The 55323-nt window shown below is 63.6% G+C and carries 58 protein-coding genes and 1 pseudogene (1 of these 59 only partly in view); 26 read left to right on the plus strand and 33 right to left on the minus strand.

The features are described 5' to 3' along the window. The first annotated feature begins 218 nt into the window (after window positions 1–218). The 3 genes from NCS28_RS21565 (at window position 219) to NCS28_RS21575 (ending at window position 3842) form a co-directional block, all read left to right on the plus strand. A complete protein-coding gene (locus NCS28_RS21565; protein WP_250515809.1) occupies window positions 219–1514 on the plus strand; it encodes a sugar efflux transporter in 1296 nt (431 codons plus the stop codon). A 59-nt stretch (window positions 1515–1573) separates the two neighbouring features. Continuing rightward, window positions 1574–2500 (plus strand): LysR substrate-binding domain-containing protein, encoded by a 927-nt coding sequence (locus NCS28_RS21570; RefSeq protein WP_250515810.1) that lies wholly within the window; start codon window positions 1574–1576, stop codon window positions 2498–2500. Between the two features lie 85 nt (window positions 2501–2585). Next, the gene (locus tag NCS28_RS21575; RefSeq protein ID WP_250515811.1) at window positions 2586–3842 is read left to right on the plus strand and encodes an MFS transporter; all 1257 of its coding nucleotides are present in this window, start codon (window positions 2586–2588) and stop codon (window positions 3840–3842) included. Window positions 3843–4041: 199 nt separating this feature from the next. On the opposite strand, the pseudogene NCS28_RS21580 reads toward NCS28_RS21575, so the two are convergent. From NCS28_RS21580 to NCS28_RS21600, 5 genes and pseudogenes are all read right to left on the minus strand, one after another. Beyond that, window positions 4042–4275, minus strand: a pseudogene (locus NCS28_RS21580) (LysR family transcriptional regulator); the annotation flags it as partial. Between the two features lie 78 nt (window positions 4276–4353). Then, window positions 4354–4770, minus strand: coding sequence for an organic hydroperoxide resistance protein (locus NCS28_RS21585; protein ID WP_250515812.1), 417 nt, complete (start codon window positions 4768–4770; stop codon window positions 4354–4356). A 36-nt stretch (window positions 4771–4806) separates the two neighbouring features. Further along, window positions 4807–5079, minus strand: a complete 273-nt coding sequence (locus tag NCS28_RS21590; RefSeq protein ID WP_250515813.1) for a hypothetical protein — start codon at window positions 5077–5079, stop codon at window positions 4807–4809. 46 nt (window positions 5080–5125) lie between these two features. Then, window positions 5126–5344: a DUF4148 domain-containing protein gene (locus NCS28_RS21595; RefSeq protein ID WP_250515814.1), complete on the minus strand. Its 219-nt coding sequence runs from the start codon at window positions 5342–5344 to the stop codon at window positions 5126–5128. 203 nt (window positions 5345–5547) lie between these two features. Continuing rightward, window positions 5548–6087: a thioredoxin family protein gene (locus NCS28_RS21600; protein WP_250515815.1), complete on the minus strand. Its 540-nt coding sequence runs from the start codon at window positions 6085–6087 to the stop codon at window positions 5548–5550. A 238-nt stretch (window positions 6088–6325) separates the two neighbouring features. Between NCS28_RS21600 and NCS28_RS21605 the strand changes: the two genes are divergently transcribed. The 4 genes from NCS28_RS21605 (at window position 6326) to NCS28_RS21620 (ending at window position 10819) form a co-directional block, all read left to right on the plus strand. Next, window positions 6326–6469, plus strand: coding sequence for a hypothetical protein (locus NCS28_RS21605; protein ID WP_250515816.1), 144 nt, complete (start codon window positions 6326–6328; stop codon window positions 6467–6469). Beyond that, on the plus strand, window positions 6456–7199 hold the full coding sequence (locus NCS28_RS21610) for a response regulator (protein ID WP_250515817.1): 744 nt from the start codon (window positions 6456–6458) through the stop codon (window positions 7197–7199). The genes NCS28_RS21605 and NCS28_RS21610 overlap by 14 nt, the downstream gene beginning before the upstream one ends. Next, on the plus strand, window positions 7196–8524 hold the full coding sequence (locus NCS28_RS21615; RefSeq protein WP_250515818.1) for a sensor histidine kinase: 1329 nt from the start codon (window positions 7196–7198) through the stop codon (window positions 8522–8524). Before NCS28_RS21610 ends, NCS28_RS21615 begins: the two co-directional genes overlap by 4 nt. 282 nt (window positions 8525–8806) lie before the next feature. Then, window positions 8807–10819, plus strand: coding sequence for a glycoside hydrolase family 28 protein (locus NCS28_RS21620; protein ID WP_250515819.1), 2013 nt, complete (start codon window positions 8807–8809; stop codon window positions 10817–10819). On the opposite strand, the gene NCS28_RS21625 is transcribed toward NCS28_RS21620, so the two are convergent. Further along, the gene (locus NCS28_RS21625; RefSeq protein WP_250515820.1) at window positions 10820–11587 is read right to left on the minus strand and encodes a glycosyltransferase family 2 protein; all 768 of its coding nucleotides are present in this window, start codon (window positions 11585–11587) and stop codon (window positions 10820–10822) included. Window positions 11588–11682: 95 nt separating this feature from the next. Between NCS28_RS21625 and NCS28_RS21630 the strand changes: the two genes are divergently transcribed. From NCS28_RS21630 to NCS28_RS21640, 3 genes are all read left to right on the plus strand, one after another. Beyond that, window positions 11683–11838 carry a hypothetical protein gene (locus tag NCS28_RS21630; RefSeq protein ID WP_250515821.1) on the plus strand — a complete coding sequence of 52 codons (156 nt, stop codon included), beginning with the start codon at window positions 11683–11685 and terminating at the stop codon, window positions 11836–11838. A 276-nt stretch (window positions 11839–12114) separates the two neighbouring features. After that, window positions 12115–12933 (plus strand): hypothetical protein, encoded by an 819-nt coding sequence (locus tag NCS28_RS21635; RefSeq protein WP_250515822.1) that lies wholly within the window; start codon window positions 12115–12117, stop codon window positions 12931–12933. Between the two features lie 13 nt (window positions 12934–12946). Continuing rightward, window positions 12947–13132: a hypothetical protein gene (locus NCS28_RS21640; RefSeq protein ID WP_250515823.1), complete on the plus strand. Its 186-nt coding sequence runs from the start codon at window positions 12947–12949 to the stop codon at window positions 13130–13132. Between the two features lie 55 nt (window positions 13133–13187). Here the strand turns inward: NCS28_RS21640 and NCS28_RS21645 are convergent, their stop codons facing one another. The 9 genes from NCS28_RS21645 to NCS28_RS21685 all read right to left on the minus strand — a co-directional run bounded on the left by NCS28_RS21645 (window position 13188) and on the right by NCS28_RS21685 (window position 25348). After that, window positions 13188–14612: a KPHS_23130 family T6SS system protein gene (locus tag NCS28_RS21645; protein WP_250515824.1), complete on the minus strand. Its 1425-nt coding sequence runs from the start codon at window positions 14610–14612 to the stop codon at window positions 13188–13190. Beyond that, window positions 14609–14866 carry a PAAR domain-containing protein gene (locus tag NCS28_RS21650; protein WP_250515825.1) on the minus strand — a complete coding sequence of 86 codons (258 nt, stop codon included), beginning with the start codon at window positions 14864–14866 and terminating at the stop codon, window positions 14609–14611. The genes NCS28_RS21645 and NCS28_RS21650 overlap by 4 nt, the downstream gene beginning before the upstream one ends. A gap of 67 nt (window positions 14867–14933) precedes the next feature. Continuing rightward, window positions 14934–16337 (minus strand): hypothetical protein, encoded by a 1404-nt coding sequence (locus NCS28_RS21655; protein ID WP_250515826.1) that lies wholly within the window; start codon window positions 16335–16337, stop codon window positions 14934–14936. After that, on the minus strand, window positions 16324–19947 hold the full coding sequence (locus NCS28_RS21660) for a type VI secretion system Vgr family protein (protein WP_250515827.1): 3624 nt from the start codon (window positions 19945–19947) through the stop codon (window positions 16324–16326). Before NCS28_RS21660 ends, NCS28_RS21655 begins: the two co-directional genes overlap by 14 nt. A gap of 1259 nt (window positions 19948–21206) precedes the next feature. After that, window positions 21207–22016: a lysophospholipid acyltransferase family protein gene (locus NCS28_RS21665; protein WP_250515828.1), complete on the minus strand. Its 810-nt coding sequence runs from the start codon at window positions 22014–22016 to the stop codon at window positions 21207–21209. Then, complete coding sequence (locus NCS28_RS21670; RefSeq protein WP_250515874.1) at window positions 22009–22860, minus strand: MipA/OmpV family protein; 852 nt, start codon at window positions 22858–22860, stop codon at window positions 22009–22011. The genes NCS28_RS21665 and NCS28_RS21670 overlap by 8 nt, the downstream gene beginning before the upstream one ends. A 5-nt stretch (window positions 22861–22865) precedes the next feature. Next, window positions 22866–24194: an NAD(P)/FAD-dependent oxidoreductase gene (locus NCS28_RS21675; RefSeq protein WP_250515829.1), complete on the minus strand. Its 1329-nt coding sequence runs from the start codon at window positions 24192–24194 to the stop codon at window positions 22866–22868. Window positions 24195–24216: 22 nt separating this feature from the next. After that, complete coding sequence (fabG, locus tag NCS28_RS21680; protein WP_250515830.1) at window positions 24217–24933, minus strand: 3-oxoacyl-ACP reductase FabG; 717 nt, start codon at window positions 24931–24933, stop codon at window positions 24217–24219. Window positions 24934–25087: 154 nt separating this feature from the next. Beyond that, window positions 25088–25348 carry a phosphopantetheine-binding protein gene (locus NCS28_RS21685; protein ID WP_250515831.1) on the minus strand — a complete coding sequence of 87 codons (261 nt, stop codon included), beginning with the start codon at window positions 25346–25348 and terminating at the stop codon, window positions 25088–25090. 448 nt (window positions 25349–25796) lie between these two features. Here NCS28_RS21685 and NCS28_RS21690 point away from each other — a divergent pair, with 448 nt between their 5' ends. The 10 genes from NCS28_RS21690 to NCS28_RS21735 all read left to right on the plus strand — a co-directional run bounded on the left by NCS28_RS21690 (window position 25797) and on the right by NCS28_RS21735 (window position 36173). Then, entirely contained in the window at window positions 25797–26450 is a 654-nt protein-coding gene (locus tag NCS28_RS21690; protein WP_250515832.1) for a COG4648 family protein, read from the plus strand. A gap of 20 nt (window positions 26451–26470) precedes the next feature. Next, a complete protein-coding gene (locus tag NCS28_RS21695; RefSeq protein ID WP_250515875.1) occupies window positions 26471–28141 on the plus strand; it encodes an ApeI family dehydratase in 1671 nt (556 codons plus the stop codon). Window positions 28142–28209: 68 nt separating this feature from the next. After that, on the plus strand, window positions 28210–29118 hold the full coding sequence (locus NCS28_RS21700; RefSeq protein WP_284505486.1) for a lysophospholipid acyltransferase family protein: 909 nt from the start codon (window positions 28210–28212) through the stop codon (window positions 29116–29118). A 4-nt stretch (window positions 29119–29122) separates the two neighbouring features. Continuing rightward, window positions 29123–29707: a LolA family protein gene (locus tag NCS28_RS21705; protein ID WP_250515834.1), complete on the plus strand. Its 585-nt coding sequence runs from the start codon at window positions 29123–29125 to the stop codon at window positions 29705–29707. Between the two features lie 7 nt (window positions 29708–29714). After that, window positions 29715–32087, plus strand: coding sequence for an MMPL family transporter (locus NCS28_RS21710; protein ID WP_250515835.1), 2373 nt, complete (start codon window positions 29715–29717; stop codon window positions 32085–32087). After that, window positions 32084–32896 carry a polysaccharide deacetylase family protein gene (locus NCS28_RS21715; RefSeq protein WP_250515836.1) on the plus strand — a complete coding sequence of 271 codons (813 nt, stop codon included), beginning with the start codon at window positions 32084–32086 and terminating at the stop codon, window positions 32894–32896. The genes NCS28_RS21710 and NCS28_RS21715 overlap by 4 nt, the downstream gene beginning before the upstream one ends. A 9-nt stretch (window positions 32897–32905) precedes the next feature. Continuing rightward, on the plus strand, window positions 32906–33628 hold the full coding sequence (locus NCS28_RS21720; protein WP_250515837.1) for a class I SAM-dependent methyltransferase: 723 nt from the start codon (window positions 32906–32908) through the stop codon (window positions 33626–33628). Between the two features lie 81 nt (window positions 33629–33709). Further along, window positions 33710–34915 carry a beta-ketoacyl-[acyl-carrier-protein] synthase family protein gene (locus NCS28_RS21725; protein ID WP_250515838.1) on the plus strand — a complete coding sequence of 402 codons (1206 nt, stop codon included), beginning with the start codon at window positions 33710–33712 and terminating at the stop codon, window positions 34913–34915. Then, window positions 34912–35709: a beta-ketoacyl synthase chain length factor gene (locus tag NCS28_RS21730; protein ID WP_250515839.1), complete on the plus strand. Its 798-nt coding sequence runs from the start codon at window positions 34912–34914 to the stop codon at window positions 35707–35709. The genes NCS28_RS21725 and NCS28_RS21730 overlap by 4 nt, the downstream gene beginning before the upstream one ends. Beyond that, on the plus strand, window positions 35706–36173 hold the full coding sequence (locus NCS28_RS21735) for a hotdog family protein (RefSeq protein WP_250515840.1): 468 nt from the start codon (window positions 35706–35708) through the stop codon (window positions 36171–36173). Before NCS28_RS21730 ends, NCS28_RS21735 begins: the two co-directional genes overlap by 4 nt. Here the strand turns inward: NCS28_RS21735 and NCS28_RS21740 are convergent. From NCS28_RS21740 to NCS28_RS21795, 12 genes are all read right to left on the minus strand, one after another. Continuing rightward, on the minus strand, window positions 36146–36913 hold the full coding sequence (locus NCS28_RS21740; protein ID WP_250515841.1) for a class I SAM-dependent methyltransferase: 768 nt from the start codon (window positions 36911–36913) through the stop codon (window positions 36146–36148). The two genes, NCS28_RS21735 and NCS28_RS21740, sit on opposite strands and share 28 nt — an antisense overlap. 87 nt (window positions 36914–37000) lie before the next feature. Then, the gene (locus tag NCS28_RS21745; RefSeq protein WP_250515842.1) at window positions 37001–37663 is read right to left on the minus strand and encodes a hypothetical protein; all 663 of its coding nucleotides are present in this window, start codon (window positions 37661–37663) and stop codon (window positions 37001–37003) included. Window positions 37664–37868: 205 nt separating this feature from the next. Next, the gene (locus tag NCS28_RS21750; protein ID WP_250515843.1) at window positions 37869–38450 is read right to left on the minus strand and encodes a flavin reductase family protein; all 582 of its coding nucleotides are present in this window, start codon (window positions 38448–38450) and stop codon (window positions 37869–37871) included. A 100-nt stretch (window positions 38451–38550) separates the two neighbouring features. Continuing rightward, window positions 38551–39798 carry an enolase C-terminal domain-like protein gene (locus tag NCS28_RS21755; protein WP_250515844.1) on the minus strand — a complete coding sequence of 416 codons (1248 nt, stop codon included), beginning with the start codon at window positions 39796–39798 and terminating at the stop codon, window positions 38551–38553. Between the two features lie 4 nt (window positions 39799–39802). Next, window positions 39803–41122, minus strand: a complete 1320-nt coding sequence (locus tag NCS28_RS21760; protein WP_250515845.1) for an MFS transporter — start codon at window positions 41120–41122, stop codon at window positions 39803–39805. Window positions 41123–41135: 13 nt separating this feature from the next. Then, window positions 41136–41903 (minus strand): SDR family oxidoreductase, encoded by a 768-nt coding sequence (locus NCS28_RS21765; RefSeq protein WP_250515846.1) that lies wholly within the window; start codon window positions 41901–41903, stop codon window positions 41136–41138. A gap of 105 nt (window positions 41904–42008) precedes the next feature. Beyond that, window positions 42009–42728, minus strand: a complete 720-nt coding sequence (locus NCS28_RS21770) for a FadR/GntR family transcriptional regulator (RefSeq protein ID WP_250515847.1) — start codon at window positions 42726–42728, stop codon at window positions 42009–42011. A gap of 109 nt (window positions 42729–42837) precedes the next feature. Beyond that, the gene (locus tag NCS28_RS21775) at window positions 42838–43143 is read right to left on the minus strand and encodes a helix-turn-helix transcriptional regulator (protein ID WP_250515848.1); all 306 of its coding nucleotides are present in this window, start codon (window positions 43141–43143) and stop codon (window positions 42838–42840) included. A 57-nt stretch (window positions 43144–43200) separates the two neighbouring features. Then, on the minus strand, window positions 43201–43605 hold the full coding sequence (locus NCS28_RS21780; protein WP_250515849.1) for an AraC family ligand binding domain-containing protein: 405 nt from the start codon (window positions 43603–43605) through the stop codon (window positions 43201–43203). A gap of 62 nt (window positions 43606–43667) precedes the next feature. Continuing rightward, the gene (locus tag NCS28_RS21785) at window positions 43668–44390 is read right to left on the minus strand and encodes an NAD(P)H-dependent oxidoreductase (protein ID WP_250515850.1); all 723 of its coding nucleotides are present in this window, start codon (window positions 44388–44390) and stop codon (window positions 43668–43670) included. Continuing rightward, window positions 44383–45117 (minus strand): enoyl-CoA hydratase-related protein, encoded by a 735-nt coding sequence (locus NCS28_RS21790; RefSeq protein WP_250515851.1) that lies wholly within the window; start codon window positions 45115–45117, stop codon window positions 44383–44385. Before NCS28_RS21790 ends, NCS28_RS21785 begins: the two co-directional genes overlap by 8 nt. Further along, window positions 45114–45560 carry a DUF2000 domain-containing protein gene (locus NCS28_RS21795; RefSeq protein WP_250515876.1) on the minus strand — a complete coding sequence of 149 codons (447 nt, stop codon included), beginning with the start codon at window positions 45558–45560 and terminating at the stop codon, window positions 45114–45116. Before NCS28_RS21795 ends, NCS28_RS21790 begins: the two co-directional genes overlap by 4 nt. A gap of 169 nt (window positions 45561–45729) precedes the next feature. Between NCS28_RS21795 and NCS28_RS21800 the strand changes: the two genes are divergently transcribed. Further along, entirely contained in the window at window positions 45730–46503 is a 774-nt protein-coding gene (locus NCS28_RS21800) for an OBAP family protein (RefSeq protein WP_250515852.1), read from the plus strand. A gap of 13 nt (window positions 46504–46516) precedes the next feature. On the opposite strand, the gene NCS28_RS21805 is transcribed toward NCS28_RS21800, so the two are convergent. Continuing rightward, window positions 46517–46708, minus strand: coding sequence for a hypothetical protein (locus tag NCS28_RS21805; protein ID WP_250515853.1), 192 nt, complete (start codon window positions 46706–46708; stop codon window positions 46517–46519). A gap of 166 nt (window positions 46709–46874) precedes the next feature. On the opposite strand from NCS28_RS21805, the gene NCS28_RS21810 reads away from it, so the two are divergent. Continuing rightward, window positions 46875–47090 carry a DUF2795 domain-containing protein gene (locus NCS28_RS21810; protein ID WP_250515854.1) on the plus strand — a complete coding sequence of 72 codons (216 nt, stop codon included), beginning with the start codon at window positions 46875–46877 and terminating at the stop codon, window positions 47088–47090. Window positions 47091–47193: 103 nt separating this feature from the next. Here NCS28_RS21810 and NCS28_RS21815 read toward each other — a convergent pair whose 3' ends face one another. Both NCS28_RS21815 and NCS28_RS21820 read right to left on the minus strand, forming a co-directional pair. Beyond that, complete coding sequence (locus NCS28_RS21815; RefSeq protein ID WP_250515855.1) at window positions 47194–47688, minus strand: P-loop NTPase family protein; 495 nt, start codon at window positions 47686–47688, stop codon at window positions 47194–47196. A gap of 247 nt (window positions 47689–47935) precedes the next feature. Then, window positions 47936–48844, minus strand: coding sequence for a LysR substrate-binding domain-containing protein (locus tag NCS28_RS21820; RefSeq protein WP_250515856.1), 909 nt, complete (start codon window positions 48842–48844; stop codon window positions 47936–47938). Between the two features lie 103 nt (window positions 48845–48947). Between NCS28_RS21820 and NCS28_RS21825 the strand changes: the two genes are divergently transcribed. From NCS28_RS21825 to NCS28_RS21840, 4 genes are read left to right on the plus strand one after another with little or no spacing between them, the layout of a single operon-like run. Continuing rightward, complete coding sequence (locus NCS28_RS21825; protein ID WP_250515857.1) at window positions 48948–50093, plus strand: NAD(P)/FAD-dependent oxidoreductase; 1146 nt, start codon at window positions 48948–48950, stop codon at window positions 50091–50093. Beyond that, window positions 50077–50379 (plus strand): (2Fe-2S)-binding protein, encoded by a 303-nt coding sequence (locus NCS28_RS21830; protein WP_250515858.1) that lies wholly within the window; start codon window positions 50077–50079, stop codon window positions 50377–50379. The genes NCS28_RS21825 and NCS28_RS21830 overlap by 17 nt, the downstream gene beginning before the upstream one ends. Then, window positions 50376–51848 carry an NAD(P)/FAD-dependent oxidoreductase gene (locus NCS28_RS21835; protein WP_250515859.1) on the plus strand — a complete coding sequence of 491 codons (1473 nt, stop codon included), beginning with the start codon at window positions 50376–50378 and terminating at the stop codon, window positions 51846–51848. Before NCS28_RS21830 ends, NCS28_RS21835 begins: the two co-directional genes overlap by 4 nt. 45 nt (window positions 51849–51893) lie before the next feature. Next, window positions 51894–52688, plus strand: coding sequence for an ABC transporter substrate-binding protein (locus NCS28_RS21840; protein ID WP_250515860.1), 795 nt, complete (start codon window positions 51894–51896; stop codon window positions 52686–52688). A gap of 73 nt (window positions 52689–52761) precedes the next feature. On the opposite strand, the gene NCS28_RS21845 is transcribed toward NCS28_RS21840, so the two are convergent. The 3 genes in view from NCS28_RS21845 to NCS28_RS21855 are tightly spaced (at most 32 nt apart) and all read right to left on the minus strand, a layout consistent with a single transcriptional unit that may run on beyond the window. Next, the gene (locus NCS28_RS21845) at window positions 52762–53532 is read right to left on the minus strand and encodes an ATP-binding cassette domain-containing protein (RefSeq protein ID WP_250515861.1); all 771 of its coding nucleotides are present in this window, start codon (window positions 53530–53532) and stop codon (window positions 52762–52764) included. Further along, window positions 53529–54551 (minus strand): ABC transporter permease subunit, encoded by a 1023-nt coding sequence (locus NCS28_RS21850; protein ID WP_250515862.1) that lies wholly within the window; start codon window positions 54549–54551, stop codon window positions 53529–53531. Before NCS28_RS21850 ends, NCS28_RS21845 begins: the two co-directional genes overlap by 4 nt. Before the next feature lie 32 nt (window positions 54552–54583). Next, window positions 54584–55323: the 3' portion of an ABC transporter substrate-binding protein gene (locus tag NCS28_RS21855; RefSeq protein WP_250515863.1), read on the minus strand. Its footprint extends 268 nt past the window's final position; the window shows 740 of its 1008 coding nt (coding positions 269–1008); its start codon lies beyond the right edge, outside the window; it ends in the stop codon at window positions 54584–54586.

Genomic DNA, 55323 nt, shown 5'->3' on the forward strand with positions numbered 1-55323 from the left:
TTCGGTGACATGGCGGACTCCCGCTGACGAACAGTCGCCAGCTTGCCACCGGTTAAAAACCCGACATCTGTAAATAGCCAGAACACGACATTAGGATAAAGCCGCAACAATGTAAAAAACCGATAATTAACATTATGTAAATCTCGGTCAACCGATTACCACACACACCATCTGCATCCCAGTGGCAAACTCCCCAAACCCCCAAACCGCCCGTCCCGATGAACACCCGCCTCCTCAGCCTCGCCCGAATCCCGTTCTTCCTCCCGCTCTCCGGCGCGACGCTGATGCTCGGCGTCGCGATGTCCTTCACCGCGCCGTATCTCTCGCTGTTCAGCGTCGAGCAGGCCGACATGAGTCCTCTGCGGCTCGGCGTCTTCATGACGGTCATCGCCGCGAGCGGCGTCGTCGCCAGCGCGTTCGCAGGCAAATGGTCCGACAGGCACGGCCGCCATCGCGAATTGTTGCTGGCGGCGCTCATCGCGTCGTCGCTCGGATTCTTGTTGCTGTGTCTCGTGCGCAATTACGCAGCGCTCGTCGTGATCGGCATCCTGTTTCTCGGCGCGGGCGGCTCGGCCATGTCGCTCGTGTTTTCCTTCGCGCGCGCCGCATTGCCCGTCGATGAGCCCGCCGAGCGCTCTTTCGCACTCGCAACGCTGAGAACCGTCCTCTCGATGGCGTGGGTATTCGGCCCGTCCGTCGGCGCGCTGGTGCTGGCCGCAGCCGGTTTCTACGGCCTGTTTCTGTTCGCGGCGGCGTGTTTCATCGCGTGCGGCGGCATCGTCTGGCGCATGCACGATTCGCCCAAGGGCGATCCGCACAGCGCGCCCGCGCACTATGCGGGCGATCCGTCGTCGCTGCTCGAAGTGACCGCGCCCGACACCGATGAGTTCGTGCCGCCCCACGCCGGCACGCCGCACTCGCGCGCTGAGATTTGGCGCGCCACCATCGCGATGACGCTCGTCGGACTCGCCGCGAGCGCGACCATGATCGTCTTGCCGCTTTACGTCGTGCACGGCATGCATGGCACGCGCATCGACGTGTCCGTCATGCTCGGGCTCGGCGCGTTCCTCGAAATTCCGATGATGCTCGCCCTCGGCGCACGCGGCTCACGACTCGACAAGCAGCGCTGGCTCGCGTCGTCCGCAGCCGTGCACATGATCTATTTCATTGCCGTCGCCGCGTCGCAAAGCGTCCAGTTCCTGATTCCGATGCAGGCCTTCAACGCGTTCGTCGTGTCGGTGATTTCGTGTCTCGGCATGACCTACATGCAGGACCTCATGCCTCGAACGCCGGGCGCGGCGACGGCGCTGTTTTTCAACGCATCGCGCGTCGGGTCGATTCTTTCCGGCGTGTTGTCCGGCGCACTCGTGGCGGCGCTCGGTTATCGCGGCACGTTTCTCGTCTGCGGCTGCATCGCGCTGGGCGCGGCGGTGCTGTTCGCCAATCCGCCGTTCCGGCTCATCGCGCGGCGCTCGCTCGCCTGGTGGAAAGCGCGGCGTCAGCCGGCGCGCTGACATCGCCTGCATCGACGATGGCAATATAGGCGCACACGTCGTCGATCCCACACGCCAACATGCCCCAGCGCCTCCCGCCGCTCAACGCGCTCCGTCTCTTCGAGGCCGCCGCGCGCCATCGCAGTTTCAAGCTCGCCGCCGCCGAACTCAACGTGACGCCGGGCGCGGTGAGCCACGGCATCGGCGCGCTGGAAGACATGCTCGGCGTCGAGCTCTTCGTGCGCGAGCCGCGCGGGCTGTCGCTGAGCGCGGCGGGCGAACACTATCTGCCGTACATCGCGGAAGCGTTCTCGCTCATTGCCGTCGGCACGCAGACGCTGCCCGACAAGCGCAAGCGCCGCGCGATCGCCGTGACCTGCGCGCCGACGCTCGCCGCGCGCTGGCTCGTCCCGCGTCTCGCGGATTTCCGCGCGCGCTGGCCCAACATCGATGTCACTGTCGATACTTCGCGCCGTCAGGCAGGCTTTCCCGTCGATGGCTTCGACTTCGGCCTGCGCCTCTCGCGCGGCCCGGTCGATGGCGCGTCGTGGCAACGTCTGTTCGGCGAGCGGCTCGTGCCCGTGTGCAGTCCGACCTATCACGTAACGCTGACGGGCGACGACGGCATCCCCGATCTCGCGCGCGCCGCGCTCATCCACGTCGATACCGCGAGCCAGGACTGGCAGGCGTGGATGGACGGCGCGGGCATCGACGGCCTCGATCTCCACGGCGGCCTGCGCTTCGATACCGTCCAGCTCGCCTTCGATGCCGCCGCGGCCGGGCTCGGCGTCGTCATCGGCAGGCGTCCGCTCGTCGATCGCGAACTGGCGGCGGGCACGCTCGTCGAGGCGTCCCCGACGAGCGTCGAAACGCAGACTGCGTACTGGCTCTGCGAGTCGCCGCAAGCGAGCGCGCGCGCGGATCTCGTCGCGTTTCGCAACTGGCTGATCGCACAGGCGGCGGAGTTCATCGATAACAACGGCGACGATGCGAACCGTCACGGTTGAACTGCGTTCATCCGTCCACGAAAACTTTTCGTTTGTCAGCACGGACGTTCGCCTGCGACGATGGCCGCAAGGAGGAAAACGCGCCATGTCATCCCTGTCGAGCACTTCCAGCAACACGAACCGCGCAGCGACGTGGGCGATCATCGGCGCTGCCGCGCTGATCCTGAGCGCCGCCATGGGCGTGCGGCAGACGTTCGGGCTTTTCATCGGGCCGTTCTCCTTCGATCGCGGCATGCCCGTCACGCTCATCGCCTTCGCGATCGCGCTGCACAATCTCGTCTGGGGCTTCGCGCAGCCATTCGCCGGCGCCGCGGCCGACCGATATGGCGCAACACCTGTCGTCGCGATGGGCGCGGCCACATTCGCGGCGGGCCTTGCGCTCGCGGCGGGCGCGACGTCCGGCTGGATGCTCGTGTTGGGCCTCGGACTGCTCGTCGGAATCGGCATCAGTTGCACGAGCTTCGGTGTCGTGCTCGCGACGGTCGGACGCGTCGCGTCGCCGCAAACGCGCAGTGTCGCGATGGGCCTCGCGAGCGCGGGCGGCTCGCTCGGGCAAGTGCTGATGGTGCCGTTCGCGCAGCAAGTGCGCGTGCATGCGGGCGTGCCGGCGTCGCTCTATGCCCTCGCCTTCGTGCTGCTGCTCGCCGCGCCCTTGGGCATCGTGCTCGATCGCGCGAGCCGCCGGAGCAAGGCATCGGCATCGGCATCGAACGAAACGCATGCGACGCCGCTGCGCGAAACGCTCGCGTATGCGTTGCGTCATCGCGGCTATCGGCTGCTGACGCTCGGCTTTTTCACGTGCGGTTTTCAGCTCGCGTTCATCGCGACGCATCTGCCGGGCTATCTGATGCTCTGCCATATGCCGGTCGGGCTCGGGGCGACGGCGCTCGCGCTGATCGGCTTCTTCAACATGATCGGCAGTTGGGGATGCGGATGGCTCGGCGGACGCTGGCCGCAGCATCACGTGCTCGCGTGGCTCTATCTGATTCGCGGCGGCACGATCGCCCTCTTCGTTCTGCTGCCGACGACGAGCGTATCCGTCGTCCTCTTCGCCGCCGTCATGGGGCTGACGTGGCTCGGCACGGTGCCGCTCACGAATGGACTCATTGCGAAGGTATTCGGCACGCGGCATCTCGGCACGCTATTCGGAGTCGTGTTTCTCAGCCATCAGCTCGGCTCTTTTCTCGGCGCGTGGCTGGGCGGCTATGTGTTCGATACGACCGGTTCGTACTCGCTGATCTGGGGTGCGACGGCGATCGCGGGTCTCGTTGCGGCGCTGCTGCACTTTCCTATCGATGATCGGCCTGTCGACGAGGCCTCGATCGCGGGTGTGCGGGCTTGATTGAAGCATGTTGGATACTTTTGCTTCTGGCTATTGCGAACGGCCCCGCCTGACGCGGTGAACCCATCAGCGCCGCGTCGATGATCCGCGCGTGCTCCGCGACGGTCATACGATGCACACCGGAGCGCGCCGCGATTGCGACGGCAGTCTCTTTCGTGCGCGTTAGGGCATTCGTTGCGAGCGTCGAGCGCAGAAGCGGCTCCAAGTGCGCTAAAACGCCGTGGCGGCACGCGGCGGCATAACGCTCGCCGGCTTCGGACAGCTTGATCGTGCGCGTCGTGCGGTGGAGCAAGGCCGTGCCGATGTGCGCTTCGAGAAAGGCGATCGCCCGGCTCACGGCGGCGGCCGAGCGGCCGGGCCGCCGCCCCGCGCCCGCCAGACTGCCCTCGTCCAGCGTAGCGATGAAGACTTTCATCGCGCCGATTCGGTCCATGTCGGCTCGGTGCTTCGCTTGATCGATGAAGCGCCAAGGCTACCGGAGCGAATCGTCGATGCACGCCGATGACACGCGTCACACCACCGTGATCGTCACGTCGATGTTGCTCTTCAGTGCCTTCGAGTACGGGCAGGTCTGATGCGCCAGGTTCGCAATTTCCTCGGCGACCGCGCGTTCGATGCCCGGCAGGCTCACGTTCAGGTGCGCACGCAGCAGGTACGCTTCGCCTGCCATGCCGAGGTCCACTTCGGCATCGACGGCGGTGTCGGCGGGCAGACGAGTCTTCAGCTTCGCGGCGGCCTTGCCCATCGCGCCGATGAAACACGCGGACCAGCCCGCGGCGAGCATCTGTTCGGGATTGGTGCCCGCGCCCGTCGATCCGGGCGGCGAGAGTTTTACGTCGAGACGGCCATCGGTGCTCTTCGCATGGCCTTCGCGGCCTCCGACGACGCGAGTTTTGCCGGTGTACAGAACGGTGTCGATCTGGGTCATGATGCGTTTCTCGTATGGGTTCGAAAGTTCAATGAATCAGTGATGCGCGAAGAGCCTGGCGACGTCGTTCGTCGACGTGACGCGCCCGCCCGATTGCGAAACCGTGTCGGTCGTGCCGCCATATGCCTGCATGGGCATCGCGGCGCTTTCGCTGGCGATGGTCTGCGCGCTCACGCCGCGTTGCGAGGCGGGCGCGCCCGCAAGCGGATCGTAGTGCGGCGCGGGACCGTAGCCGCTGCTGGCGAAGGCGGAACCGGCGGCGACGGCGCTGACGGCGATGACTGCGGCGGTGACGAATTGCTTGATCATGATTTGGCCTCTATGAGTAATATCGGTCGATATTTGGTAATAACGATCAGCTACCTTGATACAGGCTGCGCAGCGCGGCGATCTGGCCATCGCGCTGTGCCTGAACGAGTTCGCGCTTCACTTCGGCGCGGGTCTTGCCGGCGTTGTTCTGGCTCGCAGCGGTTTGTTGAGTCTGCACGTGCACTGACGTAGACGGCACGGCGGCATGAGCGACACCCGCGACAGCGCTGGCGACGAGAGCGAAAGCAACGATGGTGGATTTCATGGTGTTTCTCCTTTAGCGGATCGATCGGTCGGTTCAATGAGTTTCGGCACTCGGGCGTCGCGGTGTGCGTGTTGCGTTTCACTCGTGGGCCGTCGTTGTGTGTATTTGAAGCCCGGCAGGTATCTGGCTTGTGTCCGGATGCGGGCCTTGTGCAATGTTTTGTATCGGGTGCGTTCCAGATACATTGCGATACGAAACCTCGGTTAGCGCTCGGCCAGCAGTTTCTGGATCGTCGCTTCGGTCTGTGCGTAATCGCCCTCACCGAAGTGCGTGTAGGCCACTTGCCCGTGTTTGTCGATCAGATAGAACGCTGGCCAGTACTGGTTGCCATACGCGGCCCAGGTCGCGTAGCGGTTGTCCTGCGCGACGGGATAGGTGATGCCGAAGCGCTCGATCGCGCGCTTCACGTTGTTCGTGTCCTGCTCGAACGGAAATTCGGGCGTATGCACGCCGATAACGACGAGCCCTTTATCCGCATACTTCCGATGCCACGACTTCACGGACGGCAGCGTATTGACGCAGTTGCCGCACGCGAAGGTCCAGAAATCGACGAGTACGACCTTGCCGCGCAACTGCGCGAGCGTGAGCGGTTCGCTGTTGAGCCATGTGTCGATGCCGGCGATTTCCGGCGCGGCGTTCGAACGGATGTTGGCGCTTGCGGGCGTTGCGGCGTGTACGGGCGCGATCGCCGCGCAGGCCGCCAGTCCGGCGCACGCGGCAACATTCTTGATAACGTCTAGCATGACGAAGTCCTCTGAATGCGGTAGAAATCGAAGCGACGAGACATGAGCAAGTCGCCCCACAGGCCGACGTTCGCATCGGCATGACCGCATTGGACTGCGCGCGCGTATCCCGCTTGTGTCGAAAAAACGCGCGCTGCGCAATGTTATGTATCGCGCGACACGCGGGATACACTGCGATACAAAACCTCCGCTGAACCGCGTTATAACGCAGACATCGCATCATCGGCGGGAGCTTCGAATGAAACGCATGCTGGCGGTTATCGCCTTTCTCGTGGGCGGCATCGCGACGGAAATGGCCCATCCGGTTCGGTGTCTGCTGGTCAGCCCGAGCCGTGTTCAACTCAAGCGTCAACGACAACGATCCATCGATGGAAACCACTGATCACGTATTGATCGTCGACGACGATCGCGGCATTCGCGAACTGCTCGCCACGTACCTCGAAAAGAACGGCATGCGCGTGTCGCTCGCGGCGAACGGTCGGCAGATGCGCGCCGTGCTGGAGCAGCAAGGCGCGCCGGATCTGATCGTTCTCGATCTCATGCTGCCCGGCGAAGACGGACTCGTGCTGTGCCGCGAGTTGCGCGCGGGCAAATACCGCGACGTGCCGGTGCTGATGCTCACCGCGCGCAACGAGGAAGCCGATCGCATTCTCGGCCTCGAAATGGGCGCCGACGATTACCTGCCGAAACCCTTCGCCGTGCGCGAGCTGCTTGCGCGCATCCGCTCGGTGCTGCGCCGCACGCGCATGCTGCCGCCGGGAATGGAAGTGAGCGAATCGTCGCAAATGCTGGCATTCGGCGACTGGCGTCTCGACACCACTGCGCGTCATCTGCTCGATGCCGAAGGCACGATGGTCGCGCTGTCCGGCGCGGAATACCGGCTTTTACGCGTGTTTCTCGACAATGCGCAGCGCGTGCTCACGCGCGATCAGTTGTTGAACCTGACGCAAGGACGCCAGGCCGATGCGTTCGACCGCTCCATCGACCTGCTCGTGTCGCGTCTGCGTCAGCGCCTGCGCGACACCGCCCGCGAGCCGCGCTATATCAAGACGCTGCGCAGCGAAGGCTATGTGTTCTCCGCCGAAGTCAAACCAATCGAGTCTTCTCAATGAGCACGGTTTCACCCGCTTCCCTGCTGCACTGGCCGCGCACGCTGTTCGCGCGGCTCGCGCTGATTCTCGTCGTCGGACTGGCGCTCGCGCAGACGTTCTCGTTCCTTCTGACGATGCGCGAACGCGACGATTCGATGACCAATGTGATGATGGGCTACGTCGAGCGCGAAGTGGCGAGCTCGGTCGCGCTGCTCGATCACCTGCCGCCTAACGAGCGCGCAGCATGGCTGCCGCGTCTCGCGCGCCGCAGCTATGAATTCATCCTCGGGCCGGGTGTGACGGGCACGCCGCCGGATGCGGCATTGTCCGAGCGCTTCGCGCGTTCTATCGCCGAAGGCATCGGCAAGCAATATCCGCTGACGGTCAACGCCGTACCCGGCGACAAGGAGCGCTTTCAGGTGCATCTGCGGCTGTCGGACGGCTCGCCGCTCACCATCGACATGCGTCCGATGGTCGGCACGCCCATGTCCGGCTGGTTGCCGCTGGTTCTGGTCCTGCAACTGATCGTGCTCGGCGCGTGCTGCTGGCTCGCGGTGCGCCTCGCGACGGGCCCGCTCAAGCGTCTCGCCAATGCCGCCGATACGCTCGGCCCCGACCTCAAGGCCGAACGCCTGCCCGAATCCGGCCCGGAGGAAGTCGCGCGCGCTGCGAAAGCGTTCAACGCGATGCAGGACCGCGTCTCGACATACATGACCCAGCGCATGCAGATTCTCGCGGCGATCACGCACGATTTGCAGACGCCGATCACGCGCATGCGCCTGCGCGTCGACGTGATGGACGACGAGTCGACCGGCGCGAAGCTCCAGCAGGATCTGAAGGAGATGGAATCGCTCGTGAAGGAAGGCGTCACCTACGCGCGGACCTTGCACGGCACGAACGAAGCGCCGCGCCGCATCGATCCGGACGCGCTTTTCGAAAGCATCGTCGACGATTACCTCGATGCCGGGGAAACGGTGACGTTGCGCGGCAATATCGACGGTGCGCTGATGGCGCCTCCGCAGGCGTTGAAGCGTGTCGTGGGCAATTTGGTCGATAACGCGATCAAGTATTCCGGCGCGGCGGAGATCGAAGTCGCCACGCGCGACGACGGGCGCGCCGTCATCGCCGTGCTCGATCGCGGCCCAGGCATTCCGGAAGAATCGCTGGAGGCGGTGTTCGAGCCGTTCGTGCGGCTGGAAGGATCGCGCAACCGGCAAACCGGCGGCACGGGGCTGGGGCTCGCCATCGCGCGGCAACTCGCACTCGCGATGGACGCGTCCCTCACATTGCATCATCGCGAAGGCGGCGGGCTGGAAGCGCGTCTCGTCCTGAGGAAGGCGCTTTAAAATACGATGTCCTATATCGCTTGAGAGTACACGTTAGTCCCGCTTGACGTTCGATATCGATCTCCGCTAACGTTTGCTCCATGACGCGCGGCCCATGCGCGCACCTGACATCGTTGGAGACGCCATGCCCCGCCGCGCCGATGTTGTACGACATCGTTTGTTTTCTCCGCCGCAGCCGCCCGGCTGACGCCGCTTAACGCTTTCCTTCGAATCCCACATCCGACGCCGCGCCGTGCGTCCACGCGCTCGCACGCGCTCAAAATCCGCATCGAGGAGACTTTCATGAAGCAACCGAAACACGTATCGGCGGTGCGATCCGTCGCGCGCCGCACGTTCGTCAAATTTGCGGGCATGTCGGCGGGCGCACCGCTCATCGGCGCGATGGGCGCGCTCGGCATGCTCGCGGGCTGTGGCGGCCATGACGACTCGGACGCGGGTTCCGGCTCGACGCCGCCGCCCGCCGCCCCGGACCCGATCTGGGGCGCATCCGGCTCCGCGACGCAAATCGTTAATGCGCTGCAAAGCGTATCGACGTCGATGTTCCCGAGCCGCCAGTTTCTCGTCACCGATTACGGCGCGAAGCCCTGCGCGGTCGTCGCAGCCCCAAATCCGTACACCGATCCGGCGAAATCGCCGTTGAGCACCGGCGCCGACCAAACCAACGCGCCCGGTTCCTTCGATTCGCGTCCGGCGTTTCTCGCGGCCATCGCGGCATGCAACGCGGCGGGCGGCGGCCATGTCGTCGTGCCTGCCGGCACGTGGTATTGCGCCGGGCCGATCGTGCTGCTGTCCAACGTCGACTTTCATCTGAGCGCGAACTGCACCATCTACTTCAGCCCGAATCCCGCCGATTACGCGAAGGACGGCCCGATCGATTGCGGCCCGAACGGCAAGCTCTTCTACAGCCGCTGGCAGGCAAACGACTGCCTCAACTACGGCCCGCCGGTCTACGCGCGCAACCAGAAGAACATCGCGGTCACGGGCGAAGGCGACACTTCGGTGCTCAACGGTCAGGCGATGACGCCCTTCGCCGGTAGCGGCAACACCGCGACGTGCTGGTGGACATGGAAAGGCAACAACGGCGTCTACGGTTGCGTGAATTCGTCGACGCCTTCGCAGGCATCGAGCAACGCGAACAACGTCGATCTGAAAACCGCCGTGCCCGGCATCTCCGACACGCTCTACGCGAAACTCACCGATCCCGCCACGCCCTGGCAGCAGGACCAGAACTATCTGCCCGCGCTATCGGAAGCGGGCGTCGCGATCGAGAAGCGCATCTTCGGCATCGGCCACCATCTGCGGCCGTGCATGGTGGAGTTCATCGGCTGCACGAACGTGCTGATGGAGAGTTATCGAACGAACAACACGCCGTTCTGGCAGCATCATCCGACCGATTGCCAGAACGTCGTGATGCGCGGCGTGACGGTGGACAGCATCGGCCCGAACAACGACGGCTTCGATCCCGACGCCTGCGACATGGTTCTGTGCGAGAACGTCACGTTCAACACCGGCGACGACTGCATCGCGATCAAGTCGGGCAAGGACCTCGACACGCAATACGGCCCGGCGCAAAAGCACGTCATCCAGAATTGCACGATGAACAGCGGCCACGGCGGCATCACGCTCGGCAGCGAAATGGGCGGCGGCGTGCAGCAGATCTACGCGCGCAATCTGCAGATGCTCAACAAGTTCTGGGCGACGAATTCGCTGAACATCGCGATCCGCATCAAGACGAACATGAATCGCGGCGGCTTCGTGAAGGATTTCTACGTGGACAACGTGACGCTGCCCAACGGCGTGAGCCTCACGCCTTCCGGCTACGGCAGCAGCCTCCTCGCGGGCAGCCCGATCAACGCGACGGTGCCGCTCGGCGTCGCGACGGCGACGGCGGCGAATCCATCGGCGGCGCAAGGCGGCATCATCACGTTCGACTGCGATTATCAGCCGTCGAAGGACGCGATCCGCACGCGGCCCGCGCTCGTGCAGAACGTGAACATCTCGAACGTGAAGGCGAGCAACGTGTCGCTGAACGGCGTCACCGGTTCGTGCTTCCAGGCGATCGTCGCGCAGGGCCCCGTCGGGTTCGATTACAACGGCCCCGCGCCGACGCCCGCGATTCCCGCCATCACCGGCGTGACGATCACCGATTGCGATTTCGGCACGCCGGTCGCGGCCGGTCCCGCCACCGCGGCGACGCCCGGCCCGATCTACGCCTACAACGTGCACGACATCGTGTTGAAGAACACGGTGATCGCGGGCACGACGATGAACGCGACGGTCAGCGATCCGCGCTGATCATCGCCCGGACAGGCGTCTCGCGACGAGCATCGGCAAACGCAGCACGAAGCCGAGCAAAAGCCGCACGTGCATCCACGTGAGCAGCGCGTTGTCGCGGCCATAGCGGAAATGCGAGACGCCGCCCTCTTCCGGCGTGAAGTAGCGCACGGGCGCGTCGAGGTTGATCGGGCGCACGCCGCGCCAGCACAGACGCACCACCGCTTCGGGATCGAAATCGAAGCGGCGCATCCACGTGTGCTTGCGCATCAGCGCGGCGAGCGGCGAGATCGGGTAGACGCGAAAGCCGTACAGCGAATCGCCGATGCCCACCCACAGCGTCTCCAGATTCGCCCATCCGTTCGAAATGCGCCGGCCCTGCACGCGCAATTGCGGCGCGCTCGCGTCGAATCTCGGGCGGCCGAGGATCATCGCGTCGGGCGCGCCCATCGACGTTTCCATGAACATGCAAATGAGCGCGGCGGGATGCTGGCCATCCGAGTCCATCGTCAGCGCGTGCGTGAAGCCTTGTTTCGCGGCTTCGTCGAGGCCCGCGAGAATCGCCGCGCCCTTGCCGCGGTTCTCCGGCAACACGATCACGCGCAGGCCCGGATCGGCTTCGGCCATTTTCGTGAGACGTTCGGCACTGCCGTCCGTGCTGCCGTCGACGACGACCCACACCGGATTCCACTGCTCACGCGCGTCGCGCACGGTTTCGTCGACTTTCTCGCCGGGGTTGTAGCTCGGAATGAGGACGAGATGCGTGGACGATGCGCGTGTTGAAAGCATTGAGAAAAGCGGGGAGCGGGAGGGATATGGCGGATTTTAACGTCTTCAGGGACGCCGCCTATGGGGACGCGCAAGGCACGATCATCGTTTGAGCGGTGAAGTTCGCACACGTCGACGGCTACGTGCCGTTCGGCGCGATGGCGACCGATCCGATGGAGCACGGACGGCAACTATTCGAAGAACTCGTCGCGGGCAAGTGGGGGGCAATTACGCCGTTCAATGAAGCGGAGGACGCGCAAGCGGGAGCGTAGCTATGGACCGGTATTGGCAATCGAACGTCTCGCCCAATCCGCCCGAGACGCCAAGCTCGAACGCGGGAGGTTATCCCTACAATGGCGCACCCAGCACGGGTATCAAAGGGACAGTGCCCGGCTGCTGGTGGTATCACGCGATGACGGAAGAAGTGCGAGCCATGCTCGTCGCACATGGCGTTACGCCCGACTACAAGCGAACCGACCAACTCGCCCAAGCTATCGAAAATGCTCTCGCGACGCTCTCAAAGTCGATCGATTACGCGGACTTGCAGAATGCGCCCCGAACTCGCAACAGTCGCGACCTCGGGCCAATATGACGACCTCGAAGGCGCGCCCGCGATCCCCGCCGCACAGGTTAATACCGACTGGAACGCGTCGAGCGGCGTCGCGATGATAGAGAATAAGCCCGACATAACGGCCGCGCAGGTCAACGCGGATTGGTCTGCCCTCTCTGGCGTCGCGATGATTGAGAATAAGCCTTCGCTCTCGCCGGTCGCGATCAGCGGCGACTATGCCGACCTCACTAACAAACCCACGATACCGCCCGCACAGGCGAACTCCGATTGGAACGCGACGAGCGGACTGGCGATGATCCTCAATAAGCCGACTTCGCTTGGCGGCTCGTCGGGCCTGCACATCGAGCTAGGCTATCAGCCCAACGAACGGGGCATCGACAAGGACGACCATTACGAACCTGATTTCACAATGGCAACGAACACGTTCGGGGGCTTTCAGTTCACGGTCAACAGCAATAACTCGACCTCTGTTCCAGCAGGCATGTACATGGTCGAAGCCGACGCCGAAATCAATGCGACGGCTGAGGACGAATGGCAAATGCCGGCGCAGATCGTCATTTCCGTGTGTCAGGGCTATGGTTGGCCCGGCGTGCCTCAGCAAGCCGTCCGACGTTACCCCGATGTTGCGCTTGCGACGCAGACGAAGGGCGGTAGGTTAGGCTCGCTCGTCGTCTCCGGTCCTCTGCCGATCGGCTCAGACGATCACGTATGGGCCGGGTTTTCAAAAGTGACTGGCCCGACGACGCAAACCACGCTGATGATTCGCGGCCGCTTGTCTCTAACGAAAGTGTCTTAATGGCGCTGAAACGATGAAGCTGCCTATACGTCTGAGCATCGCGCTCGCATCGCTCGCTCTGTGCACTTGTACCTTCGTCAATATCGAAGGCGATCACAACACCGTAAGCGACACAGGCGGGCATGGCGGCGGCGTGCAATTGCCCGAGCGCTCGACTCAGACGGCCCCGATTCAACGGCTGATTCCACAGCAGCACTGACAGAATAAGGCCCGCGCGCGGCGGGCCTTCAACGCTCAAGGGGGCGGCGGGGCTTTTATCCCCGCGCACGCTCGTAGAACTCTCGCGATACGTCCCGAAGCCTGAATATCGTTGCTGCTGGAAGCCCCACAAGAAAAAGCAGAGCACCCACGCCCAAAACGCTGCATGTCCAGACCGCTCCGGCATCCGACTCGATCATCGCGACTTCCAACAGCGGCAGTAGACACCCGAACACCGCTGCATACGAAACCGGCCAAAATTCGGGTTCGGGCCTTTGGGCCTCGGCAATCTCCGCGTAGCCGTTCCCAACGAGATTCAAACGTAAGCCTTCAGCGTCCGGCATCGCGACCAGTTGCGGCCCCTGTCCGAACTGAACCGTCTGTGCGGCCAGCGCTTGCAATAGCAGCGGACTAGCCGGACCCGGCACGCCGAGCGCCTCATCGAGGTCAATCAAGGTCAGAGCCGGTTCGCTATCTTTCGCGATGGCTCGCGCGATATGGCCGTCCCGCTTCGCCAGGTTGCTGACCCATAGATTGCGCAGCCGTTTAAGGGGCGTCGGCTCGGCCGTCTGCAACGTCGTGAGCGCAACGGCGATTTCGTCGGTGGTCGTGGGAATGGCGCGGAACAACCGGGCCTTGGGTTTAAGTTTCGTATCGCCCAGCATCTGCCACGAGCCGAACAGAAGCCCGGCCGCCGCCTCGGATACCGGTGGCGCGCCGTCCTCGTTGAACTGACACGCCAGCATCAGGCATAGGTCCGGCATGATCTTCCGCTCTCGATAGCCGTAGTCATAGCGCACCTTCTGGTTTTCCATCCATTCATCGAGAACGCTCGGCACGTCCTTCAATGTGTAGCGAGACAGGGCGATATGCTCATGTGCGATTTCCAGCTTTTGCAGCACGGCGCGCAAGACCGCCAAATGCGCATCTTGTGTTGACTGAAGCGCAATATGCACCGTTCGCTTTCCGGTAAAGCGCTGAAGCGTTCCGATAAAGGGCGTGAGGAGTTGCGTCAGAACGTCCTCAAGCTTCGTAGCAACGATGACATCCCCTTCGGCTTGCAAGCTCAACACCTTGCCTTTGTTCGTCGGTGCGCTACCCTCAAGCCCGAGGATGCGCTCGGCAAGCTCAACCTCGGGCGTAAGCGTTACCGTATCGAGAATGCACAGATTCCACTGTGACCACGCGCGCCAATTGTTGAAGCTGTCTCTACAGAGAAAATTCCAGAAGTCTGCGCGGTAGTTCCAGTCGTCGGATGGCATATAAAGCAAGCCGCAGAAGGCCCCCCAGACCAGAAACGGAAGCCCCAGCGCAAAGCCAAAAAACTTGGCCGATACGATCGACTCGCCTTGTTTCCAGTTCAATATCGTGATGATGAAACCCGCGACGAGCGCCACGACGAGGCCAAACACCGCGATCCAGATGGAAGGCGATTCGATGTGCTTTTCCTCGGGAACGTTTGGAACGCGCCATGTCCTCATGCGATGTCCATTCCCTTGGTCGTAGCGTGGACAACGCTGCCGCATTGGGTCCGACATCCATCGGCGACCCACTCGCGGCCGTCTTCCTCATATCCTTCGCCGCTTTCAATAATGGGGTTGTCGCCGTGTTGGGGGCACGTAACGATGTCATGCAGCAGCGCGACCATGCGCCCATCAATGTCGAAGCTGGACGACGCGGTTTTAACGACGCCGCCATGTGAGGTCGGATCGCCTTTGCATACTGGATTTTTCATGTTCTACCGGAAAGGATAATTGTGCGCCGGGGCGGAATGCCCCGGCATTGACGGAATCGGCGGCGCGTTAGGCGCTCAACCACTCCCAGAACAGTCGCGACGCCTCGACATTGGCCAGATCACGGGCGGGAAACTGCTCGCCCATCCGGAAACGTTGCTGATACTGTGGATAGGTGAGATCGCCCTTGCTGCCGTACGAGTAGTCTTTAGCGCGCAGTATCCAGCGACCCTCGCGCGGACACGTCTCGCCGGATTTGCAGACGGTCGCGCGCGCGAGGTCCGCCTCCCATTCCCAACGGTCCCAGCGTTGGAAATCAAGGTCGGGCGCAGCGGTGCCTTGCTCGAACTTCCTCACGAACTGATCGCGGGTTCCGGCAATCGACGCAGCGCGGTAGTAGCCGGATTCGGCCACCGTCGCACCGGGCATGAGGAAAGACACTTCCTTAGCCTTACGAGCTTCGAACTCCTTCCACTCTTGCGGGGTTGAGGGGTAGTCGCGGTCGAAAGTTACGCGACAAGGGTTCTTGTAGTCGGAATGAAAGTCCACAAACCCTAGGCTCGGTGCGACATCCGGTGCGCTTGCGTCCAGAGCAGCTACGAGATTGAAGCTATAGGCTCCATGCGGAATTTTGATCTTTGGCGAGACATTGTATTCGAAATTCATCGAGCTATATGGGGCGACGGTAACGTAGATTACGTGTTTTCCCATGGGCGTGATAATTGGGCGTCCCGATATTTCCGACTCGTTAAGCAACGGCATGCCCGCTAAATTCGCGTCCAAAAAAACATCTCCACCCGCAAGTGAGCCTTGAACATTCAAACGGTCACCTTGGTCCGGCTCCAAATCATCTGGACGTCGAAAACTGATTGCGTACGGCCCTCTGTTTCTAAATTCAATCGATACCCGGAAATTTTCTTTTTCACGTTTGACCCCAGCAATGCGTGCATCTAGTTTTACGACAGGGCGCGCTTCTGGTAGATATCGCGTCATCGATGAATTAAATCGATGAATCAAATTAAAAAGCTCTTGGGGCAATTCATACATTTTCGCTGATTTGTTTATCAGCTTACCGTCTTTGATACAATCAACATCATATATCGGTGATGGCTCTACGACACGAACTTCATGCGCAGGGCCGCTCTCCACTGCTTTACATAGTTTGCTGTGAATTTCTTTCGCTATTTTCATATCATCCGGCGACAGTCGAGCGTCGAAGATTCCAATTCCACTGAAATCGTCGCTGATGGTATCCGACAAACCTATACGAATATTCCCAGAGAGCCATACACCTAAGCTGTTTTCCCCGTAGTCGTGACCGCCTACTTGAACGATCCCGAATCCCTCGCCAGTACCTCCGAGATTGATAGCAGTAGTTGCATTCATTCCAAAAACATCCTGATTGAGCATTATTAAGATAGGCGTAAGAACGAAAAGCGCGTGAAACTTGCGAATGAGTCTATCGAGGTTCATATCCAATTTTCCATGTCTTACCTGTTAATATGGAGAAGTGTTTTCGTACACACTCTAAATAATTTGGCCCCACGACGGCGTTTTCCTTCCAGCAACCGCCGCCCATCAGATTGTCGCTTGAGTCAAGTTGCCATTTTTTCTTGCTTCTATTCTCAGTTCCAAGCTCGAAATTCAATTCTTGATTTTCATCGATATACATCTTGTGTGGCCATCCATTACGCCTCCAGTATTCGTCGGGGAAATTGAATAAATGCCCGCATTCGTGAGCGATTGCATTTGCAGTTGGCATTGGAGTGAAGACGTTTTTGCCGTCAATCGTTTGCACCGGCCCATTTTTTTCACCCCAAGCGCCCGAATCTGCACGTTCGGCTTGACTGAATAAGTAAACATCCCTCTCATGCTCACCGACTTGAGCACCTTTTATGCCTAGCAAGAAATCAACTTTGAATTGAACGCTAACTCGGCATCCGCAGGATTCTCTTTTAGAGCATCCATCAAGAATGAGCAGGCTTCGATGAGAACTCAGGATTTTTTCCGCGCGTTGCTTTGTCGCGTTTAAGTCAAAATCTTTGCCTACGCCATCGCGATACACCATCAAAATATCCTCTCCAACACGCTTGCGTCCGTCAAACGCCCCAGTAATCGCTTGCGAGTGTTTAGAACTCTGATAAGGAACCGATTGCATCTTCCCATCCGAGGTAAGGATGGGATTGCCAGATGCGTCTACCGTAACGAGATCGACCGGTATAATGTTTATGCGAACGGTGGCGATTGCGCGCTTTTGCTCAGCGTCGTAAGTTAATTTAAAGATCGTCTGATTAATGGAGCCCCAAAAACCTTTCGGACTCCCATTACGATTTTTCAGGATATTTCCGTCATCATCGACGGCCTTATATAAGCCTGTAGGGAAGGCGTCCAAACAATCCTTTTCTTGTGACTTCAACTTCCAGTCACACCAAACCGGCGTGCCGAGCTTGATCGGGTCCGGTTCCGGGTCCGTCTCTTTTGGTTTGGGAGATTTTTTCATCTCACCCTTTGAATCATGATCTGCCTCCGGCGCATCCGATGATGGTTGTTCCGTCGCAGCGGCATCGGACGCCGGCGCACTCGACGCGCTCGCGTCGGGCGTTGACGGCGGAGGGGGCGCAGAAGGCACCGCGCCTGTGTTCTGAGGCTGCTCCCAGTTCACCTGCTTCGATCCTGGCGGTGACGTTTTTTCCGCGAGGCTGTCGGAGTACAGCCACGCGTCGCAGCCCGTTTTGAACGGCACTACGACAGGTGCGAATGAGGGACCGGCCAGATGCATGATTTCCGGTGCGGACTTCTTCATGCCCGGAAGCTTGAGACGCAGTGGCTTGGCGCTGCCGAGCGTGATCGTGCCGTCCTTCAGTTCGACATACGCGCCGCCGCATTCGAGCACAAGCTCCTTGTCAGCCCGTACGTGTACTGCGCCGTTGGCGCTTGTCACAATCACGTCTTTCTGCGCTGCCAGCGCGAGCACATCGGATTGCGCTTGAATCTCAACCGGCCCCTTGGCGGCCAGCATGCGAATGCCCATCGTATTCGCGAACAACGACAGCACCTCACGCGCGGCGATGGCCACGTTCTTGAACGCGCTAACATTGAACCCGCGAGAGGTCGCGACGCTCACGTCCTTGCCCGCGCCGATCATCACGCGATCCGGCGTCGCAAGGCCGATGCCGTGCGGCGCTGATAGCGCAATAACCTGCTTTTTGATGTCGGCGAGTTCGTCCTTAAGCCATTGATTCTCGGCCTTCAAATCCGCGACTTCTGCCTTGGATGCAACCGCACCTTGCGCCAATGCATCGGCTTGCGCTTGCGTGCGCTCGAATAGAGCCGTCGCGCCGCTCGTGTCCGTGATCTGTCCTTGCGCCTTGCTCTGCGGTTCGGTCGAGATCAACAGACCCTGACCGGCTCTGAGTGCCCCTTTTTCATCGCTGCGCAGCTCAAAACCGAAACCTCTGGGTTGGTCTCCACTGCTGACCGCATGACCGAGATTCAGTTGCGACTTACCCGGCTCAGTCGCGATCTTTATATGCTCCTGGTTCTCGCGGTCCTCGACCTGAATGGTGTTGTTGCGGATCGTATGGATGACGACGTTGCGCGTGCGCCACTTGTGTTCCTGATGAACCGGGTCGGTATCCTGCGAGTTATTCAGCGCATGGAGTATGTAAGGGAGGTCCGGATTACCCGCAAAGAATGCGACGGCAACCTCCGAACCCGGTATATAGGGCATGTGAAAACCGGTCTGCCACTTGCCCGCAAAGGGCTTCGCAAGCCGCAGCAAGCAGCTATTCAGACCCGCTACACGCTGCTCCCGGTCATCGTGAAACTGGACGATGTACTCGCCATGTCCATCGATATATGGACCGCTGAATCCCGGCGTCGAAGCGATCGTTCCGGTAATCGTGCCCTCGATGCGCGGCCATTCCGACTCGTGTAGAGGCATCCGATACAGCCGGTCGGACGGAATCGCGGTGAACTCGACCTTGTATCCTTGTTTGCGTGAAGCGCTGCATTTCATGCCCACGATCAACAACCCGTACTTCGCATCCGCGAGCGTGTGATTGGTGAACGCGATGACGGTGCCGGGCGTCACATCCAACGCATCGCTAGTGCCCCGGTATTCGATTTGCGCGGCCTCTGCCGCCTCACGGCGCAACAGTGCTTCGCGCTGCGCGTCCTCCTTGGTTTCGATCGCTAGACTGGCCTTCGACGCTTCGCCGTAGGTGCTGGTGTCGCCATCCTTGGCCAAAATCTGTTCGGTCGCCTCGATCGGATACGGCGCCTGTCGGTAGTTGTAGCTGCGCACGTGGTAGGACGTCGGAATGCTTACCGCATGCATTTCCAGCGACTTGACCGACTCCGAACCTTGCGTGTCCATCCCGGCTTCGGGTCGGAACGGCAGCTCGAACGGACGATTCTCATGTGCTGCGTCTCGCCGGTAATGCGTAAAGTCATCGCCAAAGCGAACGACTTCGCAATCTTCGCCTTCTTCGCAGACGAACCAGATGCCAGTGCGTTCGCAAAGCCGCCTGACGAATTCGAGGTCGGATTCGTGCCATTGCGTGATGATGCGACGCTTGCGATACGTCCGGTACAGCTTGATCTCCACGCGGGCCCAAATCTTGTTGAAGCCATGCTCCTGCAAGAGTTGCTTTATGACCTCCGGCTCGCTCTTGTCGAAGAAAAAGCGCACTTTCGGCGTGTTGCGAAGCAGCGCGAGGCGCGATTCCAACACAACTTCGTAGATGCTTTGGTTCTTTGCGGTGGAGAGTTTGGCGAAGCCTGTCACGACGCCATATTTGTGACGCGCCGGATCGGGCTTGAGTTGCCGTATCGCATCGTGCGGCGGCTGCACGAGAAGGGAGCCGCGCTTGCCCAGATATTCGCGCTGGGATAGATCGTGCGACGTATGCGTGAACTGAATCTTGAAGCGGCTCTCCTGCCCGATGGCTTCCTCGCCCTCAATGCTGAAGACATCGGCTGTGGCCGAACTCGGGACGCTCCGTAGTTCCAGAAAATACAGCTGATGCTGTCCTTGGAAAGCCCGTTCACGTCTTTCAAAGTAATCGTCTCTGCGATTCAACTATTCCTCCTTCGTGGCTAAAAGCACGTAGCCAGCATAAAAAAAGACCCGCCGTAGCGGGTCGAAAGCAGTGCTCAGCTTCAGGAAGAACGCTGATCCGTGCGAATGGGATTGCGCACGGACTCAGGATTACTGGCTCCGAAGCTGGCCGACGACTCGGAGCGCGAGCCTTCAGCGATACGAAGGCTAACGCGCAGCCGACCGAATTTGTGTGTCAATTCGTGGCGATCAAAGCCATGAAAATGTAGCTGCCAATAGACAGCATAAAATAGGAAAAGGCCTAAAATGATTTGGCGGGGTGGTGACGTATTCCTACGACTCCGGCGTGTGGTTGCGCCGGGGACAAGCTTGCGGCTTGTGTGCCTTATTCACCCGCGAAGCTCGCGCAATGCGGATTGAGCGTTAAAACCCCCGCGTGCCGTGTTTGACTATCGGTACGTGGTGTCGTTGCTCGTCTATGGGCGGGATGTGGCGGGCAACCCGCGAGGGTTGCCGGTTATGGTGTAAGGCCCGGTCCGCCAGCCTTGTCACTGTTCCCGCCCGCCCCCTTACCGAGAGACAAGAGGGGCAGTCCGGGCCTTCATTCAGGAGCGGGTATATATGGGTAACCGAAGTATTCTCACTGCAACGGGCGCGAATCGACCATCGGCTGAGTCAAACAGCGGTGACCATTAAAAGAGCGCAAGAGACAATCGCCAAGTACAAGCGAACATTGTCGGACTGACAAGCGGCGCGGCTCGATTTCATCGAACTGAGTTTGTCGGCGGCATTGGTAAGCGCCAACCAATCCGTGCAGTCTTTCCGTCCAGCTCGCGTTTCGTTGCGTCCGATGGATTTCGCTGAAGAACGCCTAATCGAAGCACTCCTTGATCGTGGCGTCACGCCGGAGATTGAAGGGTGCGCGCACACAAGTCAGTAATAACACCCCTCTCGATGCGCATTCGCCGCGCCTCAGTTCGACACTGCATGATACAGGGCCATATTCGACGTTACGTGTTTCCTCATTAGCTGCGCTCGCTTATCCTTTCGACGCATCCTGCAGGGTAATCTGTATCGATGCATTATGATGCTTTGCCCCGCCTCGCGCGGGGCTTTTTGGTTGTTCTCGGTCCGCCCCCGCTCGTCTTTGAACCAGGAATAGATCAAGGGTTTGCGCCCGGTAAATTACTTTCTTTGCAGCAGCAAAGAAAGTGACTGCCGCCCCGCACAGGGGCAGTGCTAATAGACCGAAACGAATACGGGAGCCACTGAAAGCCTACTCAATCCCGCGCCCGAAGCGTATCGAGTTCACCCGCATAAAAACGCTGCAATTCACCGACAAACGCCTGCAACGCAGCATGATCGCGCCCCGGTGGTGCAAACCGACGCCCGAGCGTCACGCGGTACGTAATCGGCAACGCGGGCTTCCTGAAAATTCGCCAGCCCTTGCCGAGAAAGCCCGAATCCGTCTCGATGATGAGCGTCTGCACCGGCACCTGCGCGCGCCCCGCGATCAGCGCGATGCCGCCCTTCAGCGGATTCACCGACGCATATTCCGTCCGCGTGCCTTCGGGAAACAGCAGCAGCGGCGAGCCACGCCGCAGTTCGGCGACAGCGGCGCGAATCAGTCCGACCGGCGTGTCGTTGACGATATAGCCCGCGAGCAGCGCGCCCGGACCGAGAAACACGTTGCCGGCGACATCGCCCTTCATGACGCAACACGTATCGGGCACGCGGGACGCGATCAGGAGCGCATCGAGCAGGCAGGGATGATTCGGCGCGAGGATCATCGCGGACTGATCGGCGAGCGAGTCGAGTTCGGAGAGATCGAAGCGGCACGCGCCGAGCGTGCGCAGGAGCACGAAGTACCCATGCCACACGCGCCGCACGACGGTGCGCCCGACGCGCCGCCCCGCATCGGCCGAAAGCACGCGCCGCAGGATCCACGCGAACGGAAACCACACGAGGCACACAAGCGCGAGCACGACGAGCGCGAAATAGAACGCCACGCATTGCCACGCGGATTCGAGTGCGCGGCGCAGCGAAATCTTCTCGCCCGCGCCGCCGATTTTCCGCTGGGCGTCACTCATCGCTCGCCACCATTTTCGACGACTGCCCGAACACCCACGCCAGCGCCACGCCGCCTGACAGCACGCTCTTTTGCCGCACGAGCGGGCTGTCGGCGAAGCTCGCGCCGGCGAGATTCGCATAGCGCACGAACGCGCCGACCCAGTAACGGCTGAAGCGCCGCGACATCGACACGAGCGCCTGCGTGCCCGCGTAGCCGCCGTTCGCCTGGAGCTCGGGGCGGCCGGGCGTCGCGTATTGCGGGGCGACCGTGTAGTAGTGGTCGCTGTATTTGCCGTCGGCGAACATCGGACCGGCGAACATGCCGACGCGCAGCCCCGACACGCCCGCGACATCGGTGAGATCGAGATTCAGGTTCGGCTCGAACTGCCAGCCGACCGTCTTCGGCGACGACTCCAGCGTGATGCCCATACGCACCGGCAAGCGCAAATCCAGCAGCATGTCGCGCGATGGCGAGCGCCACAGATGCACTTCCATCGACGGGCCGATTTCGATCGTCGGCTTGAGATCGGGCATGCCGGCGCGCGCGTTGTCGTCGCGGCTGGAAACAGGCAGCGAACCGAGCAGGCTGATATTGAAGTTGATGCGGTCGGTATCGAGCAACTGGCCGCGCACGCCGTCGCGATCGGCGCGGAAGAACTTGCCGCGATAGATCACGTAGGGAAACGGAAAGACCCACGCGCGCGTCTGGTTGGAGCCCGGATAGTGCGGAAACGCCGCGACACCCATGCCGACGCCGAGTTCCCACAACGGCTTGGCTGGTGGCGGCGCTTCCTCGGCGCGTGCTGTCGTGCTCGCGACGAGCAACATCAGTGGCGCAAGAAGCGCCGAGCGAAATCCCGGCATCGTGATCAATTGGCCGATAGCTCCGCGCGTTTCGCGTCGCTCAGATTGCGGCGGCGCTGGCGATAAGCACGCAGCGAATTGCGCCAGTCGAGCGCGGCCGAGACGTAATAGATGCCCTTGAACGCGCGCAGCGAACGCCAGATCGGCGTCGTGCCGAAGATATCGCCCGCGAGCAGCGACAAGAGCGCTTCCTTCATGCGCAGCGGATTTCTCGGGCCCATGAAGAGATTGCGCATCGTCGGCGAGGTCATCCGGTAGATGAACCACGAAAACTCGCGCGGGCCGTGACGCACGTCGCGGTCGAACTTCGCGAGCGCAACTTGCGCGTTCGCCGGATTCGTCAGCGCCGCGTCGATCGCTTCCGCGCCCGCGAACGCGCTTTGCATCGCGAGCATCACGCCGGACGAAAACACCGGGTCGATGAACGCGAACGCATCGCCGAGCAGCAGAAAATTGCGCCCATGCGTCATGTCGCCGGTGTACGAGTAATTGCCCGTCGCGTGGACTTCGCTGATCAGCTCGGCATCCTTGAGCCGCTCGGCGAGCGGCGCACACAGCGCGATGGTGTCGCGGAAGAACGTTTCCACCGACGTGCCCTTCGGACGCCGCTTCAGATACGCGGGCCACACGACGGCGCCGATGCTCGTCGCGCCGTCCGCGAGCGGGATGAACCAGAACCAGCCGTGCTCGAACCAGAACACGGTGATGTTGCCTTCGTTCTGGCCGTCGTTTCGGCGCGCATTCCTGAAATGGCCGTACAGTGCCGACGAATTGTGGCGCTCGTTGCGCCGCTTGGTCTTGAAGTGATTCGCGAGCAGCGTATCGCGCCCGGATGCATCCACGACGAAGCGCGCGCACACTTCCTCGATGCGGCCGTCGTCGTGCTCGGCGTCGATCGTCGCACTGGAGCCATCCGCCGCGAACACGACATCGCGCGCGCGGCAGCCTTCGCTCACATGCGCGCCGTGTTTCGCCGCGTTGCGCAGCAGAATTTCATCGAGCTCGGAGCGGCGCACCTGATACGCGCTCGGCATCGACTTGTCCCAGGCGTCGGCGAAGAGAAAGCGCTGCATGCGATTGTCGTGCTGCGGCGACACGAACTCGGCTGCGAGCTTGACCATGCCGATCGCGCGCACTTCATCGGCGACGCCGAGCCGTTCGAAGAGCCGCAGATTGGCCGGCAGAAGCGATTCGCCGATATGAAAGCGCGGATGCCGCGCCTTCTCCAGCACCCGCACGCGATAGCCGCGGTCGGCAAGCAGCGTCGCCGCGGTCGATCCCGCGGGGCCGCCGCCGATCACCGCCACATCCCAGGTTTGCGTCGCTTCGCTCATTGCGCTCCTTCTTTGATCCGATTCACGCGATTCCGCCGTTGATCGACAGCACCTGCCCGGTGACATAAGCCGCCGCGTCCGACACCAGATACGCGACCATGCCCGCGACTTCCTCCGCCGTGCCCGCGCGCTGCGCCGGCACCAGTTGTTTGATGCGCTCGGGCGGAAAAGCCTGGCCGAGCATCGGGGAATCGATGACGCCCGGCGCCACCGCGTTCACCGTGATGCCGCGCGAGGCCAGTTCTTGCGCGAGCGCACGCGTCGCGCCGATCAGCCCCGCCTTGGCGGCCGCGTAGTTCACCTGGCCGCGATTTCCCATCAGCCCCGACAGCGACGACATATTGACGATGCGTCCCCAGCGCGTGCGGATCATCGGCATCAGAAGCGGCTGCGTGACGTTGAAAAAACCGTCGAGCGTGACGTCGAGCACGCGTTTCCATTGCTGGCGCGTCATGCCGGCCATCGGCGCGTCGTCGTGGATGCCCGCGTTGTTCACCAGAATCTGCACGGGGCCGTCGGCCAATATGCGCGCGATGGCGGCATCGGTGGCGCCGGGATCGGTCACGTCGAAGGCGATGGCATGCGCCGTGCCGCCCGCCGCGCGAATGGCTTGCGCGCAGCTTTCAGCGCGTTCGATGCCGCCGTTCGCGTGAATCCAGACATCGTGTCCGGCCGCGCCCAGCGAGCGGCCGACGGCCTGTCCGATCGCGCCGCTGCCGCCTGTCACGAGCGCGCGCATGGCCTGGCTTTTGTCATCGATTGCATTGCGCGTGTCCGTTTCCCGTGTTGCGCGGCTTCATCGGCGAGCGCGCGAGCATGCGCGTCGTTCAGTCTCGATGCGGCGAATATCACTTGCATGACCGCACAGGTAAGCGCGTGAAGCCCGCCCCGCTTTATTTCGTGCGATGCGCGGCGACGTGCGCCGCGAGCGCACCGAGGCTCGCGAAAATGTTCTGGTTGTCCGGATTATCCGAGCGCAGCTCGAAGCCGTATTTCTTCGAGATCAGGAGCGCAATCTCCAGGATGTCGATGGAATCGAGCCCGAAACCTTCTTCATACAATCGTGTTTCGGCCGAGACAGTCTTGGGATCGACGTCCTCGAGATTCAATTCGGCGACGATCAGCTCGGCGAGCTCTCTTTCCAGTTCATTCATTATGTGTGCGGACCAGCGCAGAAACGCGCGCCCAAGAGCGGCTCGGAAGACGTGCGCCCCGGGGTTTGCCGCACGCCGCCGGCTGCCTGTTATCGAGATAATTGCAGTGGCGAAATTCTAGACGAAGCCCTCTGGGACGCCTAGTAGGAAAGGTAACCGGCCGGAAGGGCTACCGCATCACGATATTTCCGAGAGAAATCGGCAGTTCGCCGTCGGGCGGGACCCCTGCGCCGGTAGGGTAAAATCCGCCGGTCTGACGAATGTAAGATCATCGAACAATCGGTTACAGACCGGCCGTGCGAGCGCGCGGGAAAATAATCGTCAGGCAGGCGACTGCCGAGTTTTTGTTCAATAACCGAGCGTCAATAGAGAACGCCGCAGCCGCATTCCCCATGTTGCGTACCTTTTTTCTTCTTTCAGACGCCGCACGTCGAGCCGGAGCAGGCCGATGAACGCGGCCCGCTTTCTTCGCGCGACGGGCGTCGTCGGCGCGATCGTCGCTTATCAGCTTGCCGCCCACCACGCCGCTTCCACGCCGGGCGCGCACGGGTTGGGGCTTGCGCTCGTTCTCGCGCCGATCTTTCTCATTGCGCTGAACGCCGCCGCGCGCTCGCCCGCCCGCGCGTGGCTGCTGCCGCTCTGGGCGCTTGCATGCGTCGCGTTATGGCTCGAACGCGCGCCGCTCACCGCGCATTTCGGCTGGGGTCTGTGGCTCGAACACGCGAGCTTCAATCTCGCGCTTGCGTGGATGTTCGGCCGCACGCTCGTTCACGGCCGCGAGCCGCTCTGCACGCAATTCGCGACGATGGTCCACGGCAAGCTCGAACCGCGTGTCGCGCGCTACACGCGGCGCGTCACGGCGGCGTGGACGCTCTTCTTCGTCGCGACCGCGCTCGTCTCGACAGTGCTGTTCGTGTGCGCATCGATCGTCACGTGGTCCACGTTCGCCAACTATCTCGCGCTGCCGCTCGTCGGACTGATGTTCGTCGCCGAATATGCGTGCCGCCGCATCGCGCTGCCGGACATGGAGCCGTCGAGCATCATGGATGCCGTTCGCGCCTACTCGCAGTCGATGCAGATGCGTCGCGGCGGGGCGCAATGATGTCGTCGAACTCATCGCACATGCAGACCTTTCCGCTCGTTTTCCATTCGTCTCCGGATCAGACGATCGCCTGGCGCGACGGCGCGCCGGTCACCGTGCGCGCGTTTCTCGCCGACGTTCAAACGCTCGCCGATGCGCTGCCCGAAGCCCGGCACGTATTCAACGTCTGCACGGATCGCTATCGCTTCACGGTGAGCCTGTGCGCGACGCTCGTCGCGGGCAAGACGAGCCTGTTGCCGTCGACGCATACGCCCGAAATGGTGCGCGCCCTCGCCTCGTTCGCGCCGGATGCGTTTTGCCTGCACGACAACGACGACTGCGCGATCGATCTGCCGCGCTTTCGCTATCCGCAAAGCGCCGCGTCCGACGTGGCGCGTGAGGCGAACGTCCCTCACATCGACGGCGCGCGCGTCGCGGCCTACGTGTTCACATCCGGTTCAACCGGCGTACCGGTGCCGCATCGCAAGACGTGGGGCTTTCTCGTGAAGAACGTGCGCGCGGCGGCGGCGCGTCTCGGCCTGCTCGGCGAAGCGCGCGCGACGCTCATCGGCACCGTGCCGCCGCAGCACATGTACGGCTTCGAATCGACGGTGCTGCTCGCGCTGCTCGGCGGCCTCGCGTTCAGTAACCGCCAGCCGTTCTATCCCGTCGATATCCGCGCGGAACTCGCGGCCGTGCCCGAACCGCGCGTCCTCGTCAGCTCGCCGATTCATCTGCGCGCGCTGTTCGCAAACGAGGAAGCGTTGCCGCGGGCGTCGCTCGTGCTGTCGGCGACCGCGCCGCTCGCCGAAAAGCTCGCGCTCGACGCCGAAGCGCGCCTCGACGCGCCGCTCATGGAAATCTACGGCAGCACCGAAACCGGCCAGATCGCGACGCGCCGCACCGCGCGCACCGCCGCGTGGGAACTGTTTCCGGACATCGCGTTGACGCCGCGTGCCGAGGATGCCGGCGAGCAGACGATGTGGGCATCGGGCGGCCACGTCGAAGTGCCCGTGCCGATGGGCGACGCGCTCGAACTCATCGACGACGCGCATTTTCTGCTGCACGGGCGCAAGGCGGATCTGATCAACATCGCTGGCAAGCGCACGTCGCTCGCGTATCTGAATCACCAGTTGAACGCGGTGCCCGGCGTGATCGACGGCGTGTTCTACATGCCCGACGAAAGCCCCGGCGACAGCGAAGCCGTGCGCCGTCTGATGGCGCTCGTCGTCGCGCCGGAACTCGCGGCGGCGGACTTGCAGCGTGCATTGCGCGAACGCATCGACGCCGCGTTCATGCCGCGACCGCTCTTATTCGTCGATTCGCTGCCGCGCAACGCCACCGGCAAGCTGCCGCGCGAAGTGCTGACGCAACTGATCGAAAAGGAACGTAACCGCAAGGCGATGCTGACCTTCGCCGTGCCGCCCGAACATCCCGCGCTCGCCGGACATTTCCCCGGACGCCCGATCGTGCCGGGCGTCGTGCTGCTCGATCACGCGCTCGACGCGATCGGCGGTGCGCTCGGGAAAAGCATCGGCGCATGCCGGATCGAATCCGCGAAATTCCTGAGCCCGGCCGCACCGGGCGAAGCGCTCGACATCGCTTACGAAACGTTGGCGAGCGGCGCGATCCGCTTCACGATCCGGGCCGGCGTTCGCACGGTGGCGAGCGGCGCCGTCGGCATGATCGACAACGACACGCACGCATCGTGAACAAGCCGCGCAACCGCGACGACTGGGCCGACCGCCAGGAACGCAGCAACCTCGCGCTGCTGCGCTTCATGACGTGGGTGTCGCTGCGCTTCGGGCGACGCATCGGGCGTGTGCTGCTGCGTATCATCGCCGCGTATTTCGTCGTCTTCGCGCCGCGCGCGCGGCGGGCGTCGCGCGGTTATCTGAATCGCGCGCTCGGCCGGCACGCGGGCTGGCGCGATGGTTATCGTCACGTGTTCTCGTTCGCGTCGACGATTCACGACCGCATCTATCTGCTCAACGAACGCTTCGATCTGTTCGATATCCGCACGCATGGCGTCGAGGATGTCGAGGCCGCGCTCGCCGACGGACACGGCGCGTTCCTGATGGGCGCGCATCTCGGCAGCTTCGAGGTGGTGCGCGCGATCGGGCGGACGCAACCGCATATCAGCATCGCGATCACCATGTACGAAGAAAACGCGCGCAAGATCAACGCGATTCTCGCCGCCGTGAATCCGGCCGCGCATCACGACGTGATCGCTCTCGGCAAGATCGATGCGATGCTGAAGGTGCGCGAACGGCTCGATGCGGGCGCGCTCGTCGGCATTCTCGCGGATCGTACGCTGCGCCAGGCCGGCGACGCGCTGAAGGAACGCGACTTTCTCGGCGCGCCGGCGGCGTTTCCGCTCGGGCCGCTGCATATGGCGGCAGTGTTGCGGCGTCCGGTCGTCTTCATGACGGGGCTGTATCTCGGCGGCAACCGCTACGACATTCACTTCGAAACGCTCGCCGATTTTTCGAAGATCGGGCGAGGCGAGCGCGCCGCCGCCGTCGATGCCGCACTCACGCGCTACGTCGCACTGCTCGAAAAATATTGCCGCGCGGCGCCGTACAACTGGTTCAACTATTTCGACTTCTGGCAGGCGAACGCCGCTCGGGAACCGGCGCAAGCGCGCACGGCCGGGGCGCGCCTACAGAAAGTCACGAGGGATTCCTGAACTCATGCGAATTTTTCCCGCAGTGCTGACGGCCGCCGTTCTTTGCGTTACGTCGACGCTGGCTGTCGCCGCCGACGCATCCTGGACGCTCGATCGCCTGATGAACACGCTCGGCGCGAAAAAATCCGGGCGCGCGCATTTCACCGAGACGCGTTATCTGAAGATCGCCGAGGAGCCGCTCGAATCGTCGGGCGAACTGGTGTTCGTCGCGCCCGATCATCTGGAAAAGCATACGGTCAGCCCGAAGCCGGAGAATCTCGTCGTCGATGGCGACATGCTCACCGTCGATCGCAACGGCCGCAAGGCGACCATTCCGCTGCGCAACTATCCGGAACTGGGCGCGTTCATCGAAAGCATTCGCGCGACGCTCGCGGGCAACCGTTTCGCGCTGGAGAACGCGTACAAGGTGTCGATTGCCGGTCAAGGCGACGACTGGACGATGACGCTCGTGCCGATCGATTCGCGCATGAAGCAGAAAGTCAGTGCGATCACGCTGGCGGGCACCGGCGCTGCGCTCGCGCGCGTCGAGATCCGCCAGGCCGACGGCGACCGTTCGCTGATGCGCCTGCAAGACGCGTCGGCGCACTGAACACGGCATGCGCGCGGTTTCGCAGTCCTTGCGTCAGCCTGCGGTCATCGCCTGGCTGTGCTTTCTCGCGGTGTGCGCAGGCGTCATCGCGCGGACGAATTTTTCCGCCGATCTCTCCGCGTTCCTGCCGCGCGCGCCCAGCGAGCAGCAGCGCGTGCTCGTCGAGCAGTTGCGCGACGGGCTCGTTTCGCGGCTGATTCTCGTCGGCATCGATGGCGGCGATGCAGCCGGACGCGCCGATGTCTCGCGCAGAGTCGCGGCGAAGCTGCGCGAGGACAAGCGCTTTTCCGCGATCAACAACGGCGAACCGGTCGGACAGGCGCGCGACGAGCGTTTCGTCTTCGAGCATCGCTATCGGCTGAGTCCGGCGGTGACGCCCGAGCGCTTCAGCGGCGCAGGCCTGAAGGACGCGCTCGCCGACAGCCTCGACTTGCTGAGCTCGTCCGCCGGGATGATGACAAAGGATTTGCTGCCGCACGACCCGACCGGCGAAGTCACCGCGCTCGTCAGTCAGCTCGACAGCGGCGCGCAGCCCGCGATGCAGGAGGGCGTGTGGACCTCGCGCGACGGACGGCGCGCCGTGCTGCTCGCGCAGACCGCGAGCGCCGGTTCCGACACCGATGCGCAAGCGAGCGCAATGGCCGCGATCCGCGATGCGTTCGCGCAAGCCGCGCCGGGCGCGTCGCCGTATCGCCTGCTGATGACGGGACCGGGCGTGTTCGCCGTCGAAACGCGCGACACGATCATGCGCGACGTGCGCTGGCTGTCGGCGGCGAGCATCGTGCTGATCGTCACGCTGTTGCTGGCGGTGTATCGCTCGGTGCCCACTTTGCTGCTCGGTCTGATGCCGGTGCTCTCCGGCGTCGCAGCGGGCGTCGCCGCCGTGAGCGTCGCGTTCGGCACGGTGCATGGACTCACGCTCGGCTTCGGCACGACGCTGATCGGCGAGGCCGTCGATTACTCGATCTATCTCTTCGTGCAGTCGGCGGGCGTAGAGCGGCGCGAATCGCTGAAGGATTGGGTCGCGAGCTTCTGGCCGACGATCCGCCTCGGCGTGCTGACGTCGATCTGCGGCTTCGCGTCGATGCTCTTCTCCGGCTTTCCGGGCCTCGTGCAACTCGGGCTATTTTCGATCGTCGGTTTGTCGACGGCGGGCATCGTCACGCGTTTCGTGCTGCCGCATGCGCTGCCGCAAGGCTTCGCGATCCGCGACGTCTCGCGCCTCGGCAACCGGCTCGCGCGTGTCGCGGCGCATGCGTCGCGGCTGCGCAAGGCGCTCGTGGTGTTGTTGTTGGCGGCGGTCGCGATCTTGTTCATGCACAGACACGGGCTGTGGAGTCAGGAACTGTCGGCGCTGAGCCCGGTCTCGAAAGCGAGTCAGGATCTCGACGAACGTCTGCGCGCCGATGTCGGTGCGCCGGACGTGCGCTATCTCGTCGTGGTGTCGGCGGCGAGCGAGCAGGCCGCGCTGGAACGGGCGGAAACGGTCGCGCATCGGCTTCAGCCTCTCGTCGATGCGCACGTGATCGCCGGCTACGAAAGTCCCGCGCGTTATTTGCCGAGCGACGCCGCGCAACGCGCGCGGATCGCGAGCCTGCCTTCGGCGGCGGAACTGCGTACGCGCCTCGCCATCGCGCTGCGCGATCAGACGATCCGCGTGAAGCCCGAGGTCTTCGAGCCGTTCATCGCCGATGTCGAAGCGGCCCGCGCGCAGCCGAACGTGCGCCGCGCCGATTTGCAAGGCACGTCGATGGCGCTCGCCGTCGATTCGCTTCTCACCCAACGCGACGGCCGCTGGACCGCGATGCTGCCCCTGCGCGCGCGGGAAGGCACCGACGTTCAGGCGCAGAAGATCCGCGCGGCGGTGGCGGCGTCGCGGGTGCCGGACGCGCTTTTCGTCGATATGAAAGCCGAAGCCGACCGTCTTTACCAGAACTACGTGCACGAGGACATTCGCCTTTCGCTCGGCGGATTCGCCGCGATCGTCGTGCTGCTCGTGCTCGCGCTGCGCTCGCCGGTGCGCGCGGCGCGCACGCTCGCGCCGCTCGTCGCGGCGGTGATCGTCGTGATCGCGGGACTCGCGCTCGCGGGCAAGTCCCTGACGATCCTGCATCTGATCGGCATGCTGCTGATCGTCGCGGTCGGCTCGAATTACGCGCTCTTCTTCAACTATCGCGCGCACGCAGGACACGGCGCGATTTCCCCGCAGACGCTCGTGTCGCTCGTGATCGCGAATCTCGCGACCGTGCTCGGTTTCGGGCTGCTCGCGTTGTCCAGTGTGCCCATGCTCAAGACTTTCGGCCTGACGGTCGGTCCCGGCGCGATTCTGGCGCTGCTCTTCTCGGCGATCCTCGCGCCGCGTTCCGGATTCTCGCGATGAACGCGCCCGGCCAGCCGCGCCGCTGGACTCCGTCGCCTTTGATCGGCGGCGCGGCCGCCATGCACGCGGGCGCGCTCGCGGCGCTCGCCGTATCGCCCGCGACGTGGCCGTGGGCGGCGGGCGGCGTGATCGCGTCGCACTGCGCGCTGGCGTGGGCTGGACTCTGGCCGCGCAGCGCGCTGCTCGGCCACAACTGGACGACGCTGCCGGAATCGGCGGAAGCGCGCATCGCCATCACGATCGACGACGGCCCCGATCCGGACGTCACCCCGCGCGTGCTCGATCTGCTCGACGCGCATCGCGCACGCGCGACGTTCTTCTGCATCGGCGAGCGCGCGCGGGAACATCCGCGCATCGTCGAGGCGATCGTCGCGCTCGGACATGCGGTGGAAAATCACAGCCAGCGGCATCGGCATCATTTTTCGCTGATGGGACCGGGCGCGATGCGGCGCGAGATCGACGCGGCGCAAACGACGCTCGGCGATATCGCGGGCACGCGGCCGCTCTTCTTTCGCGCGCCGGCGGGATTGCGCAATCCGTTTCTCGAACCGGTGCTGTGCGGTCTCGGGCTGCATCTCGCGAGCTGGACGCGGCGCGGCTTCGACACGCGAACCGGCGATGCGGCGCTCGTCGCGCGGCGCTTGCTGGAAGGGTTCGCCGCGCGCGATATCCTGCTCGTCCACGATGGCCACGCCGCGAAAGACGCGAACGGCGCGCCCGTCGTGCTGGCCGCGCTCGACACGGTGTTGCGGGCGGCGGCGGATCGCGGACTCGCGACCGTGACCTTGCGCGAGGCGATCGTCGGCTAGACTGCCCGCATGGTGCCGAACGCGCTCATTGAAACCGCCAGCCGTCCCTACCGCGCCGCGGGCCGCTTCGCGTGGCACTTCGCGTCGGCCAAACTGCGTCACGATCCGTTCTTCGCCTACATCCTCGCGCACGGCGCGATTCCGGACGGCGCGCGCATCCTTGATCTCGGCAGCGGCCAAGGCTTGCTCGCCGCGTGGCTGATCGGCGCGCACGCGTGGCATCGCGATAACGCCCATCTTGCTTGGCCCGCGCGCTGGCCCGCGCCGCCCGCGCCGCGATCGATACACGGCATCGACCTGACGCCGCGCGACGTGGACCGGGCGCGCATCGCCTTGCGGGAGCACGCGGCGCGCGTTCGCTTCGTCTGCGACGACATTCGCGTGGCGCCGTTTCCGCAGGCGGATGTCGTCGTCGCGTGCGACGTGCTGCATTACGTCGATGCGAACGCGCAGGAAGCCGTTCTGCGCCGCGTGCGCGCGAGTCTCGCTTCGGGCGGCGTGCTGCTGTTGCGCGTCAGCGATGCAGATGCGGGCTGGCGCGCGAGCGTCGATCGCGCCGTCGATATCGGCATGCAATTCGCCCGTTCGGGGCGCACCGATGGGCTGACGGTCCGCAGCGAGGCGCAATGGCTCGCGCTGCTTCGCGACCTGCGCTTCACGGCGAAGATCCACCCGATGGGCAACGGCACGCACGCGGCGAATCGTCTGCTGATTGCGAGACCCGCCGACTGACGTCCGCGCCCGGCGCGAAAGGCCCGTTTGTTACAATTCATCGTTTTCGAACGCCACCGGACATAGGGAATTCAGCCCGTAGTGAACCCTCTTCTGCTTACGCATTTCACCGCCACGAGTTGCGCCGGTCGGGGCCTCGACGCGACGCTCGCCGCGCTGTCGGACGCGCGCAGCGGACTCGCACCGTGTGATTTCGAAGACGCCGTGCTGCGCACGTTCACCGGCCGTGTCGCGGGCATCGAGAGCGCGCCGGTCCGCGCGGATCTCGCCGAATTCGACTGCCGCAACAACCGGCTCGCGCAACTGGCGATGACGCAGGACGGCTTCGACGAACGCGTGCGCGAAGCAATCGAACGATACGGCGCGCAACGCGTCGGCGTCTTCATGGGCACGAGCACGGCGGGCATTCTGGAAACCGAGCTCGCCTATCAGCGGCGCGACGCGCAAACCGGCGCGCTGCCCGCCGATTTCAATTACGCGACCACGCACAATCCCTATTCGCTCGCCGGCTTCGTGCGCGCGTACTTCGGGCTGCGCGGACCGGCGGCGTCGGTGTCGTCGGCATGTTCGTCGGGGGCGAAGGTTTTCGGGTCGGCGCGGCGCATGCTGGAAACCGGTCTGATCGATGCAGCCGTGGTCGGCGGCGTCGATACGCTCTGTCTCACGACGCTCTACGGCTTCAACTCGCTCGAACTGCTCGCGCCGGGACCGTGCAAACCGTTCGACGTGAAGCGCGACGGCATTTCCATCGGCGAGGCGGCGGCGTTCGGCTTGCTCGAACGCGATGGAACCCATCACGCCGATGACGACGCGATTCGTCTGCTCGGCATCGGCGAATCGAGCGATGCGTATCACATGTCGTCGCCGCATCCCGAAGGGCTCGGCGCGCGCATGGCGATGGAACAGGCGCTCGCAAGCGCCGGCCTCGATGCGCGCGATATCGGCTACGTGAATCTGCACGGCACGGCGACGCCCAGCAACGACGCCGCCGAAAGCCGCGCGCTCGCGAGCCTGTTCGACCGCGTGCCATGCAGTTCGACCAAAGGCGCGACGGGTCACACGCTCGGCGCGGCGGGCGCGCTCGAAGCGGTGATCGCGGCGCTCGCCTTGCGGCATCAGATGATTCCGGCGGGCGCCAACACGAGCGAGCCGGACCCCGCGCTCGGCCTCGACTACGTGCTCGAAACCCGCGACGCGCCGTTGCGCGCGGTGCTGTCCAACTCGTTCGGCTTCGGCGGTACGAACTGCAGTCTCGTGTTCGGACGCAAGGGAGCGGGCGCGGCATGACTCCTTTGCGTGCTTATATTGAAGGCGTCGGCGTGATCGGGCCGGGACTCGCGGACTGGCCTCAGACCGCCGGCGTGCTGGCGCAGCGCACCGCGCGAACCGCCGCGCAGACCGTGCTGCCCGCGCCCGCGAGCCTGCCTTCGGCCGAACGCCGCCGCACCGGGCCGGTCGTGCGCGCGGCGCTCGCGGCTGCGCACGAAGCGGTTGCGCAAAGCGGCCGCGACGCCGCGACGCTCGCCGCCGTGTTCGCGGCATCGGGCGGCGATGGCGGGAATTTTCACGCGATCTGCGAAACCCTCGCGAGCGGCGAACCGCAACTCTCGCCGACACGCTTTCACAACTCCGTCCACAACGCGCCCGCGGGCTACTGGAGCATCGCGACGCGCGCGATGGCCGCATCGAACGTGCTGTGCGCGTACGACGGCAGCTTCGCGGCGGGCTTGCTGGAGAGCCTCGCGCAAGTGAGCGTCGATGGCGCCGCGACGCTGCTCGTCGCGTATGACACGGACTATCCGGAACCATTGCGCCATGCGCGTCCGATCACGGATGCGTTCGGCGTCGCGCTGGTGCTTGCGCCGCAGAAGAGCGCACGCACGCTCGCGTGCATCGAGGCGCATCTCACGGATGCCAACGCGTCCATCTTCGCCGATACCGATGTCGAAGCGCTGCGTCTGTCGAATCCCGCCGCGCGCGCGTTGCCCTTGCTCGAAGCGCTGGCGTGCGGGAAAGCATCGCATGTCGTGCTCGATTATCTCGACGACACGCGCCTCGCCGTGAATATCGACCCATCATGACGGCCGCGCAGATTCTCGATCGCGACTGGATCGCCGCGCGCATTCCGCATGGCGGCGCGATGTGTCTGCTCGATGCCGTCGCCGCGTGGGATGCGCAACGCATCCGCTGCACCGCGACGAGTCATCTGCACGCGGACAATCCGCTGCGCTCGAAAGGACGGCTCGCGTCGGTGTGCGGCATCGAATACGCCGCGCAGGCGATGGCGGTGCATGGAGCGCTCGTCGGCGAGGAAGGCAGGCGGCCGCGCGTGGGCATGCTGACGAGCGTGCGTAGCGTTCAGACGCACGTCGACCGGCTCGACACGCTCGACGGCCCGCTCGATATCGACGCCGAACGCATGGGCGGCGACGACAACACCGTGCTGTACCGCTTCACCGTTCACTGCGCGGGACGATTGCTCTTGAGCGGACGCGCCGCCGTGATTCTCGACGCGGCTCAGGCCGCCGGTTTCGTCGCGCAATAAGCCGAGAAGATGCCGAGTTCGACATCGCGGCGCACGTTCGCGAAGCCCGCGCGTCTGATCGCTGCAATCACCGTGTCGGGCGGCACACACGCCTCGATCGTGTCCCAGTAATAGCGCATCAGTTCGACGCTTTCCCCTTTCTTTCCGACGATGCGCGCGATCATCGGCACGACGCCGCGCATGTAGAACTTCAGTGCCGCGACGCCGACGCCATGCGCGGGGCGCGTGATTTCGAGCACGCAGAGCCGTCCGCCGGGCGCGAGCACGCGGAAATATTCGTCGAAGGCTTTGGCGAGATCGCTGACGTGGCGCAGCGCGAAACCCATGCTGAGGAAATCGTAGGCGGCGCTGTCGCACGGCAGATCCTCGGCGGTGCCGATGCGCGTCTCCACGCCGATCGGAAGATGCGCCTCGCCGACCATGCCCGCACTCGGATCGACGCCCGTGACGAGCGCCGGATCGCCCGTGATCGCGACCGCTTCCTTCGTGACGAGCCCGGTGCCCATGCCGACGTCGAGCACCCGCATGCCGCGCGCGAGACCCGCCGAACGCAACGCCCGGTTGCGATACCACGGGCCGGAGCCGAAGGCCATTGCGCGCTCGATGGCGTCGTAGTCCGACGCGGTGCGGTCGAACATGCCGCGCAGCCAGTTGCGCCTGCCGGGTTCGTCGGAATAGTAGGAAGTCAGCGGCTCGTGCGGGGCTTTCTGGTCGATCTCTTCGCGCCGGGGGGAAGTCATTGCGTCTCCTGTGACGGTCTGCAACCTGCACTTTTTTATCACAGCGAGATCGACGGCGTCACGCTCGCCCGTGCGCGTGAACTCCGATCATTCGACGACGACCTCTCTTTGCACGGCGATCTCCGGCGCGGGCAACGCCAGCGTCAGCGCCTTGCGCGCGCGCATCAGCGAGGTGCGCACGCGCCGCTCGGGGCGGCTGAACATCCCGCCGCCCACCAGCGCCACGAACGATGCGATCAGAGGCACCGCGAGCAGCATCGTCGCGAACTTGAAGAGACCGAGTTTCAACGGACTGCGCGACGCCCACGCGGACCACGCAATCGCGAAACCCGTATACGCGATGCCCGCAGGCGCGCCCGCCAGTTCGGGCATGCCGATACGCTGGGCGAACGGCATCGGGAAAATCAGGACGAAGAGCGCGATGCTCGATATCGCGTGAACGAGCAGCGCGCGCCGCTGCTTCACGAGGCTCGTGACCGACCAGAACGCCAGCACGAGCACGAAAGGCGGACATGCGGCCACCACGGCCGCGAGCGCGAGATAGACCGCGACGCCGCTGATCAGATTGCGCAAATAGCCTTCCGACGACGCGTAATACACCATGTACCCCGCAGCGAGCGTGGCCACGCTCGCGGCGAACGCGGTGATGCCGCCCTGCCCGTCCGGCGCAACGGCGAGTCTCAGCATCGGGAGACTCGTGAAGCCGACGAGATAAATCAGGAACCGCACGACCGAAAAACGCTGTTTCATACTTCGCCCCATTCCCCTGACGGTGCGAGCGGTCGCCTACGAGACCTGTCCTCGCCCATCTATCGCGCGCGTCCGAATCGAATGACGGATCGCGCGCTCAAAAGCGCCGCCGCGAATAGCCTTTCGGTCTTTCGCGGTCGACGTCTCTTTATCGACGGGGAAACGGGAAAACTTGAGCCCTCGCGTGCGGGGCTGGAGATGGATGTCAGCGCGTGAGCGGCTTAGCCTGCTTCATCGACGACGCGCTCACGAACTTGCCCGCGCCCAGATGGTGAATCGTGTGCAGCGGCTGATTCGAGTCGTCGACGATCCAGTGTCCGTCGACGAACACGCGCGCATCGGCCGCGGCCGCGACGACTTCCGCAAAACAGGTGTCGTAGGCGTCTTCCGTGTGCTTTTCGTCGATGAGTTTGCATTCGAGCCACGCCGCGCAGTTCGTCTCGATGAGCGGCAGGCCGAGCACCGGCCCGGCCACCGTCTCGATGCCGAAGGCTTCGAACTTGTCGATCTCGCGCCCGCTCGTCGAGCCCACCGCGTAAGTGAGATCGATCATCGCCGCGCCCGGCACGATGAGGCCGAACGTGCCGCTCGCGGCGGCCAGTTCGCGCGTGTAGGTGTGTTTGTCGATCACGACGGCGACACGCGGCGGCGTGAACTCCACCGGCATCGACCAGGCGGCGGCCATCACGTTGCGCCGTCCGCCGTGCGCACTAGTGACGAGCACGGTTGGACCGTGATTGATGAGGCGGCTGGCGTGCTCCAGCCTGACGGGGCGAAAGTGGGTCATGGTTTTTTTAATGCAAAAGGCGATTCGCGTGATTGTATGCGGTGTTCAAAATGCGCGTCGCCCGCGTGATCCGCGCATTGCACATCCACGACGCCTACGATCAAGGCGTTTGCAACCCGCCATCCATCAAACGCGTCTGCGTCCATCGCGTGACTTCGCGCTCGCACGGATACTTCGCCGCTTCGTTCTCGTCGAGATCGACGCCCAGTCCCGCTTTGTCGTTCGCGTAGACGAAGCCATTGCGAAACGCCGGCAGCCCGGGAAACACATCGAGCAACGCCTCGCGCGGTCCTTTGAGTTCTTGAATGACGAAGTTCGGCGGTTGCGTGCCCGACCATTCCTGCACGCCGAAATTGCGCGAGGCCAGATCGATATGAATGTTCGCGGCATGCGCGAGCGGCGACATGTCGCCCGGACCATGCCAGGCCGTGCGCACGCCGAACTGCTCCGCGAAAATCTGCAGCTTGCGTGCCGCGGTGATGCCGCCGATCTGACTCAGATGCACGCGAATGAAATCGATCAGACGTTCCGTAATCAAAAAGCGCCATTCGTACGGATTGTTGAAAAGCTCGCCTTGCGCCAGCGGCGTCGTGGTCTTTTCGCGCAACCGGCGCATCCATTCGCCCTCTTCCAGCGAAATCGCGTCTTCGAGAAAGAACAGCTCGTAAGGCTCGAGTTCGCACGCGAGGCGGATCGCTTCGACCGGCTTCAGACGCTCGTGCACGTCGTGACATAACGCGACATCGAATCCGACCTTGCTGCGGATGCCATCGAAGAGTTTGAGCGTTTCGCGGATGTACTTGCGGCTATCGAGATAGATACCGTCCGCCGCGCCTTCGGGCGCATTCGACGGCGCGCGGCCGAACGCGCCGCCGCCGTATCCTCCGCTCTGACAGCGAATGTGCGTGATGCCCTGCTCGCGATAGCGCTGGATGTTCTCGCAGAGTTCGTTCAGATCGCGGCCGTCGGCATGACGATAGATCGGCACGCCTTCGCGCACCTTGCCGCCGAACAACTGATAGAGCGGCATGTTCGCGAGCTTGCCCTTGATGTCCCACAACGCCATGTCGACACCTGAAATCGCGTTGTTTTCGATCGGACCATTGCGCCAGTACGCGTTCTGATGCATCAACTGCCAGAGCTCTTCGATCGCATCCGCATCGCGCCCGATGAGCAAAGGCCGCAAGTATTCCTCGATCAGACATTTGACCGCGAGATGCCGGTATGCGAACGTCGCACAGCCCAGCCCGTACAAGCCGGGCTGATTCGTCTCGACCTTGACGACGATGAGATTGATGCCTTCCGGCGCGGTCAGAATGACCTTGATATCGGTGATGAGCGTTGCCATTGCCTTATTCCACGATGGCGGAAGACACGGCATCGGACTTCGTGCCCGCGCCTCCCCGGGGTGTCGATCGCTGGCCCGTCTGCGCGGGCACGAGCATCATGAGCACGACCGACGCGAGCAAAGCTGCGGCCATGAACACGTACGATGCGGAAGGACTGCCCGTCGCGCCGTTCAGATAACCGACGAGCCACGCGCCGAGGAACGCGCCGAGCGCGCCGCACGCGTTGATCAGACCGATCGCGCCGCCGAGCACGTTGCTCGGAATCAGCTCGGGCACGAGCGCGAAGAACGGTCCGTACGGCGCATACATCGTCGCACCCGCGATTACGAGCAGCGCAAACGACAGCCAGAAATTCGAGGTGCCGACGAGATACGAACCGACGAAAGCGATCGTGCCGATCAACAGCAAGGGCCACACGAAGAGCTTGCGGTTGCGCGTCTTGTCCGACAGATACGACGCGATCAACATCAACACGATGGCCGCGAGATACGGCACGGCGGAGAGCCAGCCGACCGACACGATATCGATCGTCTTCGATGCCGACTTCAATATAGACGGCAGCCACATGATGAAGCCGTACACGCCGATGCTCCACAACGCGTGAATCGCGCAGCACTTGAGCACGATGGACGAACGGAACGCCGCCTTGTAATCGCGCACCGGCGCGATATGCGCCTGCTCGGACTTGAGGATCGCGGCGAAATCGGCCTTCTCCTTGTCGCTCATCCACGGCGCGTCGGCCGGACGATCCTTCACCGTGAACCACCACACGATCGCCCACAGAATCGCGGGCACGCCTTCGATCACGAACATCTCTCGCCAGCCGAAGTTGCGCACGAGGTAGCCGGACACGATCGACATCCACAGCACCGTCACCGGGTTGCCGAGAATCAGAAACGTGTTCGCGCGCGAGCGTTCGGTGCGCGTGAACCATCGGCTGATGTACATGAGCATCGACGGCATCACCGCTGCTTCGACGATGCCGAGCATGAAGCGCAGCACCATCAGCATCGGAATGTTGCTGACCATGCCGGTCGCGGCGGCGCACACGCCCCACAAAATCAGGCTCGCGAAGATGAGCTTCTTGACGCTGTTCTTCTGCGCGTAGATCGCGCCTGGCACTTGAAACAGGCAGTAGCCGAGGAAGAAGAGCGAGCCGATCAGCGATGAAGTCGCGGACGTGATGCCGAGATCTCTATCGATGCCCGCCGCCGCCGCGAAGCCGTAATTCGCTCGATCCAGATAAGCGAGGCTATACGTGATGAAGATGATCGGCATGAGATGCCACCATCTTTGCGGCGCGACTGTCTTGATGTTGTCCATGATGTCTCCGATGTCAAAGCACGGCGAGCCAGCCGCCATCGACGTAAATGATTTGTCCGTTCACATAGCTCGATGCGGGCGACGCGAGATATACCGCCGTGCCGACGAGTTCTTCGGGCTTGCCCCAGCGTTGCGACGGGTTGCTGCTCTTCACCCACGCATCGAAGCTCGCGTTGTCGACGAGCGCCTGATTCATGTCGGTCAGGATGTAGCCGGGACCGATCGCGTTCGCCTGAATGTCGAAGGACGCCCATTCGGCGCTCATCGCGCGGGTGAGCATCTTGATGCCGCCCTTCGCGGCCGTGTAGGGCGCGACGGTCGCGCGCGCGGCTTCGCTCGTCAGCGAACCGATGTTGATGATCTTGCCGCCGCACTTGCGCTCGATCATGCGCCGCGCCGCCTCCTTCGCGACGATGAACGCGCTCGTCAGATTGGTGTCGATCACGCGCTGCCAGTCGGCGAGCGCGAGTTCGATCATCGGCTTGCGGAACTGGATACCCGCGTTGTTCACGACGATGTCCACCTCGACGCCCTGTGCATCCCATGCCGCGAATGCGGCGGCGACGGATGCTTCATCGGTGACGTCGAACGCCTGGCCGCGTGCGTCGAAACCTTGCGACTGCAAGCGGCTCACCGCGATATCGACGGTCTCGGCTTTCGTGCCGTTGACGATGACGCGCGCACCCGCCGCCGCGAGTCCTTCCACGAGCGCATAGCCGATGCCGCGCGCCGAGCCGGTGACGAGCGCCGTGCGGCCGCTCAAATCGAACAACTTGTTCATGCGTGTTTCCTTGATGTGATGCGTTCAGATCGAGGACGCGAACGCGCCCGCACAGCCCGCTTTCGCAGGCTGCGGTCCTTGTCGTTTCGTAACGGAGATGCGGTGCTACAACGGCTTGTCGTTGGCGGTGCGATGAAGCGCCGCGCGATCGTCGAAGTCCTTTTGCGCGCGTTCGATCAGCGTGAGCACGGCCTCTTCGGCCGCATGTGCATCGCCCTTTTCGATGGCGACGCACAACGCTTCGTGCATCGGCAGCGAGCGCGCGGGGCCGCCCTCGATTTCCGAGCTCAACTCGAAGCTCGTGCGCAAGATCGCTGAGAGCGCGTTCTGCATCTGCTGGACGAACTGGTTGTGACAAGCGGTGAGGATCGCGCCATGAAAGGCGAGGTCCGCGGGCACGTATTCGCCTTGCCCGGCGACGGCGCGCTCCATCGCCTTGAACGCGCGCCGCACCGCGATACGGTCATCGGGCGTCGCGCGCCTGGCCGCGAGCTTCGCGGCATTCGGCTCGATGATCGTGCGCAATTCCATGAGGTCGCGGATGAGATCGGCATCGACGGCTCCGGCGCGCGCGCGCCACGTGATCACGTCGGGATCGAACAGTTGCCAGTGAGAGCGCGGCAGCACGATCGTGCCGTGGCGGCGCCGCACCTGGAGCATGCCCTTCGCGGACAGCGACTTCATCGTCTCGCGGATGGTTATTCGACTCACCTTCATCAGTTGAGCAAGTTCGTCTTCGGCGGGCAGGATGTCGCCCGGCGCGAATTTGCCCGCGCAGATTTGCTCGCCCATCCGGTTCAGCACTTGGCGGTGCAAGGTTGGCATCGTCGGCTATTCCTTCTAGATCATACGTATGATGTTGAAGGTAACCGAACGAGGTGCGTCGGAACAATCAGGGTTGACCCGATGCGCGTACCGAATATTGGTCGAACGATCAGGAAAGCGCGGACTGATAGACCTTCGGCGTCACGCCGGTCAACTGCTTGAACACGCGCGTGAAGTGCGACTGATCCGCAAAGCCGGTGCGCGCGCCGACCTCTGCGATGGGCCTGCCGTCGCGCAACATCGGCATCGCTGCACGCAAGCGCTCCTGTTGCTGAAAGGCGTGGGGGCTGAGTCCCGCTTCCCGCACGAAAGCGCGCAGCAGCACGAACGGCGTCACTTCAAACTCGCAGGCGAGCGTCGATAGCGTCACCTTTGCATGAAGGTCGTCGCGCAAACGGCGTCTTACGGCACGCACCAGCGCAGGCTCGCTGCGCACGGCGGGCAGGCCGTCGGAGCGCCTCGCGTGGCGCTCTTACAGGCTGAGGACGGCGCTCGCCAGGACTTCGCTACGCTTGAAGGGATCGTCGTCTTTTTCGGAGCACCAGTTCACGCCGTAGAGATGCCGCGACAGTGCATCGTCGACGACAAACGGGCTGGCCAGTTCGAATCGCTCGCGCCGCGCAATGCCGAGCCGGTCGCAGTACGCAGCCAGTTCCGCGGGCTGCACGTGTTCGACGCGCATCTTCCATTGACCATCGCCGGCGGCGGCGCCTGAATGCACCACGTCGGCATCGATGACGATGACGTCACCGCGCCGGCATATACGCCGCTGTCCCCGAACCTCGACGGCCAATGCCCCGCCGGTGATCACCGCGAGGCAATGCGTATCGTGCGCGTGCGGCGGGTATCGATGGCCGACGAACTGTCCCTTGAGCATGACGGCGTCCATGACATCGGGGGCGCGCCAGACCTTGACCGAACGATTCGCCGATGTCGCTTTCATGAGGAAACAGTCCGTGGAAGTGCTCTGAACACATCATCATAATTCTCTAGCCGCGGCATTGCGATACGCGGTTGCGTCTCGAGGCTATCGATGAACTCGCACCAGCGCGCCAGTGTGTCGGCCCGCTCGGCGTCCGAGCAATAGGGAACGTGCCACGCAAAGAACGGCTCGATCACGTCATAACCCACATAGCCCAACGTGCCTTGCAGCAGATGACGCAGCATGCCGCTCGCCAGTTCGCCGTGAATGCCTTGCGCACCGAACATGTGTTCCCGTCCGCCCAGGCTCACGCCGATCACAGCGCGCTTGCCGGTCATGCCGCCGCGTCCGTAGATGCGCTTGCCGCCATACATTGCGCCCGACAGGAAGCAGCGGTCGATCCAGCCCTTGATCAGCGCGGGCACGGAGAACCAGTAAAGCGGGAATACGAGCATGAGCGTATCGCTGGCCAGCAACGCTTCGACTTCTCGCCGGACATCGGGTGCAAGTGCATCGTGCTCGAGCGCATGCCGTTGTTCCAGTGCATAGACAAGATAGTCGCTGTTGCCGCGTTCGGGGAAGTCGCTGGCGCGAACCACGGGATCGAAGTCGAGCGCATACAGGTCTGAAAAGCTCAAATCGTGATTGCGCGACTTCAGTACGCGTTCGGCTTCGCGGGCCATTGCCGAACAGAACGATTGCGGCTCGGGGTGAGCGTGAACGAGGTGAACTCTAGCCATGAGGAATCGATCTCCGGATGCGCGATGAAATGAAGGCGTTGAGATGAAAGAACTCTCGCTCGATCGCTTCTTGCGCCGGTAACGTCTCGCCTTCCAGGATCAAACGCCGCGCGATCTGCAAAGCGCTCGGCGGTTTGGCGGCGAGACGCAGAGCGTAGTCGTTTGCAACCGCGCGCACGTCCGCGTCCGGCACAACGCGGGAAACGAATCCGCGCTGCAAGGCTTCCGATGCTGTTATGGCGCGTCCGCTCATCAGCCAGTCGCGTGCGGTGAGATCGCCTACCCTGCGTGCCAGCAACGCGGTCGCGCCCGCTTCGGGCACGATGCCGAGATCGGAAAACGGGAACCGGAAAGTCGCGCGCTCGCCGGCGGCCACCCAGTCGGCGTGTAGCAGCATCGTGGCGCCGAATCCCACTGCAGCGCCATTGACCGCGGCAATCAGCGGCTTCGGCTGCTCGGCGAACGCCGCGATGCATCGACGGATCGCGCCGTCGCCGGCTTGCGGCCATAGCGTACCGAACGCGGCGGTGTCGTGCCCGGAGCAGAAGCTGTCGCGGGTACCTTGCAGCAGCAAGCAGTGCACGCGCTCGTCGCCTTGCGCCAGGCGCAGCGAGTTCGCGAGCGCGTCGAACATCAGACCGTCGAGCGCGTTGCGCTTATCGGGGCGGTTCAACCCGATAGACCAGATCCGACCGATGAGTTCCGATGCAACTCGCGCTTCCATCATGCAAACAGCGAAAAACCGCCGACCAGTTTGCTCACACGGTTCCTGGCCCCGACCACTCCGACCGCCAGATACTGAAGCGATTCGCCCGCGTGCGTTTGAACGGCGTCGAGGAACATGGCGTAATCCGTGGTGGCCTGCCCTTGTACGGGAAAGTCCACTACGTCACAGTGCGCGAGCGATTTTTGGCGAAGCTCGCTCAGTTGGAGCGCACTTGCCTTCAATACCGGAATGCCGATGGGAATGAGCCCGGGATGCGCCGTGCCGTCCCGCTCGATCAAAGGCGCACCGACCAGATGACTATGACGCTGGCCCAGCGTGAACGCGACCACAGCTGCGGCGTTCGACGCTTTACCGGGCGGCAACGCTTCATCGACGACGATCACACAACGCTCCCGCTTCTGCGGGGTTTTCCGCGCGTCGGCCTCGGGTGCTTCGGTATGCACTAGCAATGTCCCTCTCCTGAAGAATTGATGTTGGAGAGCATGCTATGCGTTTCGTTTTCGAAAGTATTGGACGATTTTGCAGCGGGCGGAGTGAGGCGCGCGGGTCCATCCGTTTCCGGAACGACGATTGCTGCGCCAACGGCGCTGACTCCATCACGGGAGGCGATCCATGAGCTATCGACCCGAGGAAACCGACGGCTTCGCGCCGTTCGCCGCCGGCCTGATCACCGGTCTTGCCGCGGCTGCAACCGCGTTGATCGCGCGTCGCGCGGCTGGTGTGATGAGCGTGGGCGCCGGGCATTCGGCCAAACATCGCGCGCTGGATCTGGCTGCCGGCGTCATGCAGCCGAAGTATCCGCTCCAGGCGATGAGCACATGGCTCAACGGCTTTCACTTCTACGCCGACGACATGGGCCGGCAAGTCGAAGCGCATCACTTCTGCATCCATCTGCGACGCGACTTGCATCAGTGCGTGATCTTCGATTCGAACGCGCCGGGGGCGCGCCTCATCGGCATCGAATACATCATTCCCGAAGAGCGCTTTTTGCAGCTGCCCGACGAAGAGAAGCGGCTTTGGCACAGTCACCATTACGAGGTAAAGTCGGGCGTTCTCGTCGCGCCTGGCATTCCCGAGCTCGCCGAACGTGCGTACTTCAAGGATCTCGTGAACACGTACGGCAAAACGTTCCACAACTGGCAGATCGATCGGGACGATTTCCCCTACGGCGCGCCCCAACTCATGATGGGCTTCACGCAGGACGGACAGGTGGACGAAGCGGCCGTCGCCGAACGCGACAAGCGCCTCAAGGTGTCGCACGATGACAGAAAACGCAAACGCTACGACATCCCCGTGCCGGATATCGCGCCGGGCGCGAATGCGTGGGAGTCCGGCACTTCTCTCCAGACCGAACTGAAGGAAGTGCCGTTCGATTTACGGCGATAGATGCAGCGCGTATTCAAACGCCGGCGTCGCCGCTTTCGCGCGTGGCCGGGCCCTCACCCGGCTTTGTTTCGGTGAGGTCGCCTTCGCTCACTTCCGCTTCGCGGATCGTCGTACCTTCGTCGTCGGATTCGGAGATATCGGTGGTGAAGGTTTCATCGCCTTCTTCGGGCTTTTCTTGCTCGGGATTCTGTGCAGACGTGCTCATGACGCGCTCCTTGAATAAGACGTTCGATGATCGACTGGATGTCGATGCATCTGCCTTTCATTCAGCAATTGCGGTGCCGAGTTTTTCGCGCGTGCCGGAACGGCGATTGCGCTGGTTCAAGGCGGCGCTCAGTCTTGCGCTCGACCCACGTTCAAGGAGAGACGCAATGGCAAACGAGCAATCGAATGGCGGTGGACTCAGCGTGTTTCTCGAAGTGCAGAAGGCGCTGAAAGGCATCGACTATCCGGCCGACAGACAGACCATCATCGATACGGCGAAGAAGCACGGCGCCGGCGAGGAAGTGATGTCGGTGCTGGAGGGACTGCCGGAGCAGGAGTTCCAGACGCCCGCCGAAGTATCGAAGGCGGTCGGGAAGGAATGACGTCGCGCACGCCGCGCGTCGATGGGCGATACAGCCGTCGGCGGTCTGCGCGCGTTCACTCGAGTGTCGCTGCCGCGCGTGCCGCATCCCGCGCGAGGCGCTTTTATTCGATTCGCTCCGCGAACGAGCGCACGTCGCCCCTCGTTCTCAGGCATCGCTTGTCCGTGGGAAACGAAGTGAAAACCGCCTCGTGGGCGACATACGAGCTAGAGCCCGTACGCGACCGGTACGTTTGTGCCCATTGCAGCAAGTCTGCAAACGATTGTTGAGTCGCCCCGCCGCGGATGCCGCGTTGGCGAATATTGGCGACGCAATCAGATTCGTCGATGTTTATCCAGACCAATGCAGTCGCGCTCGAGAGAATCGGTGACACGATCCAGCCGTAGATACCCTCCATCACCCAGCGTTCCTTGCTAGCCGCATCACGCGCCATCGCGATCACGTCTTCCCGCTTCCGCGCGATGCTGTAGCCGCCCGGCTCCCAGTTGAGCACGTCGAGATCGATCCAGTTGCCACCGATCCGCGTGGCGATTCTCTGCGCCAGCCAACTTTTTCCCGAGCCTGAGTTTCCGATGACCAGTGTCTTCATGAGATTCATGCGCTAAGACTCCCAAATATGCTTGGATGACAATGAACGAGCTTCTACTGGTAATCCACGACTGCGGAGAACAGCTCGATGCGCCGATGATGATCCACTCCTTCCGCTATCTGCCAACTCAGCCGGCATAACGCAAGGCATCAGGCAACACCGTGAACGCCGGTGAACCCTGCCGCCGGCTCGGAACGACAAAGTGGTCGGCGAGGCGCTTGCCCCGGTGCGCGACCAGGCTTTGGTGAAAGCCAGTTCACGCGTCGGCTATCGCTAACTCGAACGCCTCTCGCACGTCCGCGCAGAACGTCTCGGCCACCGCCGACCGCGGCTGCGATGCATTGGTCACGATATAGAAGTGATCGGGCACGGCAGGCGCGAAGGCCTTCACCGCCACGCGCTGCCGCGCATACGACGCGGTGACCGGATCGATCAGCGCAACGCCCGCGCCGTTCGCGACCAGCGCCACGATGGCCTGCGAAAGCTGCGCTTCGATCACGAGATCGCGCGTCACGCCCGCTTCCACGAAGACGCGATCGATGGCGCTACGTGCATCGAAGCTCTGCGGAAACGAGATGAAGCGCTCGCCGCGCAAATCCGCGGGACGCAACGACGCCTTGCGCGCAAGACGATGCCCACGCGGCACGATGCAGCGCATGACCGCGTTCGCCAGCCGCTCGCTCTTCACGGCCGGATGCGGAATCGGCTCCGCGATCAGCCCGACATCGCATTGGCCGGACGCCACTTTCTCCACCACCGTCGTGGCGCTGTGCGCAAGCAGATTCACGTCGATGCCCGCGTGACGCTCCACGAAGCGCGTGATTACCGCCGGCAGCAGATCGAGCGCGACAGCGGGCGACCCGGCCACGCGCAGCGAACCGCGCCGCATCGCGCGAATCTGCTGCGCGGCCTGCGCGATGCGGTCCATCCCGACGAACGCGCGCTCCACTTCCTCGAACAGCACGCGCGCCTCGGCGGTCGGGACAAGCCGGCCCTGAAGCCGGTCGAACAGCACGAAGCCGACGCGGCTCTCCAGATCGGCGATGAGGCGGCTCACGGCCGGCTGCGAAATGTGCAGCGACTCGGCCGCGCGCGTCACCGTATGGCGCAGCATCACCGCGCGAAAGGCCTCGATCTGGCGAATCTTGAGTTCGGATGCTTCCATAATATTTGATTATAGGTGACTGAAGAATCGGCATTTGACGGAGAATTTTGCCGCGCCCACAGTTTCGTCCGTGATCGGTAAAAACAGGCAGGAAACGCATTTCATGCACGACAGGCAATCCCATAACACGGCGCGCCGCTTCGATATCGTCGTTGCGGGCGGAGGACTCGTCGGCATGGCGATCGCGTATGGCCTCGCGCGCGCGGGCAAACGCGTCGCCGTATGCGACGGCGCGGACTCGGCGCATCGCGCCGCGCGTGGCAATTTCGGGCTCGTCTGGGTGCAGGGCAAAGGCGGAAGCTGTCTGCCGTACGCGCAGTGGTCGCGGGAATCGTCGGAGCGCTGGGGCGCGTTCGCCACGCAATTGCAGCGCGAAACCGGAGTCGATGCCGGCTTCGAGCGGCCGGGCGGCATCGAGCTGTGCGAGACCGCCGAGCAACTCGAGGCCGGGCGGCAATTGCTCGAATCGATCCGCGCACAGGATTCGTCGCTTGACTACGACGTGCTCGATCTCGAAGCGCTGAAGGCACGCGTTCCCGCCGCATCGGACAGGCTGGCGGGCGCGCTGTATTCGCCGCACGACGGCCACGCGAGTCCGCTCTACACGCTGCGCGCAATGCAGGAGGCGTTTGCGCGTCACGGCGGCACGTATCTGCCACGCAACGAGGTGCGCGAAATCCGACCACGCTCGAACGGCTTCGAGATCGATGCAGCAAACGGCACGCTCGACGCCGAGCGCGTGGTACTCGCGGCCGGTCTCGATAACGCGCGGCTCGCGCCGATGGTCGGCATGCATGCGCCCATCACGCCGCTGCGTGGCCAGATCATGGTGACCGAGCGGCTCGCGCCGTTTCTCGACTATCCGACGCTGGTCGTGCGGCAGACGCCCGAAGGTTCGGTGCTGCTCGGCGATTCGGCCGAACCGGCCGGCTTCGATGACGGCCAGACGCGCGCGGTCATGGCCGACATCGCCCGGCGCGCGCGCACCGCGTTTCCGCTGCTCGCGCATGCGCGCATCGTGCGCGCGTGGGGTGCGCTGCGCATCATGACGCCGGACGGCCTGCCGGTCTACGAAGAATCGCACGCGCATCCGGGCGCGTTCCTCGCGATCTGCCATAGCGGCGTGACGCTCGCCGCCGCGCACGCGGACGTCATCGCGCCCTGGATCGGCGGCGGCGCGCGGCCCGCGATTCTTCATCCCTTCGTCGCCACGCGTTTTTCGAAATCGACCGATGCCCACGCTCTTTGAATCTCTCGCCGCCGTGCCGACGCGCACGGTCCGCATCGACATCGACGGCACGCACCGGGATGTGCCGCCGCATTACACGGTCGCTGCCGCTCTCCTCGAAAGCGGTGTGCTCGCGTGCCGGACCACGCCCGTGAGCGGCGCCCCGCGCGGCCCGTTCTGCATGATGGGCGTCTGCTTCGACTGTCTCGTGGAAATCGACGGCGTTCCGAACGTGCAAGCGTGCATGACCCGCGTGCGCGACGGCATGTGTGTGCGCGCGATGGCGGGCAAAGCGAGGCTCGCATGACGCACGACGCAATGCAGTTGAAGTGCGACCTGCTGATCGTCGGTGCCGGACCGGCGGGCATGTCCGCGGCCATCGAGGCGCGTGCGGCGGGTCTCGAGGTCGTCGTCGCGGACGAAGGCGAAGCGCCTGGCGGCCAGATCTATCGCAATGCCGCGCACTCGCCGCTCGCCGATGCACACGTGCTCGGCAACGACTATCTCGCGGGACGCGCGCTGATCGGGCGCTTCGCCGCCAGCGGCGCGAAGCATCTGGCGCGTTGCGTCGTATGGCAGATCGCGTTCGAGAACCGGCAGCTCATCGCGATGCTCACGCGCAGCTTGCACGGCGAACAGCGCGGCGAACAGCGCGGCGGCACGCTCGAAGTGGCGGCGCGCGCGGTGCTCGTCGCGACCGGCGCGCAGGAACGCCCGTGGCCCGTGCCCGGCTGGACGCTGCCGGGCGTGATGGGCATCGGCGCGGCGCAGACGCTGCTCAAATCGACGGGACTCGCGCCGTCGAACGATGCCGTGCTCGCCGGTTGCGGGCCGCTGCTGTGGCTGTTCGCATCGCAATTGCTGAACGCGGGGCGCCGCGTGCGCGCGATCGTCGACACGACCCCGCGCGATGCCTGGCGCGCCGCGCTGCCGCATGCGTTGCCCGCGATCGCAGGCGCCGATTATCTGCTGAAGGGCGCGCGCATGATGCGCGCGGTGAAGCGTGCCGGCATCGCCATACATCGCGGCGCGAGCGCGTTTTCGATCGAAGGCGAAGGCCGCGCGCAACGCATCCGTTTCGTCGATGGACACGGCGCGCCGCAATCGATCGACACGCCGCTCGTGTTGCTGCATCAAGGCGTGATCCCGTCCACGCAACTGCCCCGCTCGCTCGGCTGCGAGCACGAATGGGATGCGTCGTCGGCCTGCTGGCGCGCTTGCACCGATGTGCGCGGGCGCAGCAGCATCGACCGCGTCTGGATTGCGGGCGACGGCGCGAGCATCGGCGGCGCGAAGGCTGCGGCGCATGCGGGCACGCTCGCGGCGCTCGACATCGCGCGCGAGCTCGGCGTGCTCGACGCCCCGTCGCGCGATGCACGCAGCCGTCCCGCGCTTCGTGCGTTGAAGCGGCACCTCGCCGTGCGCCCGTTGCTCGACGCGCTCTACACGCCGCCGGCCGCGTTGCGCCGTCCCGCCGACGACGTGACCGTCTGCCGTTGCGAGGAAGTCAACGCGGGAGAGATACGCCGCATCGCGGCGCTCGGCTGTCAGGGACCGAATCAGATGAAGGCGTTCTCGCGCTGCGGCATGGGCCCCTGTCAGGGCCGATGGTGCGGCACGACCGTGAGCGAGCTGATCGCGCAAGTGCAGGATCGGGCGGTCGGCGACGTCGGCTACTACCGCATCCGCGCGCCGATCAAGCCCGTCACGGTCGATGAGATCGCCGAGTCCATCGCCCTCGACGACGACTTCACACGCGGCGAATTCCCGAGCTGATCCCATCCATCACATACGACACGACACAACACACACGGAGCCTCTATGAAAATCACACGCGCAAAGACGATGTTGACTGCCGCGGCGCTTGCCCTGGCGGCCATGAGCACGACGGCATCGGCCAAGGAATGGAGCACGATCCGCGTCGGCGTCGATCCGACGTATCCGCCGTTCGAATCCGTCGCGAAAGACGGCAAGGTCGAAGGCTTCGACATCGACCTGGGCAACTTGCTGTGCGCGAAGCTCAAGGCCAAGTGCGTGTGGGTCCAAAGCAGCTTCGACGGCCTGATCCCCGGCCTGCAGGCGCGCAAGTTCGATGTGATCCTGTCGTCGATGGCGGCCAATGCGAAGCGCCGCGAGCAGATCGATTTCACGGAGCGGCTGTACCGCAACCAGACGCGGCTGATCGCGAAGGAAAGCGCGCATCTGCTGCCCGACGCGTCGAAGCTCGCGGGCAAGCGCGTCGCGGTCGAGCAAGGCACGGTGCAGGAGACGTATGCGCGCGAGAAGTGGGCGTCGTCCGGCGTGGAAGTGGTCGCGTATCCGAGTTACGACCAGGCGTATGCCGATCTGACCGCGGGCCGCGTGGATGCAGTGCTGATGGATGCCGTGCAGGGCAAGCTGGGTTTTCTCGCGACGCCGGCCGGCCGGGGCTTCGCTTTCGCGGGCGATGTGGTCTATGACGCGAAGATCATGGGTGACGGCGATGCCGCGGGTGTGCGCAAGTCGGACCCGGAACTGCGCGACGCATTGAACGGGGCGATCGCCGAGATGCTTCGGGACGGTACGTATCGCAAGATCGAAGCGAAGTACTTCGACTTCGATATGTATGGAAAGTGACGCGATTACGCGCGCCCCGCTCGTTGCTGCGGGGCTGCACACGGAGAGCCTGTGTTTCCGGATTGGATGAAGCTCACGCCACCGCCCGCGTGGCCGCGTATTCGTCGCCGACCATCATCTTGACGACGGCGTCGCCATCCACTTCGGACACGCGCCGCTCGCCTACCGCCTCGCCCCGGCGCAGCACGAAAATCCGGTCCGACACACTGAAGATATCGTGCAGGTTGTGCGAGATCAGAATGACCGCCACGCCCTCCTTCTTCAGCGATACGATCAACTCCATCACTTTGCGCTGTTCCGGCACACCCAGCGCGGCGGTCGGCTCGTCCATGATCAGCACGCGCGCGTTCCAGTAGATGGCCCGCCCGATCGCGATGGCCTGGCGCTGCCCGCCCGAGAGCATCTTCACCGGGCCGTGAATCTTTCTTGCCGGAATCACGATATCGAGCTGATCCAGCACATCCTGAGCGACGCCCGCCATGCGAGGCCGGTCGATCACGTTGAAGCCGAAGCGCCGCGTGACCGGCTCGCGTCCGAGAAAGATGTTGCTGCCGACATCGAGATTGTCCGCAAGCGCGAGATCCTGATAGATCGTCTCGATGCCCTTCGCGCGCGCGTCCTGCGGATCGCGGATATCGAGCGGCTCGCCGTCGAAGAAGACCTGTCCCTCGTCCGGCTGATACACGCCCGAGATGATCTTGATGAGCGTCGACTTGCCCGCGCCGTTGTCGCCGCACAGCGCGACCACTTCACCCGCATGCACGCTCATCGAGACTTTCTTCAGCGCCTCCACTCCGCCGAAGCGGATGGACACACCGCGCACTTCGAGTAAGGGCTGGCTCATGACGACACTCCGAAGTGTTCCTTGTACTGGTCGATCAGCACCGACACGATGATGACGACGCCCACCGCGATGAACTGCCAGAACGCATCGACGTTGATGAACACGAGACCGAACTCGATCACCGCTATGATGAGCGCGCCGATCAGCGAGCCGATCAGATTGCCCGTGCCGCCGAACAGGCTCGCCCCGCCGATGACGACGGCGGCGATCGAGTTGAGCAGCATGGGCTCGCCCGCCGTCGCCGCACCCGCCGAAAATCGCGCCGTGTACACGATCCCTCCGACCGCCGCGAACGCCGCCGAAAGCATGTAGATCACGATCTTGTGCCGCCGCACGTTGATGCCCGCGCGCAGCGTCGATTGCTCGTTGCCGCCGATCGCGTAGGTGTATTGGCCGAATCGCGTTCTCGACAGGACGAAGTGCATGATGGCGAGCAGCACGGCCGTGACGATCACAGGATTCCAGCCGGAGCCGAGCATCTGCAGACCCGGGTTGTCGACCGATACCGTCATGCCGCTGCCGGCCGCGAGAAAGCCCGCACCGCGCGCGATACCGTACATCCCCAACGTGCCGATGAAGGGCGGCACGCGATAGCGCGACACGAGAATCCCATTGATCGCGCCGGGTATCACCGACACGGCGATGGTGAGCGGCACCGACAGGCACAGCGCCCATGCCGACCCGCCGGCCAGCAGCGTGAACTGCGCGGCGCACACGGCGGCCAGCCCCATGACGAACCCCACCGACAGATCGATCCCGCCCGTGACGATCACCAAGGTCTGCCCGAGCGCGAGCAGGAGCGGCGCGCTCGCGGCGAGCGAGATCGACTGAAGGTTGTACGCGTTGAACAGAAACGAGCGATGCTGCGTGATCTGCGACCAGACCTCGAAGAAAACGCACAGGAGCGCGAGGAACAGCCATGACCAGAAACGCCCGATCAGTTCACGATAGTCGAGGTGCCCGTGCGTCCATGACGAGCCGGCCGCCGACGGGCCGGTGAGCGACGAGGTCTTTTGCATTGCGGTGTCTCCGTGAATGCGCGGCGCAGGCGTCAGTTCGAATAGATGAACGGCTTCACGTCCGGGCTGTCCACGTTGCCCTTGTCCATCACGACGAAGCCGGTGCCTTTCTCCTTCGGGACGGTCTTGCCATTGATGGCATCGACCGCGTATTTGACGCCGTAGTAGCCCATGTCGGCGGGCCGCTGGGCGATGGCGTAATCCACGAGGCCGCTTTTCAGATCCTTGTCGATGCCCGGTACCGCGTCGAACACGATCACCTTTACCTTGCCGCTCTTGCCCGCCATGTGGATCGCCTGCGCCACGCCCTTGCCCGAGAACGTGTTCGCGCCGAAGACGCCCGCCAGATCGGGCTCGCGCGCCATGACGCCGGAGACATCGGTTGCGGCCTTGTTGGAATCGTCTTCGCTGTAGAGCGTCGGCAGCAGCTTGATATTCGGGTACTTCCTGATCTCTTCCGTGAAGCCCTGCACGCGCGCATCCGTGCTCGATACGCCCGGCTTGAGGCTTTCGCAGAACACCGCGCCCTTCTCGCCGATGGCTTTGGCGAGCGTGCGCGCCGCGATGCGTCCGCCCTCGCGGTTATCGGACGCGACGAAGGACAGCGGAAAGTCTGCGTTGCCCGCGCCCGTCTGATACTTTCCCGTGCCGATAAAGGTATCGACCGTGATGACCTTGATGCCTGCCTTCCGCGCCTCGTTGAGCGGCTCGATGAGTTGCTGCGTATCCACGGGGGATATCAGGATCGCATCCGGCCGCTTGGCGATGAACG

The sequence above is a fragment of the Caballeronia sp. INDeC2 genome (assembly GCF_023631325.1).
Classification (GTDB): domain Bacteria; phylum Pseudomonadota; class Gammaproteobacteria; order Burkholderiales; family Burkholderiaceae; genus Caballeronia.

Excerpts from the sequence above, each read along its gene's own strand:
- NCS28_RS21570 (WP_250515810.1), top strand. The coding sequence starts at position 1,574 with ATGCCCCAGCGCCTCCCGCCGCTCAACGCGCTCCGTCTCTTCGAGGCC.
- NCS28_RS21780 (WP_250515849.1), bottom strand. The coding sequence starts at position 43,605 with ATGCTCAAGGGACAGTTCGTCGGCCATCGATACCCGCCGCACGCGCAC.
- NCS28_RS21635 (WP_250515822.1), top strand. The coding sequence starts at position 12,115 with ATGCGCCCCGAACTCGCAACAGTCGCGACCTCGGGCCAATATGACGAC.
- NCS28_RS21595 (WP_250515814.1), bottom strand. The coding sequence starts at position 5,344 with ATGAAATCCACCATCGTTGCTTTCGCTCTCGTCGCCAGCGCTGTCGCG.
- NCS28_RS21765 (WP_250515846.1), bottom strand. The coding sequence starts at position 41,903 with ATGAACAAGTTGTTCGATTTGAGCGGCCGCACGGCGCTCGTCACCGGC.
- NCS28_RS21760 (WP_250515845.1), bottom strand. The coding sequence starts at position 41,122 with ATGGACAACATCAAGACAGTCGCGCCGCAAAGATGGTGGCATCTCATG.
- NCS28_RS21605 (WP_250515816.1), top strand. The coding sequence starts at position 6,326 with ATGAAACGCATGCTGGCGGTTATCGCCTTTCTCGTGGGCGGCATCGCG.
- NCS28_RS21615 (WP_250515818.1), top strand. The coding sequence starts at position 7,196 with ATGAGCACGGTTTCACCCGCTTCCCTGCTGCACTGGCCGCGCACGCTG.
- NCS28_RS21585 (WP_250515812.1), bottom strand. The coding sequence starts at position 4,770 with ATGACCCAGATCGACACCGTTCTGTACACCGGCAAAACTCGCGTCGTC.
- NCS28_RS21645 (WP_250515824.1), bottom strand. The coding sequence starts at position 14,612 with ATGAGGACATGGCGCGTTCCAAACGTTCCCGAGGAAAAGCACATCGAA.
- NCS28_RS21695 (WP_250515875.1), top strand. The coding sequence starts at position 26,471 with ATGCAGACCTTTCCGCTCGTTTTCCATTCGTCTCCGGATCAGACGATC.
- NCS28_RS21745 (WP_250515842.1), bottom strand. The coding sequence starts at position 37,663 with ATGAAACAGCGTTTTTCGGTCGTGCGGTTCCTGATTTATCTCGTCGGC.
- NCS28_RS21575 (WP_250515811.1), top strand. The coding sequence starts at position 2,586 with ATGTCATCCCTGTCGAGCACTTCCAGCAACACGAACCGCGCAGCGACG.
- NCS28_RS21820 (WP_250515856.1), bottom strand. The coding sequence starts at position 48,844 with ATGGAAGCATCCGAACTCAAGATTCGCCAGATCGAGGCCTTTCGCGCG.
- NCS28_RS21590 (WP_250515813.1), bottom strand. The coding sequence starts at position 5,079 with ATGATCAAGCAATTCGTCACCGCCGCAGTCATCGCCGTCAGCGCCGTC.
- NCS28_RS21710 (WP_250515835.1), top strand. The coding sequence starts at position 29,715 with ATGCGCGCGGTTTCGCAGTCCTTGCGTCAGCCTGCGGTCATCGCCTGG.
- NCS28_RS21805 (WP_250515853.1), bottom strand. The coding sequence starts at position 46,708 with ATGAGCACGTCTGCACAGAATCCCGAGCAAGAAAAGCCCGAAGAAGGC.
- NCS28_RS21850 (WP_250515862.1), bottom strand. The coding sequence starts at position 54,551 with ATGCAAAAGACCTCGTCGCTCACCGGCCCGTCGGCGGCCGGCTCGTCA.
- NCS28_RS21625 (WP_250515820.1), bottom strand. The coding sequence starts at position 11,587 with ATGCTTTCAACACGCGCATCGTCCACGCATCTCGTCCTCATTCCGAGC.
- NCS28_RS21690 (WP_250515832.1), top strand. The coding sequence starts at position 25,797 with ATGAACGCGGCCCGCTTTCTTCGCGCGACGGGCGTCGTCGGCGCGATC.
- NCS28_RS21735 (WP_250515840.1), top strand. The coding sequence starts at position 35,706 with ATGACGGCCGCGCAGATTCTCGATCGCGACTGGATCGCCGCGCGCATT.
- NCS28_RS21840 (WP_250515860.1), top strand. The coding sequence starts at position 51,894 with ATGAAAATCACACGCGCAAAGACGATGTTGACTGCCGCGGCGCTTGCC.
- NCS28_RS21755 (WP_250515844.1), bottom strand. The coding sequence starts at position 39,798 with ATGGCAACGCTCATCACCGATATCAAGGTCATTCTGACCGCGCCGGAA.
- NCS28_RS21715 (WP_250515836.1), top strand. The coding sequence starts at position 32,084 with ATGAACGCGCCCGGCCAGCCGCGCCGCTGGACTCCGTCGCCTTTGATC.
- NCS28_RS21655 (WP_250515826.1), bottom strand. The coding sequence starts at position 16,337 with ATGAACCTCGATAGACTCATTCGCAAGTTTCACGCGCTTTTCGTTCTT.
- NCS28_RS21845 (WP_250515861.1), bottom strand. The coding sequence starts at position 53,532 with ATGAGCCAGCCCTTACTCGAAGTGCGCGGTGTGTCCATCCGCTTCGGC.
- NCS28_RS21750 (WP_250515843.1), bottom strand. The coding sequence starts at position 38,450 with ATGACCCACTTTCGCCCCGTCAGGCTGGAGCACGCCAGCCGCCTCATC.
- NCS28_RS21610 (WP_250515817.1), top strand. The coding sequence starts at position 6,456 with ATGGAAACCACTGATCACGTATTGATCGTCGACGACGATCGCGGCATT.
- NCS28_RS21705 (WP_250515834.1), top strand. The coding sequence starts at position 29,123 with ATGCGAATTTTTCCCGCAGTGCTGACGGCCGCCGTTCTTTGCGTTACG.
- NCS28_RS21815 (WP_250515855.1), bottom strand. The coding sequence starts at position 47,688 with ATGAATCTCATGAAGACACTGGTCATCGGAAACTCAGGCTCGGGAAAA.
- NCS28_RS21665 (WP_250515828.1), bottom strand. The coding sequence starts at position 22,016 with ATGAGTGACGCCCAGCGGAAAATCGGCGGCGCGGGCGAGAAGATTTCG.
- NCS28_RS21685 (WP_250515831.1), bottom strand. The coding sequence starts at position 25,348 with ATGAATGAACTGGAAAGAGAGCTCGCCGAGCTGATCGTCGCCGAATTG.
- NCS28_RS21720 (WP_250515837.1), top strand. The coding sequence starts at position 32,906 with ATGGTGCCGAACGCGCTCATTGAAACCGCCAGCCGTCCCTACCGCGCC.
- NCS28_RS21600 (WP_250515815.1), bottom strand. The coding sequence starts at position 6,087 with ATGCTAGACGTTATCAAGAATGTTGCCGCGTGCGCCGGACTGGCGGCC.
- NCS28_RS21790 (WP_250515851.1), bottom strand. The coding sequence starts at position 45,117 with ATGATGGAAGCGCGAGTTGCATCGGAACTCATCGGTCGGATCTGGTCT.
- NCS28_RS21730 (WP_250515839.1), top strand. The coding sequence starts at position 34,912 with ATGACTCCTTTGCGTGCTTATATTGAAGGCGTCGGCGTGATCGGGCCG.
- NCS28_RS21800 (WP_250515852.1), top strand. The coding sequence starts at position 45,730 with ATGAGCTATCGACCCGAGGAAACCGACGGCTTCGCGCCGTTCGCCGCC.
- NCS28_RS21830 (WP_250515858.1), top strand. The coding sequence starts at position 50,077 with ATGCCCACGCTCTTTGAATCTCTCGCCGCCGTGCCGACGCGCACGGTC.
- NCS28_RS21810 (WP_250515854.1), top strand. The coding sequence starts at position 46,875 with ATGGCAAACGAGCAATCGAATGGCGGTGGACTCAGCGTGTTTCTCGAA.
- NCS28_RS21770 (WP_250515847.1), bottom strand. The coding sequence starts at position 42,728 with ATGCCAACCTTGCACCGCCAAGTGCTGAACCGGATGGGCGAGCAAATC.
- NCS28_RS21620 (WP_250515819.1), top strand. The coding sequence starts at position 8,807 with ATGAAGCAACCGAAACACGTATCGGCGGTGCGATCCGTCGCGCGCCGC.
- NCS28_RS21700 (WP_284505486.1), top strand. The coding sequence starts at position 28,210 with ATGACGTGGGTGTCGCTGCGCTTCGGGCGACGCATCGGGCGTGTGCTG.
- fabG (WP_250515830.1), bottom strand. The coding sequence starts at position 24,933 with ATGCGCGCGCTCGTGACAGGCGGCAGCGGCGCGATCGGACAGGCCGTC.
- NCS28_RS21740 (WP_250515841.1), bottom strand. The coding sequence starts at position 36,913 with ATGACTTCCCCCCGGCGCGAAGAGATCGACCAGAAAGCCCCGCACGAG.
- NCS28_RS21785 (WP_250515850.1), bottom strand. The coding sequence starts at position 44,390 with ATGGCTAGAGTTCACCTCGTTCACGCTCACCCCGAGCCGCAATCGTTC.
- NCS28_RS21670 (WP_250515874.1), bottom strand. The coding sequence starts at position 22,860 with ATGCCGGGATTTCGCTCGGCGCTTCTTGCGCCACTGATGTTGCTCGTC.
- NCS28_RS21650 (WP_250515825.1), bottom strand. The coding sequence starts at position 14,866 with ATGAAAAATCCAGTATGCAAAGGCGATCCGACCTCACATGGCGGCGTC.
- NCS28_RS21675 (WP_250515829.1), bottom strand. The coding sequence starts at position 24,194 with ATGAGCGAAGCGACGCAAACCTGGGATGTGGCGGTGATCGGCGGCGGC.
- NCS28_RS21640 (WP_250515823.1), top strand. The coding sequence starts at position 12,947 with ATGAAGCTGCCTATACGTCTGAGCATCGCGCTCGCATCGCTCGCTCTG.
- NCS28_RS21565 (WP_250515809.1), top strand. The coding sequence starts at position 219 with ATGAACACCCGCCTCCTCAGCCTCGCCCGAATCCCGTTCTTCCTCCCG.
- NCS28_RS21835 (WP_250515859.1), top strand. The coding sequence starts at position 50,376 with ATGACGCACGACGCAATGCAGTTGAAGTGCGACCTGCTGATCGTCGGT.
- NCS28_RS21825 (WP_250515857.1), top strand. The coding sequence starts at position 48,948 with ATGCACGACAGGCAATCCCATAACACGGCGCGCCGCTTCGATATCGTC.